The organism is Pseudorhodoplanes sp., from assembly GCF_050250235.1.
Classification (GTDB): domain Bacteria; phylum Pseudomonadota; class Alphaproteobacteria; order Rhizobiales; family Xanthobacteraceae; genus Pseudorhodoplanes.
The window spans coordinates 1-43500 of record NZ_JBFWPA010000059.1; the positions used below are offsets into that span (position 1 = coordinate 1).

Genomic DNA, 43500 nt, shown 5'->3' on the forward strand with positions numbered 1-43500 from the left:
GGCGTTTTGCGCCGCAGCGTCGAGACGCCGCAACAGGTTGACTTGCATCATGGCCGGGGCTTGCCCCGGCCATCTACGTGTCTAGTGTAGGTTTTCCGGCTTGGATGACCGGACAAGACAACGGGGGAAGCAATGGCTCGGGTGGCGCTGGTAACGGGGGGAACGCGCGGGATCGGGGAAGCAATCTGCAAGGCGCTCAAGGCCGCGGATTACAAGGTTGCGGCGAGCTATGCCGGCAATGACGAGGCCGCGCAGAAGTTCAAGACCGAAACCGGCATCCCGGTGTTCAAGTGGGACGTGTCGAATTTCGAGGCCTGCGGCGCCGGCATCAAGCAGGTGGAGGCCGAACTCGGCCCGGTCGAAGTGCTGGTCAACAACGCCGGCATCACCAAGGACACCATGTTCCATCGCATGACCGCGGATCAGTGGAACGCGGTGATCGGCACCAATCTCGGCTCGCTGTTCAACATGACACGCCATGTCATCGAGGGCATGCGCGCGCGCAAGTTCGGCCGCATCATCAACATCTCCTCGATCAATGGCCAGAAAGGCCAGATGGGCCAGGTCAATTATTCCGCCGCCAAGGCCGGCGAGATCGGCTTCACCAAGGCGCTCGCGCAGGAAGGCGCCAAGAGCGGCATCACCGTCAACGCGATCTGTCCGGGCTATATCGGCACCGAGATGGTGAAGGCGGTGCCGAAGGACGTGCTGGAGAAAAGCATCCTGCCGCATATCCCGATGGGCCGGCTGGGCGAGCCGGAGGAAATCGCGCGCTGCGTGGTGTTCCTTGCCTCCGATGATTCAGGATTTATCACCGGCTCCACGCTGACCGCGAATGGCGGGCAATACATGGCCTGACGCCACCAGCATGAGGCACCGCTGCGGCGATGGAAAAGCTGTTCTTCTTCATCGCCGGCCTCGTGTTCCTCATCGGTGGCGCGCAGCTTCTGGTCAGCGGCGCGGTGCAGATCGCGCAGCGGCTCGGCGTCTCCGCCCTGCTGATCGGCCTCCTGATCGGCTTCGGAACCTCGACCCCGGAACTGGTGACATCGGTAAGCGCTTCGCTGGCCGGTGCTCCGGGGGTCGCGCTCGGAAACATTGTCGGCGCCAATATCACCAATCTGCTGCTGGTTCTCGGCGTATGCGCGCTCCTGCGGCCGATCCACGTGGGTTCCCGGTCACTCAGGTTCGATGGCGCCGTGGTGTTTACGGCGATCCTGGTTTTTACCTTGCTTTCGATCGCAGCGCCGCTCTCGCGCCCGGTGGGAGCCGCCTATGTCGCCCTGCTCGCGCTCTACATCTTCCGGTCGATCCAGATCGAGCGGCGCAAGCCGAAGGACCACACGGCGCCGTATGAGCGCGGCGAGGCGGGAGCGGAAGTCATCCCGTCCGCTTCCCAGCCTGCGGCAGGACCGGGAAGCCTTGCACTGTCGGTGAGCCAGATCATCGGCGGCATTGCGCTTGTCGTGCTCGGCGCGCAATGGCTGGTCGATGCCGCCGTCGATCTGGCGCGCGGGCTGCAGGTGTCGGAGAGCGTGATCGGGCTGACGGTGGTCGCCATCGGCACCACGCTGCCCGAACTTGTCACATCGGTTGCCGCAACGCTGCGCAAGAATACCGATGTCGCCCTGGGCAACGTATTCGGCTCCTGCATCTACAACGTATTCGGTATTGCCGGAGCCACCGGTCTGATCGCGCCAACGGTCTATCCGATGACGATCGCCCATTACGGCAATCCGGTCATGGTGGCCGTCGCCGGGCTGGTGATTGGGCTGGCCTGGACCGGTTACCGCATTTCCCAGCGCGAGGCCACACTGATGCTCGTACTCTACGCGAGCTACGTATTCTTCATCTGGCAGTCCTGAAAGTCACACGCGGACTTCCAGAACACGCGAGAAGCAAGGGATGGCAACGTCAATCGCGTTCGTTGCGGAGCAACTTGCCGCTGGTGGCGTCGAAATGGAGTTCGCGCCTCTCTCCGGTCCGGTCGCGGCCTTCGACTTCCCATTTTCCGTCGTCCAGCTCGATCTGACGGATCAGAACCATTCCATTGTCGCGCGCCATCTTGGTCACCTGTTCGAGCGAGACGGCTGGGGCTTGCGGCGCCTGGGCGCGGGCCGGCAGCGCCGCCGCGATCGCAACGAATCCGATCATGGCAATAGTGATTCGCAATTTCAGCATGGTCGATGCTCCTGTCGTGCCCGGGGTCAGCCGACAGAACACCTGCAGCGGCGGATGTTTCCACAGCCGGGACAATCGGCCGCGCGCGGATGAGGCTCGTGAAAATCGGCCGCAAGCCGCATTTCCTGAACAAGCGCGCGTGCGACATATCGACTGCGACGATCCGCGCCACGATGCGTCATTGAACCTCATCGCGCGCCGATGCGACCAACGGACATCACTGTGCGCGGAGGCGCAGGAATGTCCTATTCGTACGTCCATCCTGGCGAGCAATCCTTGCCGGGAGTCACGAAGCGTTGGCTGATCGCCTATCCGCTCGCCCAGCTTCTGTGCCTTGGCGGTGCGGCAAGCGCCGCCGCAATCTCATCCCGAGTGCCGGGATTTGATCCCTTATACATGAGGCTTTCGGCTGACATCGCGGTCGCCGCCATCTATGGGCTGACATTCGGCTACCTGCGCGGCAGCGTAATGCGTGACAAGCTTGCCCGCTTTTCCATGCTGTGGTGGTGCGCAGCGATTGCCGGTATCAGCGTCTTTTTCATCCCGCCCGAGCCGGAAGTGCTGACAGGCTCCGGCGCGGCCATGTCGAGCCTGCAATCCGCCGCGCGCGCATTGCTACCCGTCCTCTCGTCCGGATTCATCTATGGACTTGCAATTGGCGCCGCCGAGGCGCTGAGCCTGCGGCGCGCAGCCTTCGGTTTGTTCGGGTGGGTGGTTCTGTCGGGCATCGCCTGGGGGCTTGGTCATGTTGCCGCATCGGCGCTGGCGAGCTTCGCGGTATCGGCCGCACTCTCGCCGTTCCAGAGCGGCACAATCCAGGTGATATGCATGACCCTGCAGGCTGTGATCGCGGGCCTGCTGATGGTGCCCGCGCTACGGCTGCTCGCCCCGCGGCTCAGCTATTACGGCCCACGCGTCTATCGCTCCGCCTTGCGCTCCCGCTGATCTAATCCGGCGACCAGCCCTGCGGGGCCAGCTCGAAGCCGGAAAACTGAAAGCCCGGCGCTACGGTGCAGCCGACCAGCGTCCAGTCGCCAAGCGATTCCGCCGCCTGCCAGGCATCGGCGGGCACGATGCCCTGTGGCCGTTGCCCGGCGGCCAGATCGGGGCCGAGCATCACGGCCACGCGCCTGCCGTTGTCGTGCATATCCAGCCGCAGCGGCGCCCCGGCATGCCAGTGCCAGGTCTCGACCGCATCAACCTTGTGCCAGTGCGAGCGCTCTCCGCGCGCGAGCAGAAAATAGATCGCGGTCGAATACGCGCGACCGGTGTGATCGGTGTGGGTATCGCGGAAGGTCTCGCGATAATGCCCGCCTTCGGGATGCGGCTTCAGGTCGAGCAGGCGGATGATGTCGGCGGCGGTGTGGGACATGGGCTGACCATTCAATATGAGCGCGGCAGGCCGAGCACATGCTCGGCGATATAGGACAGGATCAGGTTGGTCGAGATCGGCGCCACCTGGTAGAGCCGGGTCTCGCGGAACTTGCGTTCGACATCGTATTCCTCGGCAAAGCCGAAGCCGCCGAAGGTCTGCACACACATGTCGGCCGCGGCCCATGACGCATCGGCCGCGAGCAGCTTCGCTATGTTCGCCTCCTCGCCGATATCGGCGCCGCTCTCGTAGCGCTCCGCGGCCTCGCGCACCATCAGTTCGGCGGCGCGCATCTGCGCATAGGCCCGCGCGATCGGAAACTGCACGCCCTGGTTCTGACCGATCGGCCGTCCGAACACGCTGCGCTCCCTGGCGTAGGCCGAGGCCTTGGCGATGAACCATTTCGCGTCGCCGATGCATTCGGCCGCGATCAGGATGCGTTCCGCATTCATCCCCGACAGAATGTAGCGGAACCCCTTGCCCTCTTCGCCGATCAGCGACGAGGCCGGCACCCGCATGTTTTCGAAGAACACCTCCGTCGTGGCGTGATTCATCATGGTGCGGATCGGGCGGATCGTAAGCCCCTTGCCTTTGACCGCGCGCATGTCGATCAGCAGCACGGACAGTCCGTCGGTCCGCTTGTTCACCTGGTTCCGCGGCGTGGTGCGCGCGAGCAGCAGCATCAGGTCGGAATATTCCGCACGCGAGGTCCAGATTTTCTGGCCGTTGATCACGTAATCGTCGCCATCACGAACCGCGGTGGTGCGCAGCGACAGCGTGTCGGTGCCCGATGTCGGCTCGGTGACACCAAACGCCTGCAGCCGCAATTCGCCGCGCGCGATGGCGGGCAGGTAGTCGCGCTTTTGCGCGTCGCTGCCATGCCGCAGCACTGTGCCCATCGTGTACATCTGCGCGTGGCAGGCCGCGCCGTTGCAGCCCGCGGCATGGATTTCCTCCATGATCGCCGCCGCTGCGCGCATCGACAGCCCGCTGCCACCATAGTGTTCGGGGATCAGCGCGGCGAGGAAGCCGGCCCTGGTCAGCGCCTCGACAAATTTGGTGGGATAGGCGCGCTCGCGATCCAGCGCGCGCCAATACTCGCCGGGAAAGTCCGCACACAGCGCGCGCACGCTGTCGCGGATCGCCGAGAGATCGTCGTCATCGTCACGCACTACCCAATCTCCGCCCGGCCGTTGCTGATCGCGACCGCATCGCGCTCCATCACCCGCGCGCGGAAGCTCACAATAGCGCCCTCGCGCCAGATTTCGGTGCGGATGCTATCCCCCGGAAACACCGACGCCGAAAAGCGGCCGGCGACCGACCTGAGCCGCGACGGGTCATAGTCGCAGACGCTGCGCAGGATCGCATGTCCGGCCACGCCGAAGGTACCGAGGCCTTGCAGGATCGGCCGCTCGAAGCCCGCGGCACGCGCGACCTCCGGATCGGCATGCAGCGGGTTCACGTCTGCCGAGAGCCGGTAGATCAGCGCCGTCTCGGGCCGGGTCTGCAAGTCGCAGACGAGGTCCGGCGCGCGCTCAGGAATGGAATGCACCGGGGGCGACGGCCGCGTGCCGCGGCTGAAGCCGCCATCGGCGCGGCAGAACACGGTCTGGCGGATGGTGGCGAGTGGTTCGCCGGTCGCCTTGTCGGAGATGGCCCGCTCCGTCAGGAGAAGCGCGCCCTTGCCCACACCCTTGTCGATCGCATCGAGGATGCGGTGGCGCGCGATGATGGTGCCGGAGGTTTCGAGCGGCCGGTGCAGGATCAGATGCTCCTCGCCATGCACCGCCATCTCGAAATTGACGCCGGTGTTATGGTCGCGCAACAGAAACGGCTCGAAGCCGAGGACCACCGGAAAGGTCGGCAGCACCTTCAGATTGTTCTCGTAGACGAAAGCGAGTTCGCGAGGGTCGGTCGGATGCTGCCCGAGGCCGACGCCGAGCGCATAGAGGATGACGTCCTTTTCGGAATAGGTCTGCTCGGTATCGGGGATGCGCAGCGCGAGGAGAGCGGCGGAGTTTATCGGCATCGCGCTAGGGCCCCCCACCCCCCGTGAGGGGTGCTACTGGTGGGGTGGGGACGGGGGTGGGGGGCGATTGCGCGACAGCCCCCCACCCCGACGCTCACTTCGTTCGCGTCGACCCTCCCCACCGCTTCGCGGGGGGAGGGTTTCATCCCCACACCTCTTGCGCCACTTCGACGCAAAGCCGCAGCTTCGCCCATTGCTCGTCCTCGGCCAGCACATTGCCTTCCTCGGTCGAGGCGAAGCCGCATTGCGGTGACAGGCAGAGCTGCTCCAGCGGCACGAATTTGGTCGCCTCCTCGATCCGCTTCTTCAGCAGGTCCTTGCTTTCCAGCGTCCCGGTCTTCGAGGTGATCAGACCCAGCACCACGCGCTTGTTGCCTTTCGGCACGAAGCGCAGCGGCTCGAACCCGCCGGCGCGATCGGAATCGTATTCCAGGAAATAGCCGTCGATGCCGATTCTGTTGAACAGCACGTCGGCGACCGGCTCGTAGCCGCCGGACGACACGAAGGTCGAGCGAAAATTGCCGCGGCACAGATGCATGGCGGTAACCATGTCGGCCGGCTTGTCCTTCAGCGCTGAATTGATCATGTCGGCCCAGGCATTGGCGAGCCGGACCGGATCCTCGCCGCGCCCCTGCAGCATCGCGCGGCGCTCCTTGTCGCACAGATGCGCGTAGGACGTATCGTCGAGCTGCAGATAGCGGCAGCCGGCGTCGCCGAACGCCTTGATTGCTTTGCGATAGGCGAGTCCCAGATCGTGCAGCAATTCTTCGGTCGACTTGTAGATGCCGTCCTGAACCGGCTTCGGCCCGACGCGATATTGCAGCACGGTCGGCGACGGAATCGTCATCTTCGGTGTGATTCCCGCTGAGCAATTCGCCTTCAGGAATTCGAAATGGTCGATCATCGGCTTGCCGGAATAGCCGAGCTTGCCGGTCACCGCGATGTCCTCGGGCCGCGTCTCGACGCCCGCGAACTTGATGCCATGCGCGGTCTTCACCAACTCGGCGCCGTCGAGCTGCTTGAAGAAATCGAACTGCCACCAGGACCGGCGAAACTCGCCGTCGGTCGCGAGCTTCAGGCCGACCTCTTCCTGCTTCCTGATGATCTTCTTGATCTCCTGATCCTCGACCGCTTTCAGCGCGGCGGCATCGATCTCGCCCTTCTCGCGTTTGATGCGCGCTTCCTTGAGCGGTGCGGTGCGCAGAAGCGAGCCGACATGGTCGGCGCGGAAGGGGGCGGTGGTGTTGGAATTCGACATGGTTTCCTCGATACGTGAACCTGATGCGCGAGATGGCTGTCGTCCCCGCGAAAGCGGGGACCCATAACCACCATTCTGGAAAATGGGTCCCCGCCTTCGCGGGGACGACCTTTTATCTGCTTCCCCAAACCTCGTCGGCGATCTCGACGATCAGCCGCAGCTTGGCCCATTGCTGCTCCTCGGTCAGCGTATTGCCTTCCTCGGTCGAGGCGAAGCCGCATTGCGGCGACAGGCAAAGCTGATCGAGACTGATGTATTTCGTCGCCTCGTCGATCCGGCGCCTGATGAGGTCCTTGCTCTCCAGCTCGCCAGACTTGGTGGTGACGAGACCGAGCACGATGCGGCGATCCTTCGGCACCCGCCGCAACGGCTCGAAGCCGCCGGCGCGGTCGGTGTCGTATTCCATGAAATAACCGTGCACCTTGATGCGATCGAACAGGACCTCGGCCTCCGCCTCGTAGCCGCCCGACCCCATGAAGGTCGATTTATAGTTGCCGCGGCACAGATGCATGGTGATGGTCATGTCGGATGGAATATCCGACATCGCCGCATTGATCAGGTCGCCATAGAGCGGCCCGAGCTTGTCCGGATCGTCGCCGCGCTTCTTCATCTGCTCGCGATAGTTCGGATCGCACAACATGGCGATGAACACCTCGTCGAGCTGCAGGTAACGGCAGCCGGCATCGGCAAAGCCGCGCACCGCTTTCTTGTAGGCATTGCCGAGATCGTCCCAGAAGGCGTCCATATCGGGATAGGCTTTCTTGTCGATCGGCGTCGCGACCGGCCGCCCGTAGATCGCAGACGGCGACGGAATGGTGATCTTCGGGGTCTGTTTCGTATGCGCCGCCACAAACTTGAAATGCTCGACCATCGCATGAGGTCCCGCCATCCCGAGCTTGCCGGTCACCTGCACGCCCTCGTTGCGGGTGTTGACCGCGGCGAACTTGATACCGGTGTCCATCACATGCTTTTCGGCGCCATCGAGGCCCCACAGAAAATCGAGATGCCACCACGAGCGGCGGAACTCGCCGTCGGTGATCGCCTTCAGCCCGACCTCTTCCTGCTTCCTGATGACCCGCTCGATCTCGCGATCCTCGATCTCCTTGAGCTGCTCCGCGGAGATTTCGCCCTTCGCACGCTTCGCCCGCGCATCATGGATTGACTGCGGCCGCAGCAGGCTGCCGACGTGATCGGCGCGGAAGGGGGGCTTGGTGTCGTTGTTCATGTGAAGTTCCTTGCTTCCTCCTGCGCGCGCTTCCTTAACCCTCCCCCTTGTGGGGAGGGTCGCGAGCGAAGCGAGCGGGGTGGGTGTAGTGGCGAGAATTACAGCGGCCACCCCCACCCCGATCGTCTTCGCTCCCCTCAGTCGGTCGACCCTCCCCACAAGGGGGAGGGTAAAGCGAGCGCCTACGCGGCCCCCGCCAGTTCCTTGCGCACCATCTTCGTGCCCTCGACCATCGCCTTCATCTTGGCGAAGGCGACCGGGCGCGGCAGATATTTCATGCCGCAATCGGGCGCGATCACCAGCCGCTCGGCCGGCACGACCTTGAGCGCGGCGCGGATGCGGTCTGCGACGGTCTCCGGCCGCTCGACCGTCAGATCGCCGAGGTCGATCACTCCGAGGATGATGGTTTTCGACGGCAATTGTTTCAGCACGCTCAGGTCGAGCTTCGGCTGCGCCGCCTCGATCGAGACCTGGTGCACACCGCTGTTCTCAAGCTCGCCGAGGAACGAATAGCCGGTCGGCTTCTCATGCACGACCTGGGCATAGCCGAAACAGAGATGGATCGCGATCGTGCCGGTCACGCCGTCGAGCGCCCGGGCCAGCGTCTTCAGGCCGTATTGGCGCGCCTTCTCCGGATGCTGCTGCATCCACGGCTCGTCGATCTGCACGATGTCGGCGCCGGCCGCGAACAGATCCTTGATCTCCTCGTTCACAGCGGCCGCGTAGTCCATCGCGACCGCGACCTCGTCCTTGTAGAAATCGTCCTGCGCCTGCTTGCCCATGGTGAAGGGTCCGGGCACCGTCGCCTTGATCTTGCGGTCGGTATTGGCGCGCAGGATCTTCACGTCGCGCACCTCGACCGGGTACATGCGGCGGATTTTTCCCGCCACCCGCGGCACGGGAATGGTCTTGCCGGTGCGGTTGATGGTGGTGCCGGGCCTGTCGAGATCGATGCCTTCGAGCGCGGTGGCGAAGCGGTTGGAATAGCTTTCGCGGCGCTGCTCGCCGTCGCAGATGATATCGAGGCCGGCCCGCTCCTGGTCGCGGATCGCGAGCAGCGTCGCGTCATCCTGCGCGGCTTCGAGATGCTTTTCCGGAACGAGCCACAGGTCGTGCATGCGCACCCGCGGCACCTGTTTGGACAGTTTCTCGCGGTCGATCAGCCATTCGGGTTGCGGATAGGAGCCGACGAGGCTGGTGGGAAGGAGCATTCTGAATCCGTTCTCTCATTGATCGCCAGCATGGGGGGCACGGCCCCGTCCGCAAGACCGTGAGCGTCTTGCTGCCGCGCGGCCGCTACCTCAACCGTTCGAAGGGGACGACAACGTCGCCGGTCTTGAATCGCGCCGGCGCCACGACGGTTTGCGTATTCATGCCGCGGAATTGTTCAAGGTCGTTGCCTCTGATGTTCTTGTATTGCACCTGCATCATGCCGGAATCGACCCACTCGCCGTTCCTTCCGAATCTGATCGGGCCCACGATGGTCGGGATCGTATTGCTGCGCAGATAGTCGGCGATCCGGTCGTCGTTCAGGCTTTTCGCGCCCTCGACTGCCTTGCCCAGCAGTTCGGCATACGCATAACCCCAGGTCCCGAGATAATAGCCGAGCGGATCGACGCCGGCGGCCTTGGCGCGCGACTGGTATTCCTTCAGGAACGCCTCGGCCTCCGGAGTGAGGAAGTGGCTGGTCGGCGCCCAGGTTTCATAATTGGTCCAGCCATTCAGAAGCGGTCCGAGCATCGTCTTGATCGCGCTGATCTGCAATCCGACCATGGCGCCGCCGATCATCTTCGGCTTGAAACCGACTTCGTTGACGGCGCGTACCATGCCGACCGAGTCCGGCGGATAGGAGCAGATCACCACGGCGTCCGGATTCGTCGCCTGGATCGCGCGCACGATCGGCGTGAAGTCCGTGGTGGCGGGCGGATACTTGCGGTCGTAGACGATCTTTATCTTGTGCTTCTTTGCATTCTGACGCGCGCCGTCGCAGGCGTTGTTTGCGAACTCAGCATCGGCTGCGACGAGCGCAACGGTTCTCAGCCTGTTGGCCACGGCGGTATCGAAGAAGCCCTCGGTGAAGGAGGGCTTGGTGTTCTGACCGGTCGGGATCATCGCGAAATATTTCGGATAGTTGAACTCGCTGTTCACCGCGAGCCCGAACAGGCCGATCATCGTCTTGCCCTTCTGCATCGCGACCGGCATCGCCGGCGCGATCATGTTGGTGGCATAGGGCCCGAGGATGAGGTCGACTTTGTCCACATCGAGCAGCTTGGTGTAGAGACCCGGCACCGTCGAAGCATTGGTCTGGTCGTCATAGGCGATCACCTTGACCGGCCGGCCGAGCAACCCGCCCTTCCTGTTGATTTGCTCTTCCCAAATCTGCACGCCGAGCAGCGCCTGCTTGCCGGGACCGGCAAGACCGCCGGTCATCGCGATACCGAGACCGATCCTGATCGGATCCCCGGATGGCGCGGGGAACACACCGACCGCAGGCTTGGTGTTCGGCGGCGGAGTCGCGGGCGCAACCGGCGGCGCGACCGCAGCAGTGCGCTTCAATTCGTCAAGCCGGGCACGCGCCATGCTGCCATAGACGCTGGTCCCGAACTGACGGACAAAATCCTCAAGCACCGCCACGCTGGTTGTGTTCTGGATCACCGACCAGGTACGTTCGGCCGGATCGACCTGCGGCTGAGGCGGCGCGGAGGGTGCAGCGGTCGCCGCGGCCGGTGCGCCGCTGAAGAAGAAGTCGCCCGTGATCGGAGACAACGACACCCAGGGCTGCTGTGAGTTGCCGGTCGCCCGCGCAACTGCGAGGCCCACCTCGTTGAACGTGCGGAAAATGTCGAGCCCTGGTTTGCGGATCGCCTGCGCCAAAGCCTTGGTGTAAGGGCTGTTACCATCGGTTCCGTCGATGGCGACACTGCCGGGCTGCGTTGCAAACGAAATCAGCGTCCCCTGCGCCGCCTGCATCTGCACGAGCCCGGGCGCTGTCGTGCGCAAGCCGCGGCCTCCGAACGGATTGTTGCGGCACGCGTCGAGGATCACAAGGTTCAATCGCGCGCCTGATCCTTCCATCTGTCGAAGCACCAACTGGGCGTCGAGCATCTGGAAGTCGACATCCGCCTCGCGCACCGGGTTGGCGCCGACCGGCACGAGGTAGTTGCTGCCGCGAACCTGTACGCCGTGTCCGGCGAAATAGAACAAACCGACGTCGGCACCGGACAACGCGCTGCCGAAGTCCTGTACGGCACGCCTGAAGCTTTGTTCGTCGAGATCGAGGCGCGGGCCACCGCCGACAAGCGTGAAGCCGAGCGCGCGCAGGGTGTCGGCCATCAGCCGCGCATCGTTTTTCGGATTATCGAGCTTCGGTACGTGGGTGTAATCGGAATTGCCGATCACCAGCGCCACCCGCTTTTCGGCAAACGCCGGCGCAACCAAGGTCAGTGTTGCCAAGGCGGCCGCGGCGAAGGCACCGCCGAAACGACGAAGCAACGAAGCCACGATTGCCTCCTGTATCGCGAACCGCACGATGATCATATATCAATTAAAGCGGCGCCGCACGATTGTCTCGCACGGCGCCGCAATGGCTTCGAAATTCGCCGCACCTACTGACGCAGCTTCTCCATCGGCACGACCGCGTCGCCGGTCTTGGACTTCGCCGGATGGACCACGACCTGCGTATCCATGCCCCGGAACTGCTCCATGTCGTTGCCCTTGATGCCCTTGTACTGAACCTGCATCATGCCGGACTCGGCCCATTCACCATTCTTGCCGAACTTGATCGGACCCATGATGGTCGGGATCGTATTGGTGCGCAGATACTCGGCGATCTTGTCGTCGTTCAGCGACTTCGCGCCTTCGACCGCCTTGCCGAGCAGTTCGATATAGGCATAGCCCCAGGTGCCGAGATAATAGCCGAGCGGATCAACGCCGGCGGCCTTGGCGCGTGACTGATATTCCTTCAGGAACGCCTCGGCGTCTGGGTTCAGCATCTGCTTGGTCGGGACCCAGGTCTCATAGTTGATGATGCCGTTCAGCAACGGACCAAGCTGGGTCTTGAACACCGTGGCCTGCAGGCCGACCATGGCGCCGCCGAACATCTTGGGCTTGAAGCCGATCTCGTTGAGCGCACGCACCATGCCGACCGAGTCGAGCGGATAGGAGCAAACCACCACCGCATCCGGATTGGCGGCCTGGATCGCACGCACGATTGGCGTGAAGTCCGTCGTCGGCGGCGGATAGTTCCGGTCATAGACGATCTTCATGTTGTGCTTCTGCGCATTGGTGCGGGCGCCCTCGCAGGCATTGCGAGAGAATTCCGCATCGGCCGCGACCAGTGCGACGGTGCCGAGCTTGTTCTCGGCCGCGATTTCGAAGAAGCCTTCGGTGAAGGACGGCTTGGTGTTCTGACCCGTCGGGATCATCGAGAAATATTTGGGATAATTGAACTCGCTGTTCACCGCGAGTCCGAACAGGGAGATGAAGGTCTTGCCCTTCGGCATGATCACGGGCATCGCCGGCGCGATCATGTTGGTCGCATACGGTCCAACGACCAGGTCGACCTTGTCGACATCGAGCAACTTCGTGTAGATGCCCGGTACCGTTGCAGGTTGGGTCTGGTCATCGTAATAGACGAGTTTCACCGGACGGCCGAGCAGCCCGCCCTTCTTGTTGATCTGATCCTCCCAGATCTGCATGCCGAGCAGCGCCTGCTTCCCATTGGGGGAAAGCGGACCGGTCAGCGCCATGGCGAAGCCGATCTTGATCGGCTCGCCGGATTGAGCCTGGGCCTGCGGGCTTGCGAGCAGCGCGACAGCCGCTGCTCCCGCCGCAAGCGTGCCGGCCAGACGCCGGAGCGTCAGGTATTGAAGCATGTGTTCCTCCCTTAAAGGACCTTATTGATTTGTGACGGGATTCTTCCCGATCCCTCAGGCTGCATCAAGCCTTAAAACTCGACACTTCGCCGCGCAACCCTGGAGACTCTATCCTTTTCGTAATATGACAAATAGTGCGACGCGATGACTGGACGCGCCAACTTGGCCGGCGCCGCGAATGGCGGTGCGGGTGCCGAGCGGGAAAGCCCGGCGGCCCGCCAAGCCATTCGGATCGTGACGCTATTTGCCCCATACCTCGTGCGACAATTCGACGATTTCCCGCATCTTGGCCCATTGCTGGTCCTCGGTGAGGATGTTGCCCTCCTCGGTCGAGGCAAAGCCGCATTGCGGCGACAGGCAGAATTGCTCCAGCGGGCCGAATTTGGTCGCCTCGTCGATCCGGCGCTTGACGTCGTCCTTGCTTTCGAGCGTCCCGCTCTTGGAGGTGATCAGCCCAAGAACGACCTGCTTGTCGCCCTTGGGCAGGAATCTGAGCGGCTCGAAGCCACCAGCGCGGTCAGAATCGTATTCCAAGAAGTAACCGTCGAAGTTGACCTGGCCCAGCAACACTTCGGCGACCGGCTCGTAGCCACCCGACGAAATGAAGGTCGATCGGAAATTGCCGCGGCAGGCATGCATGGTGACCGCCATGTCGGCCGGCTTGTCCTTCAGTGCGAGGTTGATCATGTCGCGGTATTTCTGCTGAAGGTCGTCGGTCTTGTCACCGCGCTCGCGCGACTGCGCCAGTTCCTTCTCCGAGCAGAGATAGGCCCAGACCGTATCATCGAACTGCAGATAGCGGCAGCCGGCATCGTAGAAGGCCTTCACCGCCTTCGCATAAGCCTTGCCCAGATCATCATAGAACACGTCGAGATCGGGATAGACCTCCTTGCTGATCTTGACCCGCCCGGCACGAAAATGCGCCACCGTCGGCGACGGGATCGTCATCTTCGGCACGACTTTCGTGTTCGCCTTCAGGAAGCGGAAATGTTCGAGGAAGGGATGATCGGACGGGAAGTCGATCTTGCCAACGGTGCGGATGTCCCAGGCCTTGGTCTGCGCGCCCTGGAACTGGATGCCCTGGGTGTGATCGTAGAGATCGATGCCCGTGAGCCCGCCGAGGAAGTCGAAATGCCAGAAGGTGCGCCGAAATTCTCCGTCGGTCGCAAGCTGCATACCGATGTCTTCCTGCTTGCGGATCAGCTTGACGATCTCGTCGTCCTCGACCGCCTTGAGCTGTGCGCCGGTGATCTCGCCCTTCTCACGCCTGGCGCGCGCCTCCTTCAGGCGCTCCGGGCGCAGGAAGCTGCCGACCTGGTCGGCGCGGAAAGGCGGCCTGGTGCGTTGCGTCATGAAACGTTCACTCCCATTTTCTTGGTTCGGATTGAGGGTCAATACCGCGCCGGCGCGGGCTTTCTGATGAGCACGGCGCCCGGCACCAGATCGCGGGTGCCCTGATTGCGGAAGGCCAGTTGCAGATTGCGATGCGCCAGCCGCGCATGTTCGCGCATCAGCGCTTCGGCGCGCGCACCCTCGCGTTCCTCGATCGCGCGCACCACGCAATGATGATGGTCCTGGGCGATGGTGAGAATCTTGCGCGCTTCCGGCAACATGGCCTGAACCATAACGAAACCGCTGGGCGAAGCGAACGGAAGATTGAGCGCGCGATCGATCTGACGCGCGAGCACCGACGAATCGGCAGCCTCGATCAGCAACGTATGGAATTGCCCATTCAATCCCACATATTGCGAGAAGTCGTCGACACTCAAGGTGGGCCGGCCCACGAGATCGTCGAGCTGGTTCAGCCGGTCTTTCAGTTCGAGCATGATGGCGCTGCGTACGCCGCGTTCGGCGGCAAGCCGCGCCGCGAAACCTTCCAGCGTGCCGCGCATCTCGATGGCGTCGTGGATGTCGCGCTCGGAGAATGCCTTGACCGCAAATCCTCCGGACGGGATCGCTTCGAGGAAGCCTTCCTCCTCGAGGCGTACCAGCGCCATCCGGATCGGCGTACGGGACATGCCGAGCCGCTCGACCACCGACAGCTCGGACAGCCGGTCCCCCGGTTTCAGGTCCCCGGACAGGATCAGGTCGCGGAGCGAGAGCTGCGCCTTGACCGTCTGGGACGCTGAACGCTCGGATTCCGTTGCCTGGACCGGCACGGCCGACCTCCCTGTCATTTCCCGGGCTTGAGATTGCCGGGAATTCATGCTGTATACAATACTGGCAGCATGGGCGTCTCGTCCACCTGCGGTATCAAGAAACTGCCTAAATTCAGTCTAGGGACGAAACAGGCGGAAAGGCTCCGACGGCGGTTTTCCCGCATCTGTATACAAGACCACATGACATTCGGCTGGTTTGCGGGTCGAGCGAACGCGCTCAGGGACCCTAAGCGGCCGCAACAGGTCCGTCACCACACAACATCGATCCATCATCGGAGGAACCAGAGATGGCTTTCAAGAACCTGGAAGAGAAGCTGAAAGCGGCCGGCAACGCGGTCGACATGATGCGCAATTCGCAGATCGGCGCCTATGTGTATCCGGTCGTTGCGCCCGAATTCACCAACTGGCGCGACGAGCAGCGGGCCTGGCGCGAAACCTGCGTGCTGTTCGATCAGTCGCACCACATGGTGAACCTGTTCGTTCGCGGCAAGGACACCGTGAAGCTGTTGTCCTATCTCTCCACCAACTCGTTCAAGAATTTCACGGTCGACAAGGCCAAGCAGTTCGCACCCGTAACACCGTATGGCCACGTCATCGGCGACGGCATCCTGTTCTATCTCGCTGAAAACGAGATGGTTTATGTCGGCCGCAACCCGGCAGCGAACTGGATCGAATTCCACGCCAAGACCGGCGGCTATGATGTCGAGACCGTTTATGACGATCGCTCGCCGTCACGCCCGATGGGCAAGCCGGTGACGCGCCAATTCTACCGCTATCAGATCCAGGGCCCGAATGCCGAAGGCGTGATCAAGAAGCTGACCGGCGGCACCTTCCCGGAGATCAAGTTCTTCAACATGGGCTATGTGACGATGGCCGGCCGCAAGATCCGCGCGCTGCGTCACGGCATGGCCGGCGCTCCCGGTCTCGAAATCTGGGGCCCCTACGCCGAGGGCGAGGAAGTCCGCGCCGCGATCGTCGAAGCCGGCAAGGATTTCGGCCTGGTGCAGGTGGGCGCCCGCGCCTATGCGACCAACACGCTGGAATCGGGCTGGATTCCGTCGCCGGTCCCGGCGATCTATTCCGGCGACAAGCTGAAGGCCTATCGCGAGTGGCTGCCGGAGACGAGCTACGAGGCGGTGGCCGGCCTCGGCGGTTCTTTCGTGTCGAAGAATATCGAGGACTATTACACGACGCCGTATGAGCTCGGCTACAACACCTTCACCAAGTTCGACCACGACTTCATCGGCTCCGACGCGCTGAAGGCGATGGAAAGCAAGAACCACCGCAAGAAGGTGACCTTCGCTTGGGATAACGACGACGTGAATCGCATCAACGCGTCGATGTTCGCCCCGCATGGCGAAAACTTCAAGTTCATCGACCTGCCGCTGTCGAACTACGCCTCGTCGTCCTACGACACCGTGATGGCGAAGGGCGGCAAGATGGTCGGCGCCTCGATGTTCTCGGGCTATTCGTTCAACGAGCGCAAGATGCTGTCGCTCGGATGGGTCGAGGGCGAGTACGCCAAGCCCGGCACCGAGCTGACGCTGGTATGGGGCGAGGAAAATGGCGGCACCAAGAAGACCACGGTCGAGCGCCACAAGCAGACCGAAGTGAAGGTCGTGGTCGGCCCCACCCCGTATGCCGCGGAAGTGCGCGAGGGCTACGAAGGCAAGTGGCGCCATCAGGCGGCTTAACCTCGCAGTCTGAGCACGTGATGAAAAAGCCCCCGTGCATCTGCACGGGGGCTTTTTTCCGTCTGGCGATTGTTGTGAAATACGGCACAAACCATTTTGCCGAACGACACATGAAAGCGCCATCGTGCAGCACAAGCCCATATCGAGCGATGTCTCGGCCGCCGACTTCTGGCTCGCCTGCGGCGCCGTCATCGTCGTCGCGGTCCTGCAATTCTTCCTGATCAACAACCTCTCGCTCGGGCCGCGGTGGCTCGCGCCGACTGCCGAAATCGCTCTCCTGATCCCGCTTGCCGCGGCCTTTCATATCCGTCAGGCGCGCGAGCACCGGGCCGTAGCGGATGGCAGTCTGTTCGACCCGCAGCGTCGCCTTATCCGCTATCTCGCGATCACGCTGATCCTGGTCATGACCGTGATGAATTTCGTGGCGCTGAGCGAGCTGGTGCAGGCGCTGCTGGTCGGAAAGGCCGAGAACGCGCGAACCCTGCTGGTCGATGCCGTCATCATCTGGACGATCAACGTCATCGTCTTCGGGCTTTGGTTCTGGGGGCTGGACGGCGGCGGTCCGGCCGTGCGTCACGCGGAGGGCCGGCCGTATTTCGAGTTCCTGTTTCCGCAGGCGACCATGGATCGCACGGCGGCAGCCCCATTCACCCCCGGCTTTGTCGACTACCTTTTTCTGGCTTTCACAAACGCGACCGCGTTTTCGCCGGCCGACACCATGCCGCTGTCACAACGCGCCAAGCTGTTGATGATGGCTGAGGCGATGATCTCGCTGTTGACGGTCGCGTTCGTCGCGGCCCGCGCCGTCGGGATTCTGCAATAGAAACGGAAAGCACCCGAGGGTGGGGCTCATTGCGGTCGCTCAAGCGACAAGAATTTCACACCGCGAAGAACACCGTCTCCTTGTCGCCCTGCATGTGGATGTCCCAGCGCCACACCGCCCCTTCCTTCTTCGCCATCAGCGTTCCGCGGCGGTCGGCCGGAACGAGGCTGAGCACCGGATCGGTCGCGTTGCCCGCCTCGCCGTCGAAATAGATCCGGGTATAGACCTGCCGGAGCATACCGCGCGCGAAGATCGCGACCACGATATGAGGCGCCTGCCTCGTGCCGTCAGGGCCTGCCACCGGGCCGGGCTTCACGGTGTCGAACTGGAAGATTCCATCCTTGTCGCAGGCGGATCGGCCATGTCCCTTGAAGGCAGTATTCGGGAGGCAACGGCTGCCGGGCTCGTTGGAGTATTTGCCGTTGCCGTCGGCCTGCCAGATTTCCAGCATCGCGTCCGGGATCGGCTTGCCGTCGCCGTCATAGATGCCGCCTTCGATGCGGATCCGGTCGCCGACAACGTCCGGGGTGACGAGGTTCGAGCCGATCGTCTCCTTCCAGGAATAGGTCCCGTCCGGGTCCCAGTGAGCGCGGCCCCTGGGAGTGAGGCCATAGGCATAGAACGGGCCGACGGTCTGCGAAGGTGTGAGAACTGACATTGTCGTGAATCCAGCTTTCTCAGTCGAGATCCGGGGGGGTCTGCTCGCGGCCGCGCAGCACGATGTCGAAGCGGAAGGCCAGCGCCCAGTCGGGCACGGTGTTGTCGAGGTCGAAGGTCGAGACCATGCGATCGCGATCCTTCGCGTCCGGCACCGAATTGAAGATCGGATCGAATGGAAACAGATAGTCGCCCGGGAAATACATCTGTGTAACCAGGCGCGACAGGAACGAATGCCCGAACACCGAGAAGTGGATGTGGTTCGGACGCCAGGCATTGTAGTGGTTGCCCCACGGATAGGCGCCGGGCTTCACGGTGATGAACTTGTAATAGCCGTTCTTGTCGGTGACGGTGCGGCCCGCGCCGGTGAAGTTCGGATCGAGCGGCGCCGGATGCTGATCGACGATGTGAACGTAGCGGCCGCAGGCATTGGCCTGCCATATCTCTACCAGCGCGTCGGGCACCGGGCGCTTGTCCTCATCGAGGATGTGGCCGTGCACGATGATGCGCTCGCCCAGCGGTTCGCCGCCCTTGCCCTGCTTGGTGAGGTCGTTGTCGAATTCCTGGATTGCGTCATGGCCGTAGATCGGGCCGGTCAGTTCCGACAGCGTGTGCGGCGCCAGGATCAGCGGCCGGGTCGGCGACCGCTTCACCGTGCTCTTGTAGTCCGGTGACAGGTGCTTTGGATAGGCCGAGAGGCCGTCCAGCGGATAGATCAAGGACATTTTCAATTTCCCTCGTCGTCATTCCGGGGCGCGCGTGAAACGCGCGAACCCGGAATCCAGATGCTTATTAGCTTCTTTCACTGGATTCCGGGCTCGCGAGCTGCGCTCGCGCCCCGGAATGACCAGCCCTAAACCCTCTCAAGCGCCAGCGACACACCCTGCCCGACGCCGACGCACATCGTCGCCAGCGCCTTCTTCCCGCCGCGCTTTTCCAGTGCGTGCGCCGCGGTCATTGCCAGCCGCGCGCCCGACATGCCGAGCGGATGGCCGAGCGCAATGGCGCCGCCATGCGGGTTGACCTGCTCGGCATCATCCGGCAGCCCGAGCTGGCGCATCACCGCCAACCCCTGCGACGCGAAGGCTTCGTTCAGTTCGACCACGTCGAAGTCAGCGATCTTCAATCCGAGCTTCTCCATCAGCTTGCGCGTGGACGGCACCGGGCCGATGCCCATGATGCGCGGCGGCACGCCGGCCGACGCCATGCCGAGGATGCGCGCGCGCGGCGTCAGACCATGCCTCTTCACCGCCGCCTCCGAAGCGAGGATCATCGCGGCTGCGCCATCGTTGACACCGGACGCATTGCCGGCGGTGACGGTGCCGTTTTCGCGGAACGGTGTCTTCAGCCTGGCCAGCGCCTCCAGCGTGGTATCGGCGCGGACATGCTCGTCCTTGTCGAACACAGTGACTTCGCCCTTCTTTTTGCCGGGCACTTCCACCGGAATGATCTCTTCGGCAAAGAAGCCTGCGGCTTGAGCGGCGCCGGCACGCTGTTGGGAGCGCAGCGCGAACAGATCCTGGTCGTCGCGCTTCACCTGGAATTCCTCGGCGACGTTCTCGCCGGTTTCCGGCATTGAATCGACGCCGTATTGCTTCTTCATCAGCGGGTTGATGAAGCGCCAGCCGATCGTGGTGTCGAAAATGTCGGCCTGGCGCGCGAAGGCTTCCTGCGCCTTGCCCATCACGAATGGCGCACGCGTCATCGACTCGACGCCACCGGCGATCGCGAAATCGATCTCACCGGCCTTGATCGCGCGGGCGGCATCGCCCACAGCGTTGAGACCGGATGCGCAGAGCCGGTTCACGGTGATGCCGGGAACGCTATCCGGCAGACCCGCGAGCAGCAGCGCCATGCGCGCGACGTTGCGATTGTCCTCGCCGGCCTGGTTGGCGCAGCCGTAGATCACCTCGTCAAGCGCCGACCAGTCGATATTGGGATTGCGCTTCACCAGCGCCTTGATCGGCGCGGCCGCGAGATCGTCGGTCCGCACCTTCGACAGCGACCCGCCATAGCGGCCGATGGCGGTGCGGGCGGCGTCGCAGAGAAATACGTCACGCATGGGTCTGCCTTTCTTTCTCCCCTCCCCCCGCGAGCGAAGCGAGTGGTGGGGAGGGGTCGGGGGTGGGGGGCCTGGAAGCGATAATTCTCATAAGCCCCCCACCCCGATCTTCTTCACTTCGTTCAGTCGATCGACCCTCCCCACCGCTACGCGGGGGGAGAGAAAAGAACCTCGCTCATATAATCCGGCTCAAGCCGCCTCGCCGTGCGCGCGCGCAGTGCGGGCATGCAGTTCTCGCAATACCGACAATTCCTTCTCGGTCGGCGCCGGCGTCTCCGCGACCTCATCGGCATATTTCACGGTCCAGCCGGTATTTTCCTGGATCTGCTCGCGGGTCACGCCGGGATGGATCGAGGTGACCGTCATTTCCCTGGTCACCGGGTCCGGCTCGAACACGCACAGGTCGGTCACGAGCTTGGTCGGCCCCTTGGTCTTGACGCCGAGCCGCTCGCGATGATCGCCACCCTCGCCAAAGCCGAGCGAGGTGATGAAATCGAGCTTGTTCACGAACGAGCGCTTGCCCTGCGCCATGATGATGAAAATCTCGCCGCATGACGTCGCGATTTCCGGCGCACCGCCGCCACCCGGCAGCCGCACCTTCGGCTTGTCATAGGGACCGACCACGGTGGTGTTGAGATTGGCGTATCGGTCGATCTGCGCGCCGCCGAGGAAGCCGACGGTGATGCGGCCGCCCTGCAGCCAGTAGCGGAACATTTCCGGCACCGACACCGTGGTCAGCGCGGTCTCGCAGAGTTCGCCGTCGCCGATCGAGAGCGGCAGCACGGTCGGCTTGGTGGCAAGTGTGCCCGATTCGTAGATCAGCGTGATTTCGGGGGCATGCGTGAGGCGCGCCAGATTGGCCGCGGCCGACGGCATGCCGATGCCGACAAAGGTCACATCCGAGTTTTTCAGCGCACGCGCCGCGGCGATGGTCATCATCTCGTTGGGCTTGTAGGTCATGACGCTCACTCCGCCGCCGTCCGCAGGCCTTCGACATGGCGCGCGAAATCATCCGCCGTCTTGTCGAGCACATTTTCCTTCATCCAGGCGAGGAAAGTGTCGCGGTCGCGCGCGATGCCGTCCCATTGCTTGTAAAAGGCATTGAAGCGCTTGTAATAGCCCTGCGCATAGGACGGGAACGCGCCGCCCGGCACGACCGCGATGGCGCCGAGCGCCCAGCCCGGGACGATGACCGCATTCAGATTGCGCGGACCGAAATCGTCGACGATCTCTTCCACCGTCACGATCGACTTCTTCGCAGCCAGCACCGCTTCCTTCTGCACGCCGAGAATGCCCTCAAGCAGCACATTGCCTTCCCTGTCGGCGCGCAACGCATGGATCACCGCGACATCCGGCCGGTGCGCCGGCACGGTGGCCAGCTTTTCGCCGGTATAGGGGCAGTCGATATATTTGATCGCCGGGTTTACCTTGGGCAGGTCGGTGCCGATGTAACCGCGGAACACCGCGAAAGGCAGACCGGCCGCGCCCGCCGCATAGGCATTCGCCATCGCTGCATGCGAATGCTCGACGATCTCGAGCTTGTTGGGCCAGCCGTTCTCGACCGCATCACGCAGCCGGTGCAGCGAGCCGACGCCCGGATTGCCGCCCCAGGAGAAGATGATCCTGTCGGCGCAGCCCATGCCGATCATCTGGTCGTAGATCAGGTCAGGGGTCATGCGCAGGAGCGTCAGATGCTTCTTGCCCTGGCGGATGATTTCATGCCCGGCGGCATGCGGGATCAGGTGGGTAAAGCCTTCCATCGCAACCGTGTCGCCATCCCTGATGGTGGATGACACGGCTTCGGCAAGCGACATCACACGCGACATATCCGACGGTTCCTCGGGCGCTGCGAGATGCCCCGGTTTTCAGTTTATTCTATTTACGGAGCGGGTTTCGGGGGGTCAAATGCCAGCGAATCCGCGCCAAGTCCAATATTTTTGGCTGCGGATCGTCGCACCTCGCAGAACGCCCGCCATCCCGGATATGACATGAACCTGATTTCCGACGAACCGATCCTGCGCATCCACGCCGAGCTCGCCGACATCCTGCAATTCGGGCCGACCCCGATCGGGGAACGGCGGGTGATCAACATCCTCGGCGGTACCGTGGCCGGGAAACTGACCGGCAAAATTTTGCCGGGCGGGGCGGACTGGCAATTCATCCGCACCGACGGCGCCGCCCATGTCGAGGCCCGCTACACTATCCAGGCCGACAGCGGCGCCTTTGTGCTGGTGTACAGCGAAGGCATTCGCCACGGCCCGCCGGAGGTTCTGGCGCGGCTCATGACGGGAGAGGCGGTCGACCCATCGCTGTATTATTTCCGGACCTGCATGCGGTTCGAGACCGGCGCACGGGAACTGGACTGGATGAACCGCATCATCGCGATCGCACGCGGGACGCGCGAGAAGAATGCGGTGAAGCTGGACGTATTCGAGGTGCTGTGAGGTCGGTTCGCCTCCCCGCACTTCTCGCGCTGCGCTGGGGGAAGGGCAAGGCAGGGCTCGCAGGGGTAAAGCGCCGCAAATGGGCAGAAGCCCCTCATTTCTGGCCCTTTTTTCTCCATACTTGCAAGGATGGGGATTGACCCGGAGCGGGTTTTCGGGAATTTGTTGTCAACCACAACAATCAGACCAAGGCTTCGCGAGGCCGCCAGGGATCCCAGGGACCGATGCCAAGGACCAAGATCGACATTCCGAACCTGCCTGCCTCCGTTACGGCGGAGCGTGACGGCGAGATCGGCTTCCTGCGCCTGTCGCGGCCGGAAAAGCGCAATGCGCTCAACGACACGCTGGTGATGGGCATCGAGGCCTATTTCAATGGCCTGCCGAACGACATCCGCGCAGTCGTGCTGACCGGCGACGGCGACCATTTCTCGGCCGGTCTCGATCTGTCGGAGCTCACGGTGCGCGGCACGGTCGAGTCCGTGCATCACTCGCGCAACTGGCATCGCGTGTTTGACCTGTTCGAATTCGGCAAGGTGCCGGTGATCGCCGTGCTGCACGGCGCCGTGGTAGGCGGGGGTCTCGAACTCGCGTCCGCCTGCCATGTGCGGGTGGCGGAAAAATCGACCTATTACGCGCTGCCGGAAGGCGTGCGCGGCATCTATGTCGGCGGCGGCGGTTCGGTGCGCATCCCGCGGCTGATCGGCGCTTCGCGCATGATGGACATGATGCTGACCGGCCGCACCTACGGTGCCGAAGATGGGCTGGGGATGGGCCTGTCCCACTACCTGGTCGAGAACGGCACCGGCCTGGAGAAAGGCATCGAACTCGCCAAGCGCTGTGCCGCCAATACGCCGATGACGAATTATGCCGTGATGCATGCGCTGCCACGAATTGCGGACATCGACCGTCCGGGTGGCTATATGATGGAAGCGCTGATGGCTGCGATCTCCTCCGGCAGCGAGGAGGCGCAGGCTCGGCTCAAGGACTTCTTGGAAAAACGGGCGCCCAAGGCTCTGCACAAGGGCTGAAAAAAAGCGCCGCGCAGGGTGGAATAGCCAATGGCGCAAGCGCCTCAGACTTCGCGTGCCGATGGACCGGCTCCGGTCCGGCCGGTGAAACTCGAAAAGCCGGAGATCGACATCGAGCGGCGGCCGGACGGCACCATGCTGATCCGCTCGCGCTATCCGCTCGATCCCTATCCCGACCGCATCACCGACCGGCTGGTGCATTGGGCAAGAATGACGCCCGACCGCACCTTCATGGCGGCGCGCGATGCGAACGGCGAATGGCGCCACATCACTTATGCGCAGGCGCTGCAATACGCCAAGTGCATCGGCCAGGCGCTGCTGTCGCGCAAGCTGTCTGCCGAGCGGCCGGTCGCGATCCTGTCCGGCAACGATCTCGAACACGCGATGCTGGCGCTCGGTTGCCTCTATGTCGGCATCCCCTACGCGCCGATCTCGCCGGCCTATTCGCTCATCTCGTCCGATTTCGGCAAGCTGCGCTACATCGTCGATCTCTTGACGCCCGGCATGGTGTTCGCCTGCGACGGCCAGCAATATGCCAAGGCCATCGATGCCATCATTCCCGATGACGTCGAGCTCGTCTTCACGCGCAACCCTATCGCGGGCCGCAAGTCGATCTCGTTCGATCATCTGGCGGCGGCGATCCCGACCGACGCGGCCGAAGACGCGCACGACAAGGTCGGCCCCGACACCATCGCGAAATTCCTGTTCACTTCCGGCTCGACCGGGATGCCGAAAGGCGTGATCAACACCCAGCGCATGTGGTGTTCGAACCAGATCATGGTGCGCTCGGCCCTGCAATATCTGCAGGATGAGCCGCCGACGATCCTCGATTGGGCGCCCTGGCATCACACCGCCGGCGGCAACCACGATGTCGGTCTCGTGCTCTATAACGGCGGCACGTTCTACATCGACGAAGGCAAGCCGCTGCCGGGCGCGATCGAGCATACCGTCCGCAACCTGAAGGACGTCGCCTGCACCTGGTACTTCAATGTGCCGAAGGGCTACGAGGCGCTGCTGCCATTCTTCCGCGCCGATGAACAACTCCGCCGCAACTTCTTCAGCCGGCTGAAAGTGCTGTGGTATGCCGGCGCGGCGATCGCGCAGCATGTCTATGACGAATATCAGCAGCTTGCCTTGCAGACGGTGGGACAGCGCATCCTGTTTCTCACGGGCCTCGGCTCGACCGAGACCGCACCCTTCGCGATGAGCCGGATGTGGGAGAGCGTCCACGGCGTCAATATGGGCCTGCCGGCGCGCGGCTCGACCCTCAAGCTGGTGCCGTCGGGAGACAAGCTGGAGGCGCGCTTCAAGGGGCCGCACATCACGCCGGGCTATTGGCGCCAGCCCGATCTCACCGCGAAGGCGTTCGACGAGGAGGGCTTCTACAAGATCGGCGACGCGCTGAAATTCGAGGATGAGGGCAACCCGATCCAGGGGCTGCTGTTCGACGGCCGCATCGCCGAGGATTTCAAGCTCGGCACCGGGACATGGGTGAGCGTCGGGCCGCTGCGCGCGGCCTTCATCTCGCATTTTGCGCCGTATGTCCGTGACGTGGTGATCGGCGGCGCCGACCGCGATTATATCGGGGTCATCGTCATCCCCGATGTGGAATCGCTGCGCGCGTTCGCCTCGGACCTGCCGAAGACCGCACCCGCCGCAGATGTACTCGATCATCCGGGCGTAAAACATAAGTTCAGGGAGTTGCTGGCGAGCTTCGCCAAGGCCTCGACCGGCTCGTCGAACCGTGTCATGCGCGCGATCCTGCTCGCGGAGCCGCCATCACTCGATGTCGGCGAGATCACCGACAAGGGCTCGATCAACCAGCGCGCGGTCTTGAGCCATCGCAAGGCGATGGTGGACGAAATGTATGCCGATCCGCCGTCGGCGCGCGTCATCGCTATCGATAAAAAGGCCTGACATGTCTGAAAAAACGCGCGGCATCGGCGCCAGCTTTACCGATGCATGGCTGGTCGAGGGCGTGCGCACGCCGTTCGCCGATTACAACGGGCCGCTCGCGGCGATCTCTCCGACCGATCTCGGCATCAAGGTCGGCCGCGAAGTGCTGAAGCGCGCCGGAATCAAGGGCGACGATATCGACACCGTGATCACCGGCAACATGGCGCAGGCGAGCTTCGACGTGTTCTGCCTGCCGCGGCATGTCGCGCTCTATTCCGGCGCGCCGATCGAGACGCCGGCGCATCACGTGCAGCGGGTCTGCGGCACCGGAATCGAGGTGCTGTCGCAGGGCGCCGACGCGGTTTCTCTCGGGCGCGCCGATCTGGCGCTGTGCGTCGGCACCGAATCGATGAGCCGCAATCCGGTCGCCTCCTACACCAGCCGCAGCGGCTTCCGGCTGGGTCAGGTCGAGTTCAAGGATTTCCTGTGGGAGGCTTTGCTCGATCCGGCCGCCAAGGTGACGATGGGCGACACCGCGGAAAATCTCGCTCGGCAATACCAGATCACCCGCAAGGAAGTGGACGAGTTCGCAGCCCGCTCGTTCGATCGCGCGCTCGCTGCCCAGAAGGACGGCTTCCTCGACGGCGAGATCGTCCCGGTTACGACCGAGACTTTCGAACTGGAGGGTTATGAGTCGCGCGGCATCAAATTGTCGCGCAAGACTCCCGAGGTGAAGACCGACACGCATGTGCGGCTCTCGCCGGTCGATACCCTGTCGAAAATCCCGCCGGCCTTCGGTGGCGTGCAGACCGGCGGCAATTCGTCGGCGATCGTCGACGGCGCCGCGGCGGCTTTGGTCGCGAGCGGAGAATACCTGAAGAAGAACGGCAAGACGCCGCTCGCCCGCCTGGTGGCGTCGGCGGCTGTCGGCGTGCCGCCGGAGGTGATGGGGATCGGGCCTGTGCCGGCGATCAAGGCGGTGCTGGAGCGCGCCGGGCTGAAGCTGTCCGACATCGACCGCATCGAGATCAACGAAGCCTTTGGGGCGCAGGTCATGGCCTGCGCCCGCGAACTCGGCATCGACGAGGACAAGCTCAACGTCAATGGCGGCGCCATCGCGATCGGCCATCCGCTCGGTGCCACCGGCATTCGCATCACCACCACCCTCGCCCGCGAGCTCAAACGCAAGGGGCTGCGCTACGGCATCTCGTCCGCCTGTATCGGCGGCGGCCAGGGCATTGCGCTGTTGATCGAGAATACCGAGGCGGTGGAAGGGCACTGAACGTCGCGACTGTTACCCTCCCCCTTGTGGGGAGGGTCGATCGCCTGAGCAACGCGAAGGCGATCGGGGTGGGGGTACCAGCGAGATTTGCGGAAGGACCCCCACCCCGCTCGCTTCGCTCGCGACCCTCCCCACAAGGGGGAGGGTAAGAACGAGCAAGGACGGAAATCATGGACATCAACGGACAGGTCGCAATCATCACCGGCGGCGCATCGGGGCTCGGCGCCGCAACGGCACAGGCTTTCGCCGGTGCCGGCGCCAGGATCGCGCTGCTCGACATCAATCTCGCGGTCGCGCAGCAGACCGCGGAAAGCCTCGGCGGAATCGCGGTGAAATGCGACGTCACCGACGAGCAAAGCGCGGCTGACGCGCTCGCCGAGGTGCAGAAGAAGTATGGCGTCGGCCGGGTGCTGGTGAATTGCGCCGGCGTCGGACCGCCCAAGCGGATCGTCGGCCGCGACGGCCCGATGCCGCTCGCTGATTACAAGAAGGTGATCGACATCAACCTGATCGGCACCTTCAACATGATGCGGCTGTTCGCGGCGGCCTTGAGCAAGGCCGAGCCGCTGGATGGCGGCGAACGTGGCGTGATCATCTCGACCGCGTCGGTCGCGGCCTTCGAGGGCCAGATCGGCCAGGCCGCCTATTCGTCCTCCAAGGGCGGCGTGGTGGCGCTGACCATGCCCGCGGCGCGCGAGTTCGCGCAGTTCGGCATTCGTGTCATGACGATCGCACCGGGCATCTTCCACACGCCGATGCTCGCCGCTCTGCCCGAGGACGCACAGAAAAGTCTCGGCGCCTCGGTGCCGTTCCCGCCCCGGTTGGGCCGCCCGGAGGAATATGCCGATCTGGCGCTGTTCATCGTCAAGAACGGCTACATGAACGGCGAGACCATCCGCATCGATGGTGCGCTCCGGATGGCGCCAAGGTAAACACGACGGTCGTCCCCGCGGAAGCGGAGACCCATAACCACCAAAGTGAAATATGGGCCCCCCGCTTTCGCGGGGGCGACACCAAAAGGTGAGGCAGGACAAGCAAGGTATGCTCAGCAACAGCCGCAGCGTCAGGATCGAGTGGGGTGATTGCGATCCCGCCGGGATCATTTTCTATCCGCGCTATTTCGCGATGTTCGACCATTCGGTGACCATGCTGATCACGGCTGCGTCCGGCGTCAGCAAGGCGGAACTGCTCAAGCGATACGATTTCGACGGCTATCCGCTGGTCGCGACTCAAGCCAAGTTCATCATCCCGACCCGCTTCGGCGACGATGTCATCATTCAGTCCACTTTCACGCGCGTCGGCCGGTCGAGCTTTGAAATCGCGCACCACATCAGAAAGAACAATCAGATCGCGGTCGAAGGCCGCGAGACACGGGCCTGGGTGAAGCGCGAACAAGCCGACAAGACGAAGATCAAGTCGCATCCGCTGCCTGAGGAACTGGCGGCGCGTTTCCGCGGCGAGTTCTGAAATCCGGAGCCGGCCGGTCATTTCGGGACGCGCGTAGCGCGGACCCGTAATGACAACATCAACCCAAAGCCGCCGAAATCTTGCGCAAGATCTTGACGAACTGGGCCCGCTCGCGCGGCCCGACGATCGCGTCAAGCTCGCTTTCGTGGCGTTGCGCGCATTCGTGCATCGCCCGCATCACCTTCCGACCGGCATCGGTGAGCGAAAGCTCGTACAGGCGACGATCACTCCGCGTCCGGACACGGCTGATCAGCCCACGCTTGACCAGATTGTCGAGCACCGGCGTGAGTGTTGACTTGTCGCTGCCGATGGCACGCGCGAGCACGGTCTGGCTGATACCGGGATTGCGGTCGATCAGGATCAGGGCGGCAAATCGCCCGGGGCTCAAGCCCACGGACTGAGCATGCCGCGCAAAGGACTGGAACGAGGCGATCTGCGCCATCCGCAGACGGAAACCGATCCAGTCGTCGAACGGACCGAAATCGAGCGCATCGTCGGCGCTTGCGCGCGCATTCGCCTCGGTTTCCGCTCCGCGGAGCACGGCACTCTCGCGCGGCACGATAGGCCCCTCGCTTCGCCAAAAGACCAAAAGGAAAATTGTTTTATATCCAACTATTCTCGCTTACAATGCTTGCAACGTGCTTTTGGCGCGAGAACAAGCCCGCAGAAGCCGGCGCTGACGTAAGAGGACGCCGATGCTTGCCCCCGCTTTTTGGCCCCGCGTGCAGCGGCGTTCCGGCCGACCGCACCAGCGGCGGTGTGCGTGGTGCCGGCAAGAACCTGCCCACCGCAACGCGATCGTGTTCGGAGCGTGGGCAGACGATGAACGGTCGGCCGTCGACAACAGGCCGGAGCATCGCTTGCGACGTTCAAGGCGGCCTATTGATCGCGCCGCGTTTTGACGATTGAAGTAGGACGGACGGCGGGGAACGGTTTTCCCGCCGTCATGCCTGAGGGGCCAAGAACAATTTGAAAGCCGTCCATGCGGCGCGACGAGGTTGGGGGATGAGCAGAACAACAAGGTGGATGGACGGCTTCATCGACTCGATCGAATGGATCGCAGCCTTTTTCATCGGGCTCGTGGCATTTGACGTGTTCGTGTCGGTGCTGCTGCGCTACTTCTTCAACTATACCATCCCCGATGCCTACGACTTCGGTCAGCTGCTGCTCGGCATCCTGATCTTCTGGGGCATCGCGGCCACCAGCTATCGCGGCACGCATATCACCGTCGATTTGCTCTGGGCCAATGTCAGTCCCTACTGGCAACGCATCATGGACGTGTTCGCCACGCTGGTGCTGCTGTTCGTCGTGTCCGTGCAGACCTATACGCTGTTCGACAAGGTCTCGACCACGTACGGCGCGAACGTGCAGACCTTCGACATGCGCATCCCGGTCTGGCCGTTTTTCGCGATCGCCTGGGTCGGCGATCTTGCCGCCGTGCTGCTGATTGCGGTCCGCACCTATCGGCTGATTTTCCATCCCGAATTGATGAAGCCGGTCGACGAAGTGTCGAAGTCGGGCGAGTGAGAGATTCCGATGTCTACTGACGCCGTCGCCGTAATCGGGTTCGTCTCGCTGTTTACGCTGATGCTGTTGCGCGTGCCGATTGGCATGGCCCTTGGTCTCGTGGGTGTGACCGGCTTCGGCTATCTGACCTCCATGAGCCCTGCGCTGAAGATCGTCGGCCATACCACCATGCGCACGGTGACCGATTTCAATTACGCCGTGGTGCCGCTGTTCCTGCTGATGGGCTCGTTCGCGACCACCTCGGGTATGAGCCGCGAACTGTTCCGAGCCGCAAACGCCTTTATCGGGCACCTGCGCGGCGGCCTCGGCATCGCCACCATCCTTGCCTGCGGCGGCTTCTCCGCGATCTGCGGCTCCTCGGTCGCCACCGCCGCCACCTTCTCGCGCGTCGCCTACCCCGAGATGCGCCGCTTCAATTACCCGGAAAGCTTCTCGGCCGGAGTCATCGCCGCCGGCGGCACACTCGGCATCATGATCCCGCCGTCCACGGTGCTCGCGATCTACGGCATCATCACCGAGCAGGATATCGGCAAGCTGTTCATTGCCGGTGTCATTCCCGGGATTCTTGCGGTGCTCATGTATGTCGCCACGGTGTCGGTCATCGGCTGGACGCGGCCGGGCTTCTTGCCGTCGGGTCCGAGATCGTCGTGGGGTGAGCGGGTCGAGAGCATCAAGGGCGTCTGGGCCACACTGCTCCTGTTCGCATTCGTGATCGGCGGCCTTTATGGCGGCATGTTCACAGCGACCGAAGCCGCGGGCGCGGGCGCCGGTGGCGCCTTCATCATCGGCGTCGCGCGCCGGCGGCTGTCCGGAAAACAGATTCTGCAGTGCCTTCTGGAGACCACCCGCACCACGGCGGCGGTCTTCACCATCCTGATCGGCGCGCTGCTGTTCGGCTATTTCCTCACCATCACCCAGACTCCGCAAAAGGTCACCGCGTTCCTGACCGGGCTCGGCATCGGCAATTACGGTGTGCTGACGCTGATCCTGATCATGTACCTGCTGCTGGGCTGCCTGATGGACGCCCTCGCCATCGTGATCCTGACCGTCCCGATCATCTTCCCGCTGATCAAGGAGATGGGATTCGACCCAATCTGGTTCGGCATCATCATCGTCATGACCGTGGAACTCGGCCTGATCCATCCGCCGGTGGGCATGAATATCTTCGTCATCAAGAGCGTGCTCGAGGACATCAAGATATCCACGATATTCATAGGGGTGATCCCGTTCATCATCACGGACCTGATCCGGCTGGTGATCCTGGTCCTGTTTCCGGCGCTGGCCACCTGGCTACCGTCGCATATGTAATTAGATTGCAATTGTTGTAGACTGGGCTCCGGCCGGGGGCACCCGGGCCGGGCGCGACAGGATGACCATGGAACGTTCCTTCAAGAAAGAAGTGCAGTCCCTGCGGCTGGGCGACGGCGAAACCTTTCACGGCGAGGGCATTCTCGCCGTCACCAAGGCGCTGCTGCAGTCGGGGGTGTCCTATGTCGGCGGCTACCAGGGCGCGCCCGTGTCGCACCTGCTCGATGTCATGGTGGACGCGGAAGACTATCTCAAGGAACTCGGCGTCCATGTCGAGACCTGCACCAACGAGGCCTCCGCCGCCGCCATGCTCGGCGCCTCGATCAATTACCCGATCCGCGGCGCGGTGACCTGGAAGGCGATCGTCGGCACCAATGTCGCGTCTGACGCCCTCTCCAATCTTGCCTCGCCCGGCGTGATGGGCGGCGCCATGATCATCGTCGGTGAGGATTACGGCGAAGGCGGCGCGGTCATCCAGGAGCGCTCGCACGCCTATGCGCTGAAATCGTCGATCTGGCTGCTCGATCCGCGGCCGGACCTGACCAGCATCGTGCGCATCGTGGAAAAGGGCTTCGAACTCTCGGAAGCAACCCACGCCCCGGTCATGCTGGAGCTTCGCATCCGCGCCTGCCATGTGACCGGCTCGTTTGAAGCCAAGGACAACATCAAGCCGAACGTATCGGAGATTCACCCGACCAGTCCGGCGCCGCACAACTTCGCGCGGCTTTCGCATCCACCGGTCACCTTCGCGCATGAGAAGCTCAAGGTCGAGGAGCGCGTGCCAGCCGCACGCGACTTCATTCAGCGCGAGCGGCTGAACGAGCTGTTCCCGGGCGACCTGAAGGATATCGGCATCATCGTGCAGGGCGGCCTCTATAACGGCACGCTGCGCGCGCTCGAACGGCTTGGCATGGCCGACCTGTTCGGCGAATCCCGCGTGCCGGTGCTCTGCCTCAACGTGACCTATCCCCTGGTGCCGCAGGAGATCCGCTCCTTCTGCGCCGACAAGAAGGCGGTTCTGATCGTCGAGGAAGGCTTTCCCGAATATATCGAGCACATGGTCTCGACCGAGCTTCGTCGCGGTGACGTCCAGACCAGGCTCTACGGCAAGGATGTGCTGCCGCCGGCGGGTGAATACACGCAGGAAGTACTGATGCGCGGCCTCGCGCAGTTCCTGATCGAGGCCAAGCCCGCCAGGCTCGACACCGCGGCGGTCGGCGACCGGCTCAACAAGATGACGGCACATCTGCCGGCGGCGCAGCATTCCTTGCGCGACCTGCCGCCGCGGCCCCCGACCTTCTGCACCGGCTGCCCGGAGCGCCCGGTCTTTTCCGCGCTGAAGCTCACCCAGGCCGAGACCGGCAACCGGCATATTTCGGCCGATATCGGCTGTCACTGCTTCGGCCTGTTTGCGCCATTCAGCATGGGCAACTCCGTGCTCGGTTACGGCATGTCGCTCGCGAGCGCGGCGGCCGTCGGACCGAATGTCAACAAGCGGCCAATCGCGGTGATGGGCGACGGCGGCTTCTGGCACAACGGCCTGATCACGGGCGTCACCTCGAACCTGTTCAACAAGGGCGACGGCCTGCTGATCGTGTTCCAGAACGGCTATACCTCGGCGACCGGCCTGCAATACATGCCCTCGTCCAAGGCCAGCCGCGCCGGAGAAGGACAGACCGCAGATATCGAGCAGACGCTGAAGACCATGGGCGTCAAGTGGATGCGCAAGGTGCGCACCTATTCGGTCGGCAAGATGATGGCGACCATGAAAGAGGCGCTTGCCAGCACCGAGCACGGCCTGAAGGTCATCATCGCCGACGGCGAATGCCAGCTCGCGCGCCAGCGCCGCGTTCGCGCGGAGGATGCCGGCAAACTCACGCGCGGCGAACGGGTGGTACGCACCAAGTTCGGCGTCGATGATGAAATCTGCACCGGCGACCATTCCTGCATCCGCCTGTCGGGCTGCCCGTCGCTGACGGTGAAGCCCTCGCCCGATCCGCTGCGCACCGATCCGGTGGCGAGCGTGATCGAATCCTGCGTCGGCTGCGGTCTGTGCGGCGAGGTCGCGCATGCCGCCGTGCTGTGCCCGTCCTTCTATCGCGCTGAACTCGTGCGAAACGCCACCTGGTGGGATCGCACGCTGTTCAATATCCGCCGCACCGTGATCTCCTGGTTCGCCGGACGTCCGCAGCAGGCAGCCATGCCGCAGGGCGCCATGCCCGCCGCCGCGCGCGAGCAAGTGACGGCAAAGGTGTCCGCATGACCACGCCACAGCGCCCGGTCACCATGCTGATTGCCGCGCTTGGCGGCGAAGGCGGCGGCGTGCTCACCAACTGGATCATGGCGGCAGCGGCCGATCTCGGCCTGCCGGCGCAATCGACCTCGATCCCCGGCGTCGCCCAGCGGACCGGCGGCACCACCTATTATATCGAAATCTATCCGACCCCCTGGCATGAACTGGGGGTGCGCCGTCCGGTGCTGGCGCTCGCCCCCGGCGTGGGCGATATCGATCTTCTGGTGTCGTCGGAATTCATGGAGGCCGGCCGCTGCATCGCCAACGGCTTCTGCACGCCGGACCGCACGCTGCTGATCTCGTCGACCAGCCGCTTCTATGTGATCAACGAGAAGATGGCGCTGGGCGACGGACGCTTCGATGACGCGCGTCTGCTGGATGCGGCCGAGAAAAACTCCAGGTCGCGCATCCTGTTCGACATGGAATCGGTCGCAAAGGAAGCCGGTGCCATGATCAACGCGGTGATGCTCGGCGCCATTGCCGGCTGCGGAAAGCTGCCGATCCCGGTCGAGGCATTCGAACGTGCCATCCGCGCCGAGGGCAAGGCCGCGGAGGCCAACCTGCGCGGCTTCAAGGCCGGCCTCATGGCAGCTCGCACCGAGGCGACCGCAATCCGCCGCGCGACCGAAGGCAAGCGGCGCGAGAAACCGCGCAATGACCTTGTCACGCTGGAGCACGAAATCCGCGAGACCATGCCGCAATCGGCGCAGGACGTGCTGATCGAAGGCGTACGACGTCTCGCGCGCTTTCAGGACGACGATTACGCGCGCCTGCTGCTCGATCGCCTCGCCCCCGTGCGCGACATCGAGGCCCGGATGCACGGCGACGGCAAGCTGTTGCGCGAGACCGCGCGCCACCTCGCGGTACGGATGTCGTTCGAGGATCTGATCCGGGTTGCACAGGCGAAAATCGATCCGGCCCGCATGCAGCGCATCGAGCAGGAACTCGGCGCCCGACACGGCGAACCCTACAGCGTCACCGAATTCCTCAAGCCCGGCATCGAGGAGATGTGCCAGGTGCTGCCGCCGGCACTCGCCCGCCGCATCATCGCGACGGCCGAAAAGCGGGGCTGGCTCGATAAGGTCCATGTCGGCATGTATGTCAGCACCACGTCGGTCACGGGCTATCTGCGCTTCTGGGCGCTGGCGAAGCTGCGGCCGCTGCGCCGCTACATGCATCGCTATGTCGAGGAACAGACCCAGATCGAGGCCTGGCTCGGCATGGTCGAGGCGGCCGCCAGGCACTCGCCGGCGCTGGCGCTCGAAATCGCCGAATGCGCCCGCCTGATCAAGGGCTATGGGTCGACCCACAAGCGCGGAACCCAGAATTTTCAGACCATCGAAACGCGCCTGATCATCCCGGCCCTCAACGGGCAGATCCCGGTGCAGGACGCGATCGACGGCATCGCCAGTGCGCGGACGGCCGCTCTGGTTGATCCGGAGGGCAACTCGCTCGCGAAGTGTCTGGACGAATTCGACGCGCGCCTGTCGTTCCGCATTGCAGCGGAATAGCTCGCATTCGCGGGCGGCATTGTAAGCGGCTGGCCGCTCCGCTAGACGTTTGCGCGGCCACCGATGTCCGCAGGCCAGATGGTCATTCCGCCCTCATCCTGAGAGCGGGCGCAGTCCGCGTCTCGAAGGACGAGGGCGGCCCCATCCTTCGAGACGCATCGCCATAACGCGTCGAAGACGCGCGTAACCACGCTTATTGCGACGCTCCCCAGGATGAGGCCGAACGAACGCAGCAAGAAGGTTGAGGAAACGCCATGCCAGGGCCGTCCGGCGGAAAGCCCAGCAAGTCTGCGCCGATTGCGGCCGAGATCTTCCTCAAGACGCTGTCCGAGCACGGCGTGGATTATTTCTTCTGCAATCCCGGCACCGACTTTCCACCGATCGTCGAAGCCTTCACCCGTGCGCAGGGCAGCAACGCGAAGCTGCCGCAGCCGGTCCTGGTGCCGCACGAGAATCTCGCGGTCGCGATGGCGCATGGCGCGTATCTGATGACCGGACGCCCGCAGGCGGTGATGGTCCATGTCAATGTCGGCACCGGCAACACCATCAACAACATCACCAATGCCGCCCGCGACCGCGCGCCGCTGATCCTCGCCGCCGGCCGCACGCCCTTCACCGAGAAGGGCAGCTTCGGATCGCGCAGCCGCTCGATCCACTGGGCGCAGGAAATGTTCGACCAGGCCGGCATGCTGCGCGAACTGGTAAAGTGGGACTATGAGCTGAAAGTGCCGGAACAGGCCGCCGATGTTGCCGCCCGCGCCTACGAAATGACGATGACGTCGCCCCGGGGGCCGGTCTATCTCGTGCTGCCCCGCGAGCCGCTGGCCGCACCGGTGTCCGAGACGCTGTCGTCAGCGCCGCGCCAGTTGCCGATGCTTGGCCATCCTGATCCGCAGGCCATCGCAACACTCGCCGAGTGGATCGCCAGGGCGCAATCACCGCTGATCATCACCTCCTCGGACGGCGATCCGCGGGCGGTCGCGGCGCTTTCGGCACTCGCGGAAATTTTCGCGATCCCCGTGGTCAACCACAATCCCCGCGTGGTGACGCTGCCATCGAACCATCCGATGCATGCGGGCTACGATTCCGGACCGCTGGTGCCGCAGGCCGACCTCATCATCAACGCCGAATGCGACGTGCCGTGGTATCCGCATCTCGACAAGATGAAGTCCGGCTGCAAGGTCGCGCATATCGGTGAGGACCCCGTCTATCAGCGCTATCCGATGCGCTCGTTCCCGAGCGACCTGTCGCTCGTGTCGCGCTCGGCCGACGCCTACGAGGCGCTGCGCGCGGCACTCGAAAAGCATCGGGCGGGCATGGCTTCCGCAATCGAAGCCCGCCGCGAGGCCGCCGCCGCGCACCGCAAGATCCGCGCCGAGAAGGCGGCAAAGGAAGCGGGCGGTGCGTCCGACAAGATCACGCCGGCCTATCTCAGCCGCTGCATCGGCGAGGCGTTCGGCACCGACGCGGTGATCTTCAACGAATACCCGCTGTCGATCGAGCATTGTCCGCGCGAGAAGGCACAGACTTTCTATTCGGTCGGACCCGCGGGCGGGCTCGGCTGGGGCCTCGGCGCCGCAGTCGGCGCCAAGCTTGCCGCCCCCGAGAAACTGATTGTCGCCACCCTCGGCGACGGAAGCTACATGTTCGGCAACCCGACGGTGAGCCACTGGGTACAGCAAAAGTTCAACCTGCCGATCCTCTCCATCGTGTTCAACAACAGCCGGTATGGCGCCGTGCGCAAGGCTACGCTGTCGATGTTCAAGGACGGCGTCGCTGGCGAGACCGACGGCCGCTTCCTCGCCGATCTCGATCCTTCTCCCCCATTCGATCAATTCGTCACGGCGCAGGGCGGACATGGCGAGCGCGTCGAGCGCCCCGAGGACGTACCGGCTGCGCTGGCGCGGGCGCGCGACGCCGTGCGCTCCGGCAAGCAGGTTCTGCTCAACGTGATCACGCCGTACTGATGCATATTTATCCGCTCGTCCCCGCGAAGGCAGGGACCCAGAAGCCAACAACTGGATTCCCGCCTTCGCGGGAATGAGCGGAGTTCTGGTCTGCCGCCCTCAACGACAATTCGACGTTCGAAAAACCAAGGACCACCGCATGCGCATCGACGCCTTCAACCACTTCTTTCCGAAAGCCTATTTCGACAAGCTGCTGGCGAGCGGCCTGCCGGACATCGGCAAGCGCGCCACCCAGTTGCCGGCGCTGCACGATGTGGATCATCGCCGCAAGATCATCGGCGGCTTCAAGGATTACAAGCAGGTGATCTCGCTGGCCGCGCCGACGCTCGAGCAGGTCTCCAGGGGCGATCCGAAGCTGGCTGTCGAGTTTGCGAAGGTCGGAAACGACGGCATGGCAGAACTCTGCGCGAAATATCCGGACGAGTTTGCGGGCTTTGTTGCACAGACGCCGCTGACCGCACCCGATGCCGGCGTCGCCGAGACCACCCGCGCCATCAACGAACTCGGCGCCTGCGGCACGCAAATCTTCACCAATGTCGAAGGCAAGCCGCTGGATTCACCTGAATTCCGTCCGTTCTTCGCAGCGATGGAAAAGCTCGACAAGCCGATCTGGGTGCATCCATCGCGCGGCGCCAATTTCCCCGACTATTTGAGCGAAAAGAAGTCGCTCTACGAAATCTGGTGGACCTTCGGCTGGGCCTACGAAACCGCGGCGATGATGTCGCGGCTGGTGTTCTCAAAAATGCTGGACGACATGCCGAAGCTGAAGGTGATCGTGCATCACTTCGGCTCGATCGTGCCGACGCTGGAAGGCCGCGTCGGTCCGGGCTGGGATCAGCTCGGCGCGCGCACCTCGGACGAGGATTACGGCGCGCTGCTGAAGAGCCTCAAGAAGAGGCCGCTGGACTATTTCAAGCATGACTTCTATCCCGACACCGCAACTTTCACCTCCGAAGGGGCGATGAAGCTCGGCTTCGGCTTCTTCGACCTCGACAAGGTGATCTTCGCGTCGGACTGCCCGTTCGATCCGGAAAAGGGCACGATGTACATCCGCGAGACGCTGCGCATCCTGGAGGAGTACGGGATGCCGAAGGCCGATCTCGACAAGGTGTATTACAAGAACCTAGAACGGATCACCGGCAAGACATTTGTGAAGTAGAAATTCCGGCCGCAAGAAGCCGATACTTGAAGACTTCGCCGGGCCTGCCCCGGCGATTTCTTTCTCCGGGCGGTGCATCGCTTGTGAACGGCACCGCCAAATCCCATGCCCGCATCGCCCCGTTCTGATAGCGTGCCCGCCATGGATGCCCCGCACAAGCCATCACCGACCGAGGCCGCGCCTGCTGACGCCGGCCGCGTGACTCCGATGATGGAGCAGTTCATCGAGATCAAGGCCGCCAATCCGGATTGCCTGCTGTTCTACCGGATGGGTGATTTCTACGAGCTGTTTTTCGAGGATGCCGAAATCGCCTCGCGCGCACTCGGCATCGTGCTGACCAAACGCGGCAAGCATCTCGGCAACGACATCCCGATGTGCGGCGTGCCGGTCGAGCGCTCCGAAGAATATCTGCACCGGCTGATCGGACTTGGGCACCGGGTCGCGGTTTGCGAGCAGCTCGAGGACCCGGCGGAAGCCAAGAAGCGCGGCGCCAAGAGCGTGGTGCAGCGGGGCGTGGTGCGCCTTGTCACGCCCGGGACCCTCACCGAGGACTCGCTGCTCGATGCCAGGCGCAACAATTTCCTGCTGGCGCTTGCGCGCGCCCGGAGCTCTTCCGACGAAGGACAGGCGCGTTTCGCGCTGGCCTGGATCGATATCTCGACCGGTGAGTTTCGGGTCACGGAAAGCGAAGCGGGCCAGCTCGGGGCGGAGGTTGCCCGCATCGACCCCGGCGAGATCATCGTTTCGGATGCGCTGTACGCGGATGCCGAGATTGCTCCGATCCGGCGCGAATTCGAACATGTGATGCCGCTGACGCGCGACGTGTTCGACGGCGCCACCGCGGAACGCAGGCTCTCTGATTACTTCAGTGTGGCGACGACCGAGAGTTTTGGTCCCTTGTCGCGGCTTGAACTCACCGCGGCCGCGGCCTGCGTTACCTATGTGGAGCGCACCCAATTCGGCCGGCGGCCGCCGCTCTCGCCGCCGCTGCGCGAGAGCGCGGGCACGGCGCTGTCGATCGACGCCGCGACGCGCGCGAATCTCGAACTGATCCGCACAATGTCAGGCGAGCGGCGCGGTTCGCTGCTCGCAGCGATCGACCGCACCGTCACCGCCGCCGGGTCACGCCTGCTCGCGCAAAGACTGGCCGCGCCACTCACCGACTCCGATGCGATCACGCGCAGGCTGGATGCGGTGACGCTGTTTGTGGACGATCCCGGATTGCGAAGCGATATGCGATCGAGCCTGAAAGCTGCGCCCGACCTGGCGCGCGCGCTGTCCCGGCTCGTGGTCGGGCGCGGTGGGCCGCGCGACCTCGCCGCGATCCGCGATGGTCTCGTAACAAGCGCGGAACTGGCGCGACAGCTTTCCGGCTTCAGCGCCCTCCCTCAGGATATTGCCGGTACTGCCGCAGCGCTCGGACGTCCATCCAGAAGACTGCTGAGCGAGTTGTCCGCGGCGCTGGCCGACGAACTCCCTGCCTTCAAACGCGACGGCGGCTTCGTCCGCGACGGCTACGAGAGCGCGCTCGACGAGACCCGTGCGCTGCGCGACCGCTCGCGCAAGGTGATCGCGCAATTGCAGGCGGGATATGCCGACGAGACCGGCATCCGCATTCTCAAAATCCGCCACAACAACGTGCTTGGCTATTTCGTCGAGGTAACGGCGCAGCACGGCGAAAAACTCTTGGCCGCGCCGCTCAATCAGCGCTTCATCCACCGCCAGACGCTCGCCGGTCAGGTGCGTTTCACCACCACCGAACTCGGCGAACTGGAAGCCAGGATCGTCAGCGCGGCGGACCGCGCGCTCGGTCTCGAACTCGAGGTCTTCGAACGGCTCGCCGCGCAGGTGCAGTCAGCAAGTGCGGACATCATGGCCGCCGCGGAGGCGCTCGCTGCACTGGACGCGGCGACCGCACTGGCCGCTCTTGCCGTCGAGCGCGATTACGTGCGGCCTGCGATCGATCGGTCGCTGTGCTTCGTCATCGAGGGTGGCCGTCACCCTGTGGTCGAGCAGTCCCTGAACGAGCCCTTCATCGCCAATGACTGCGACCTGTCGGCCCTGCCCCCTCCCCAATATGCCGTGGACGAAAGAATCGAGGCGGCCGGTCGCATCTGGCTGCTGACCGGTCCGAACATGGCCGGCAAATCCACCTTTCTGCGCCAGAATGCACTGGTCGCGATCCTCGCGCAGATGGGAAGCTTCGTCCCGGCGCGACAGGCCCGGATCGGGATCGTCGACCGGCTGTTCTCGCGCGTCGGCGCCGCCGATGATCTGGCGCGCGGGCGCTCCACCTTCATGGTGGAAATGGTGGAGACCGCCGCGATCCTGAACCAGGCGACCGAGCGATCGCTTGTCATCCTGGACGAGATCGGGCGCGGCACGGCGACCTTCGACGGGCTGTCGATCGCCTGGGCGAGCGTCGAGCACCTGCACGAGGTCAATCGCTGCCGCGCGCTGTTCGCCACGCATTTCCATGAGCTGACCGCGCTGGCGGCAAAACTGCCGCGCATCCACAACGCCACGATGCGGGTCAAGGAATGGCAGGGCGAAGTCGTCTTCCTGCACGAGGTCGTTCCCGGCGCGGCCGACCGCTCCTACGGCATCCAGGTCGCAAAGCTCGCAGGCCTGCCGGCGAGCGTGATCGAGCGTGCGAAGGTGGTGCTGGCCGAGCTTGAGGCGGAGAACCGCGGAAAGCCGCTGCGCGGCTTCGAAGATCTGCCGCTGTTCCAGGCCGCGCGCCCCACATCGAGCCAGCAGGAACGGTCGCCGCTCGATGCGGTAATCACGGCGCTGCAGGCGCTGCACCCGGACGAGATGTCACCACGTGAGGCGATGGAAGCGCTCTATGCGCTGAAAGCGGCGCTGGCGGACAGCAGACGCTGAAGCTTTCAATCCATCGGCAGACGCGCGGCGAACTGCGTGCGCCAGGTCCAGAGCAGCCCGTTCCACAACAACGACGCCATCAACGCGATCAGCAATGCCCACCATTCGCCAAGCGAGGTGGAGAAGAGATAGACCGCCAGAAAGGCCGGAATCAGTCCGAGCATGGGCACCTGTGCATGCGCGATCACATTGGAGGTCGCCGGCCCTCCGATCCGACTGTGCAGGATCACGATGAAGCTCGACAGTGCGATCGGGAAGACCGCGAAAATGCCGGAGGCGAACGCGCCGATCGAATGGCTGGCCGTGGTGACGATGATCACAAAGGCTGCGACGGCGGCCGCGCGCAGCGGGATATCATAGGCCCGTGGCACGATGGCCACTTTCGGAAAGGACTCCGCCCGAATCCGCGCCGTGATCCAGATTGCCGCCATTGCCACGCCGACATTGAGAGCGATCGCGGTCCAGATATTGAAATCGAGTTTCTGCAAGGCGAGCGCGCAGAGGAACCAGACCAGCAACGCGCTGCCGAGACCGAATAGCAGCGAATATCGCCGCGCCAGCATTGCGTAAACCGCGGCAAACGTCACACCCGCGGCGTTGGCGGTAAGACTGCCAAGAGCGGACCGCGAGATGAAATCCGCGGGATGCTCGAAGGTCATGACGATATAGGCTGCGCCGACCGACGTCGGCAGCGAGGCGATCATTGCGCCGACGAAGGGGCCGCCGCGCTCGACGATCAGCGAAGCGCTAACGATGATCGATGCCGTCAGCGCCGCCTTGAGCAGCAACGAGAGCCAGAAAAGTTCCGCGGGAGACATGCGGTTATCGAACCGGAGGTTGGTACGCTGTATCGGAGTCGGGGGCCACAGGCTAGTCCGTCGCGGAGCGAGGCATGCGCTGCGAGTTTCAGTTCGGCGCCAGCACCACGCGGCCCACCACGGCGCCGTCCTTGAGGTCCTGCAAACTCTGGTTCACGGTGTCGAGAGGTCGAACCTGAACCGGCAAGTAAGGCATCGGCCGCTTGCGCAGCAGCGCGATCAGTTCGTTCAGTTCGGGCAAGCTTCCGGTATATGAGCCCTGAAGGGTCATCGCGCGCATAGGGATGTAGGGCGTCGGGATCGTGATCTCGCCGCCAAACAGACCCACCACCACGAGGTGGCCGCCCTTGGTCAGAAGATCGGTGCCGAGCTTCACTGTCGGACCCGAGCCGACAAAATCGACCACCGCCCAGATCCGGTCGTTTACGATCGCCCGGATTTGAGCGGCGGCATCGGCGGCCTTGCCGTCGACGACCGCGAGCGCACCCGCCTGCATTGCGGCTTCGCGTTTCCTCGGATCGATGTCGACCACGATCGCCCCCCGCGCTTCCATTGCGCGCAGGATCGCAAGCGCCATCAGCCCCACGCCGCCCGCGCCGATCACCACGACCGGCTCGCGCTTCAGAAGTTCACCGAACTTCTTCAGTGCGCCATATGCGGTTACGCCGGAACACGCCAGTGGCGCCGCCTGTTCGCGCGCAACGTCGCCATAATCAACCAGGTAACGCGGATGCGGCACCATCAGGTGATCACTGAACCCTCCCGGACGGAAGGCTCCGACAAATCCCGGCTTCAGGCACAATTGCTCGTCGCCGCGAGCACACACGGCGCAGGTTCCGCAGCCGATCCAGGGATAGACCAGCCGCTCGTCACCGACTTGGACGCCTCGCGCCTCCGGACCAACCGCCACCACGCGCCCGACATTCTCGTGTCCAAGTGTGAGCGGCAGTTTCAGGCCGCGGTCGGCCAGGCGCATCACCTGACCGCCGCCGATGTCGTAGACGCCTTCCCAGAAATGGATGTCGCTGTGGCAGATGCCGGCCGCCGTCACCCTCAGCAGCACCTCGGTTCCAGCAGGTTCCGGTGTGGTATCCTCGCGCAATTGCAACGGCGCGCCACACTCGCAGACTTGGTAGGATATCATCGTTGCTTCCTCCCCGGGCCGGCCAGCTTAGCCGGTTTTCCGGATTGTGATCAGCCGTCGAAAGGGCCGCATTCCATATCACCCGGGCTGCGCGGGACGCATTAAAGTTCGTCAATTGACGCGCATCAGGCCGTGACAGCGCTCAAGCGCTCCGCTATCCCCATCCGACATGCTATCGCCCAACCAGACATCCCGCACCGCGAGCGAGATTTTCGACGCCGACGCCGCAGCCCATGAACTGGAGGCGCTGGCCGCGGCCTATTCCGGGCGCGAAAGCGAAATGCGCACGGCGGTGGCGCAGTTCATGAAAGGCGAGCTTTCTCGCGGGCGCGAAAAGGCCGAGCAGCTCCTGCTAAAGGATCGGCATGGACGCCGCTGCGCTGAACGGCTTTGCGCGATGCAGGATGAGGTGATCCGCGTCCTGTTCGAATTTGCC

Annotated in this window: 38 protein-coding genes and 1 pseudogene; 19 read left to right on the forward strand and 20 right to left on the reverse strand. The window is 63.7% G+C overall.

All coding sequences use genetic code 11. The annotated features are described in order from the left end of the window. The first annotated feature begins 132 nt into the window (after nt 1–132). The gene (locus AB7F49_RS22690) at nt 133–858 is read left to right on the forward strand and encodes a beta-ketoacyl-ACP reductase (RefSeq protein WP_428526556.1); all 726 of its coding nucleotides are present in this window, start codon (nt 133–135) and stop codon (nt 856–858) included. A gap of 29 nt (nt 859–887) precedes the next feature. Then, nucleotides 888–1865, forward strand: coding sequence for a calcium/sodium antiporter (locus tag AB7F49_RS22695; protein ID WP_428526558.1), 978 nt, complete (start codon nt 888–890; stop codon nt 1863–1865). Nucleotides 1866–1914: 49 nt separating this feature from the next. Here AB7F49_RS22695 and AB7F49_RS22700 read toward each other — a convergent pair whose 3' ends face one another. After that, on the reverse strand, nt 1915–2181 hold the full coding sequence (locus AB7F49_RS22700; protein WP_428526560.1) for a PepSY domain-containing protein: 267 nt from the start codon (nt 2179–2181) through the stop codon (nt 1915–1917). Nucleotides 2182–2421: 240 nt separating this feature from the next. Between AB7F49_RS22700 and AB7F49_RS22705 the strand changes: the two genes are divergently transcribed. After that, on the forward strand, nt 2422–3126 hold the full coding sequence (locus tag AB7F49_RS22705) for a hypothetical protein (protein ID WP_428526562.1): 705 nt from the start codon (nt 2422–2424) through the stop codon (nt 3124–3126). 1 nt (nt 3127) lies between these two features. On the opposite strand, the gene AB7F49_RS22710 is transcribed toward AB7F49_RS22705, so the two are convergent. The 11 genes and pseudogenes from AB7F49_RS22710 to AB7F49_RS22760 form a co-directional block, all read right to left on the reverse strand. After that, nucleotides 3128–3553, reverse strand: coding sequence for a cupin domain-containing protein (locus tag AB7F49_RS22710; RefSeq protein ID WP_428526563.1), 426 nt, complete (start codon nt 3551–3553; stop codon nt 3128–3130). Between the two features lie 11 nt (nt 3554–3564). Beyond that, nucleotides 3565–4725 carry an acyl-CoA dehydrogenase family protein gene (locus AB7F49_RS22715; RefSeq protein WP_428526565.1) on the reverse strand — a complete coding sequence of 387 codons (1161 nt, stop codon included), beginning with the start codon at nt 4723–4725 and terminating at the stop codon, nt 3565–3567. Further along, the gene (locus AB7F49_RS22720) at nt 4725–5582 is read right to left on the reverse strand and encodes a MaoC/PaaZ C-terminal domain-containing protein (protein WP_428526567.1); all 858 of its coding nucleotides are present in this window, start codon (nt 5580–5582) and stop codon (nt 4725–4727) included. Before AB7F49_RS22720 ends, AB7F49_RS22715 begins: the two co-directional genes overlap by 1 nt. 142 nt (nt 5583–5724) lie before the next feature. Next, on the reverse strand, nt 5725–6840 hold the full coding sequence (locus AB7F49_RS22725) for a 5-methyltetrahydropteroyltriglutamate--homocysteine S-methyltransferase (RefSeq protein ID WP_428526569.1): 1116 nt from the start codon (nt 6838–6840) through the stop codon (nt 5725–5727). Between the two features lie 112 nt (nt 6841–6952). Next, nucleotides 6953–8065, reverse strand: coding sequence for a 5-methyltetrahydropteroyltriglutamate--homocysteine S-methyltransferase (locus AB7F49_RS22730; protein WP_428526571.1), 1113 nt, complete (start codon nt 8063–8065; stop codon nt 6953–6955). A 182-nt stretch (nt 8066–8247) separates the two neighbouring features. After that, on the reverse strand, nt 8248–9276 hold the full coding sequence (locus AB7F49_RS22735; RefSeq protein ID WP_428526573.1) for a uroporphyrinogen decarboxylase family protein: 1029 nt from the start codon (nt 9274–9276) through the stop codon (nt 8248–8250). A gap of 85 nt (nt 9277–9361) precedes the next feature. Continuing rightward, nucleotides 9362–10645, reverse strand: a complete 1284-nt coding sequence (locus AB7F49_RS22740; protein WP_428526627.1) for an amino acid ABC transporter substrate-binding protein — start codon at nt 10643–10645, stop codon at nt 9362–9364. Between the two features lie 84 nt (nt 10646–10729). Then, nucleotides 10730–11569 (reverse strand): annotated as a pseudogene (locus AB7F49_RS22745) (caspase family protein); the annotation flags it as partial. Between the two features lie 101 nt (nt 11570–11670). Then, the gene (locus AB7F49_RS22750; RefSeq protein ID WP_428526575.1) at nt 11671–12939 is read right to left on the reverse strand and encodes an amino acid ABC transporter substrate-binding protein; all 1269 of its coding nucleotides are present in this window, start codon (nt 12937–12939) and stop codon (nt 11671–11673) included. Between the two features lie 240 nt (nt 12940–13179). Beyond that, entirely contained in the window at nt 13180–14292 is a 1113-nt protein-coding gene (locus tag AB7F49_RS22755; RefSeq protein ID WP_428526577.1) for a 5-methyltetrahydropteroyltriglutamate--homocysteine S-methyltransferase, read from the reverse strand. A gap of 38 nt (nt 14293–14330) precedes the next feature. Further along, a complete protein-coding gene (locus AB7F49_RS22760; protein ID WP_428526579.1) occupies nt 14331–15098 on the reverse strand; it encodes a GntR family transcriptional regulator in 768 nt (255 codons plus the stop codon). 287 nt (nt 15099–15385) lie between these two features. Between AB7F49_RS22760 and ligM the strand changes: the two genes are divergently transcribed. Together ligM and AB7F49_RS22770 are read left to right on the forward strand one after the other, a co-directional pair. Then, complete coding sequence (gene ligM / locus AB7F49_RS22765) at nt 15386–16792, forward strand: vanillate/3-O-methylgallate O-demethylase (protein ID WP_428526581.1); 1407 nt, start codon at nt 15386–15388, stop codon at nt 16790–16792. Nucleotides 16793–16916: 124 nt separating this feature from the next. Next, entirely contained in the window at nt 16917–17615 is a 699-nt protein-coding gene (locus AB7F49_RS22770) for a hypothetical protein (RefSeq protein WP_428526583.1), read from the forward strand. A 55-nt stretch (nt 17616–17670) separates the two neighbouring features. Here the strand turns inward: AB7F49_RS22770 and pcaG are convergent, their stop codons facing one another. From pcaG to AB7F49_RS22795, 5 genes are all read right to left on the reverse strand, one after another. Further along, nucleotides 17671–18273, reverse strand: coding sequence for a protocatechuate 3,4-dioxygenase subunit alpha (pcaG, locus tag AB7F49_RS22775; RefSeq protein ID WP_428526585.1), 603 nt, complete (start codon nt 18271–18273; stop codon nt 17671–17673). 19 nt (nt 18274–18292) lie between these two features. Then, nucleotides 18293–18997, reverse strand: a complete 705-nt coding sequence (gene pcaH, locus AB7F49_RS22780; protein WP_428526586.1) for a protocatechuate 3,4-dioxygenase subunit beta — start codon at nt 18995–18997, stop codon at nt 18293–18295. 128 nt (nt 18998–19125) lie between these two features. After that, the gene (pcaF, locus tag AB7F49_RS22785) at nt 19126–20334 is read right to left on the reverse strand and encodes a 3-oxoadipyl-CoA thiolase (RefSeq protein WP_428526588.1); all 1209 of its coding nucleotides are present in this window, start codon (nt 20332–20334) and stop codon (nt 19126–19128) included. A gap of 189 nt (nt 20335–20523) precedes the next feature. Further along, nucleotides 20524–21294, reverse strand: a complete 771-nt coding sequence (locus AB7F49_RS22790; protein WP_428526590.1) for a CoA-transferase subunit beta — start codon at nt 21292–21294, stop codon at nt 20524–20526. 5 nt (nt 21295–21299) lie between these two features. Next, complete coding sequence (locus AB7F49_RS22795; RefSeq protein WP_428526592.1) at nt 21300–22160, reverse strand: CoA transferase subunit A; 861 nt, start codon at nt 22158–22160, stop codon at nt 21300–21302. Nucleotides 22161–22322: 162 nt separating this feature from the next. Between AB7F49_RS22795 and AB7F49_RS22800 the strand changes: the two genes are divergently transcribed. The 6 genes from AB7F49_RS22800 to AB7F49_RS22825 all read left to right on the forward strand — a co-directional run bounded on the left by AB7F49_RS22800 (nt 22323) and on the right by AB7F49_RS22825 (nt 28451). Continuing rightward, nucleotides 22323–22778: a DUF3237 domain-containing protein gene (locus AB7F49_RS22800; RefSeq protein ID WP_428526594.1), complete on the forward strand. Its 456-nt coding sequence runs from the start codon at nt 22323–22325 to the stop codon at nt 22776–22778. 224 nt (nt 22779–23002) lie between these two features. Then, nucleotides 23003–23806 (forward strand): crotonase/enoyl-CoA hydratase family protein, encoded by an 804-nt coding sequence (locus AB7F49_RS22805; protein WP_428526596.1) that lies wholly within the window; start codon nt 23003–23005, stop codon nt 23804–23806. A 30-nt stretch (nt 23807–23836) separates the two neighbouring features. Continuing rightward, nucleotides 23837–25723, forward strand: a complete 1887-nt coding sequence (locus AB7F49_RS22810; RefSeq protein ID WP_428526598.1) for a feruloyl-CoA synthase — start codon at nt 23837–23839, stop codon at nt 25721–25723. Between the two features lies 1 nt (nt 25724). Beyond that, complete coding sequence (locus AB7F49_RS22815; protein ID WP_428526600.1) at nt 25725–26984, forward strand: thiolase family protein; 1260 nt, start codon at nt 25725–25727, stop codon at nt 26982–26984. Nucleotides 26985–27154: 170 nt separating this feature from the next. After that, the gene (locus AB7F49_RS22820; protein ID WP_428526602.1) at nt 27155–27916 is read left to right on the forward strand and encodes an SDR family NAD(P)-dependent oxidoreductase; all 762 of its coding nucleotides are present in this window, start codon (nt 27155–27157) and stop codon (nt 27914–27916) included. A 109-nt stretch (nt 27917–28025) separates the two neighbouring features. Then, nucleotides 28026–28451 (forward strand): acyl-CoA thioesterase, encoded by a 426-nt coding sequence (locus tag AB7F49_RS22825; RefSeq protein WP_428526604.1) that lies wholly within the window; start codon nt 28026–28028, stop codon nt 28449–28451. Between the two features lie 58 nt (nt 28452–28509). Here the strand turns inward: AB7F49_RS22825 and AB7F49_RS22830 are convergent, their stop codons facing one another. Then, nucleotides 28510–28992, reverse strand: a complete 483-nt coding sequence (locus tag AB7F49_RS22830; RefSeq protein WP_428526606.1) for a MarR family winged helix-turn-helix transcriptional regulator — start codon at nt 28990–28992, stop codon at nt 28510–28512. 464 nt (nt 28993–29456) lie between these two features. On the opposite strand from AB7F49_RS22830, the gene AB7F49_RS22835 reads away from it, so the two are divergent. From AB7F49_RS22835 to mutS, 7 genes are all read left to right on the forward strand, one after another. Beyond that, nucleotides 29457–29978: a TRAP transporter small permease gene (locus AB7F49_RS22835; RefSeq protein WP_428526607.1), complete on the forward strand. Its 522-nt coding sequence runs from the start codon at nt 29457–29459 to the stop codon at nt 29976–29978. 9 nt (nt 29979–29987) lie between these two features. Then, entirely contained in the window at nt 29988–31286 is a 1299-nt protein-coding gene (locus AB7F49_RS22840) for a TRAP transporter large permease (RefSeq protein WP_428526609.1), read from the forward strand. Between the two features lie 61 nt (nt 31287–31347). Then, nucleotides 31348–33549 (forward strand): thiamine pyrophosphate-dependent enzyme, encoded by a 2202-nt coding sequence (locus tag AB7F49_RS22845; protein ID WP_428526611.1) that lies wholly within the window; start codon nt 31348–31350, stop codon nt 33547–33549. Further along, nucleotides 33546–35090, forward strand: coding sequence for an indolepyruvate oxidoreductase subunit beta family protein (locus tag AB7F49_RS22850; RefSeq protein ID WP_428526613.1), 1545 nt, complete (start codon nt 33546–33548; stop codon nt 35088–35090). The genes AB7F49_RS22845 and AB7F49_RS22850 overlap by 4 nt, the downstream gene beginning before the upstream one ends. A 254-nt stretch (nt 35091–35344) precedes the next feature. After that, the gene (locus AB7F49_RS22855) at nt 35345–37057 is read left to right on the forward strand and encodes a thiamine pyrophosphate-requiring protein (protein WP_428526615.1); all 1713 of its coding nucleotides are present in this window, start codon (nt 35345–35347) and stop codon (nt 37055–37057) included. A 139-nt stretch (nt 37058–37196) separates the two neighbouring features. Continuing rightward, entirely contained in the window at nt 37197–38216 is a 1020-nt protein-coding gene (locus AB7F49_RS22860) for an amidohydrolase family protein (protein ID WP_428526617.1), read from the forward strand. A gap of 105 nt (nt 38217–38321) precedes the next feature. Beyond that, the gene (gene mutS, locus AB7F49_RS22865; protein WP_428526619.1) at nt 38322–41102 is read left to right on the forward strand and encodes a DNA mismatch repair protein MutS; all 2781 of its coding nucleotides are present in this window, start codon (nt 38322–38324) and stop codon (nt 41100–41102) included. A 5-nt stretch (nt 41103–41107) separates the two neighbouring features. Here mutS and AB7F49_RS22870 read toward each other — a convergent pair whose 3' ends face one another. Together AB7F49_RS22870 and AB7F49_RS22875 are read right to left on the reverse strand one after the other, a co-directional pair. Continuing rightward, the gene (locus AB7F49_RS22870; protein ID WP_428526621.1) at nt 41108–41920 is read right to left on the reverse strand and encodes a hypothetical protein; all 813 of its coding nucleotides are present in this window, start codon (nt 41918–41920) and stop codon (nt 41108–41110) included. An 88-nt stretch (nt 41921–42008) separates the two neighbouring features. Further along, nucleotides 42009–43064, reverse strand: coding sequence for an alcohol dehydrogenase (locus tag AB7F49_RS22875; protein WP_428526623.1), 1056 nt, complete (start codon nt 43062–43064; stop codon nt 42009–42011). A gap of 169 nt (nt 43065–43233) precedes the next feature. On the opposite strand from AB7F49_RS22875, the gene AB7F49_RS22880 reads away from it, so the two are divergent. Then, the coding region (locus tag AB7F49_RS22880; protein ID WP_428526625.1) for a hypothetical protein at nt 43234–43500 on the forward strand (267 nt) is incomplete at its 3' end.

Bases quoted from the DNA above. Each gene is read 5' to 3' on its own strand.
- AB7F49_RS22690 (WP_428526556.1), top strand. From the start codon at position 133: ATGGCTCGGGTGGCGCTGGTAACGGGGGGAACGCGCGGGATCGGGGAA.
- AB7F49_RS22695 (WP_428526558.1), top strand. From the start codon at position 888: ATGGAAAAGCTGTTCTTCTTCATCGCCGGCCTCGTGTTCCTCATCGGT.
- AB7F49_RS22700 (WP_428526560.1), bottom strand. From the start codon at position 2,181: ATGCTGAAATTGCGAATCACTATTGCCATGATCGGATTCGTTGCGATC.
- AB7F49_RS22705 (WP_428526562.1), top strand. From the start codon at position 2,422: ATGTCCTATTCGTACGTCCATCCTGGCGAGCAATCCTTGCCGGGAGTC.
- AB7F49_RS22710 (WP_428526563.1), bottom strand. From the start codon at position 3,553: ATGTCCCACACCGCCGCCGACATCATCCGCCTGCTCGACCTGAAGCCG.
- AB7F49_RS22720 (WP_428526567.1), bottom strand. From the start codon at position 5,582: ATGCCGATAAACTCCGCCGCTCTCCTCGCGCTGCGCATCCCCGATACC.
- AB7F49_RS22725 (WP_428526569.1), bottom strand. From the start codon at position 6,840: ATGTCGAATTCCAACACCACCGCCCCCTTCCGCGCCGACCATGTCGGC.
- AB7F49_RS22730 (WP_428526571.1), bottom strand. From the start codon at position 8,065: ATGAACAACGACACCAAGCCCCCCTTCCGCGCCGATCACGTCGGCAGC.
- AB7F49_RS22735 (WP_428526573.1), bottom strand. From the start codon at position 9,276: ATGCTCCTTCCCACCAGCCTCGTCGGCTCCTATCCGCAACCCGAATGG.
- AB7F49_RS22740 (WP_428526627.1), bottom strand. From the start codon at position 10,645: ATGGCGCGTGCCCGGCTTGACGAATTGAAGCGCACTGCTGCGGTCGCG.
- AB7F49_RS22750 (WP_428526575.1), bottom strand. From the start codon at position 12,939: ATGCTTCAATACCTGACGCTCCGGCGTCTGGCCGGCACGCTTGCGGCG.
- AB7F49_RS22755 (WP_428526577.1), bottom strand. From the start codon at position 14,292: ATGACGCAACGCACCAGGCCGCCTTTCCGCGCCGACCAGGTCGGCAGC.
- ligM (WP_428526581.1), top strand. From the start codon at position 15,386: ATGGCTTTCAAGAACCTGGAAGAGAAGCTGAAAGCGGCCGGCAACGCG.
- pcaG (WP_428526585.1), bottom strand. From the start codon at position 18,273: ATGTCAGTTCTCACACCTTCGCAGACCGTCGGCCCGTTCTATGCCTAT.
- pcaH (WP_428526586.1), bottom strand. From the start codon at position 18,997: ATGTCCTTGATCTATCCGCTGGACGGCCTCTCGGCCTATCCAAAGCAC.
- pcaF (WP_428526588.1), bottom strand. From the start codon at position 20,334: ATGCGTGACGTATTTCTCTGCGACGCCGCCCGCACCGCCATCGGCCGC.
- AB7F49_RS22790 (WP_428526590.1), bottom strand. From the start codon at position 21,294: ATGACCTACAAGCCCAACGAGATGATGACCATCGCCGCGGCGCGTGCG.
- AB7F49_RS22795 (WP_428526592.1), bottom strand. From the start codon at position 22,160: ATGTCGCGTGTGATGTCGCTTGCCGAAGCCGTGTCATCCACCATCAGG.
- AB7F49_RS22800 (WP_428526594.1), top strand. From the start codon at position 22,323: ATGAACCTGATTTCCGACGAACCGATCCTGCGCATCCACGCCGAGCTC.
- AB7F49_RS22805 (WP_428526596.1), top strand. From the start codon at position 23,003: ATGCCAAGGACCAAGATCGACATTCCGAACCTGCCTGCCTCCGTTACG.
- AB7F49_RS22810 (WP_428526598.1), top strand. From the start codon at position 23,837: ATGGCGCAAGCGCCTCAGACTTCGCGTGCCGATGGACCGGCTCCGGTC.
- AB7F49_RS22815 (WP_428526600.1), top strand. From the start codon at position 25,725: ATGTCTGAAAAAACGCGCGGCATCGGCGCCAGCTTTACCGATGCATGG.
- AB7F49_RS22820 (WP_428526602.1), top strand. From the start codon at position 27,155: ATGGACATCAACGGACAGGTCGCAATCATCACCGGCGGCGCATCGGGG.
- AB7F49_RS22825 (WP_428526604.1), top strand. From the start codon at position 28,026: ATGCTCAGCAACAGCCGCAGCGTCAGGATCGAGTGGGGTGATTGCGAT.
- AB7F49_RS22835 (WP_428526607.1), top strand. From the start codon at position 29,457: ATGAGCAGAACAACAAGGTGGATGGACGGCTTCATCGACTCGATCGAA.
- AB7F49_RS22840 (WP_428526609.1), top strand. From the start codon at position 29,988: ATGTCTACTGACGCCGTCGCCGTAATCGGGTTCGTCTCGCTGTTTACG.
- AB7F49_RS22845 (WP_428526611.1), top strand. From the start codon at position 31,348: ATGACCATGGAACGTTCCTTCAAGAAAGAAGTGCAGTCCCTGCGGCTG.
- AB7F49_RS22850 (WP_428526613.1), top strand. From the start codon at position 33,546: ATGACCACGCCACAGCGCCCGGTCACCATGCTGATTGCCGCGCTTGGC.
- AB7F49_RS22855 (WP_428526615.1), top strand. From the start codon at position 35,345: ATGCCAGGGCCGTCCGGCGGAAAGCCCAGCAAGTCTGCGCCGATTGCG.
- AB7F49_RS22860 (WP_428526617.1), top strand. From the start codon at position 37,197: ATGCGCATCGACGCCTTCAACCACTTCTTTCCGAAAGCCTATTTCGAC.
- mutS (WP_428526619.1), top strand. From the start codon at position 38,322: ATGCCCGCATCGCCCCGTTCTGATAGCGTGCCCGCCATGGATGCCCCG.
- AB7F49_RS22870 (WP_428526621.1), bottom strand. From the start codon at position 41,920: ATGTCTCCCGCGGAACTTTTCTGGCTCTCGTTGCTGCTCAAGGCGGCG.
- AB7F49_RS22875 (WP_428526623.1), bottom strand. From the start codon at position 43,064: ATGATATCCTACCAAGTCTGCGAGTGTGGCGCGCCGTTGCAATTGCGC.